Here is a 57,671-nt window from a genome sequence, read left to right as displayed (position 1 = left end):
AGGCCATGAAGGTGGCAATGGCATCGGTTACGACGGTGCGACAAAAGTCGGCGAATTGGCTAATCCAGTTCACCGCCGTGCGGAAAATAGCTGTCATGGTGGCCACATTTTAAACCAGTCGAGTGGACATCGTTAACCGCGCCCACAATCACCACGTCACGAGTATCGGCGCCAACCACCATCCGTACGCGATATAGTTCGCTGCACGCGCGCGTCGACACGCCGGGAAAACCTGATGTAAGGGGAGCAGTGACAAATAGGCGTCACGGGGTAGGTGGTGTCAAGGGGTAGGTGTCATGGGGCGAGGAAGTTCGCCGGAGAGCCCCTGAGTGCGCATGATTTGCCGACACCGACGATCCTCACATTGTTAAACAATGGTGAAAATATGTCCTTTTCGGCTCGTTTTGGTGATTATTCGGAATAAATCGGGTGAGATCGGGCACACTTTTTTGAGCAACGTCAGACCAATTTTCCTAAACCACCAGTTAACAACCTATTTCCCATAGTGAGAGCGAGGTCTCCGGAAGTTTCGTGCCTCAAGCAATATGGCGACGAACTGGTTAAACTAAGTAGACGAATGTGTTTAGTCGGTTTTCTGCGCCGGGAAAAGCCGGAGAAGGAGGTTGTTTTGCATCGGTCAACTCTTGTGACTGGTCAGATTTCCACCCGGACGCTAGGCGTAGAGCGCAAGAAACGGGGAGAAACGAAGGAGATAGCGTTTCTACCCAGTTTTTGTCGAACTGCACACTCGTGTTCATTAAATAATTAACCAGTAATAGGGAAGAAGGTTCATCCCCGTGACTGATGCACACAACGGCACTCCGTTGCCGGCTGATTTCGAAGAAACTCAGCAAGAATGGTGCAAGGCAGCTGCGAAGGTCTTCGCTCGTGTCCACAAGAAGGACGTCGCTGACGTTCCGCTGGACATCTGGAAGCGCCTCATCCGCACCACTTACGATGACATTAAAATTAAACCGCTCTTTACCCGTGCCGACGAGCTAGCGGAAGCACCGGAACCCGGTAAGTTCCCGTACCTCCGCGGTGCCAAGGGGCCAAGCGAAAAGGCTGAGGGTTGGGGCATCACCGAGCGCTTCGGTGCTGAGGGCGATGCAAAGACGACCAACGAAAAGGTCCTGCACGCTCTTAACTACGGCACGAACTCCATCGTCGTCGACCTGCGAGGCGATGACCATATTGCGCCCGCAGATCTGAAGCAGGCGCTGGACAAGGTGCTCTTCGCTTACGCTCCGGTCCGCTTGGAAGCCGGCAAGGATGCCGTTGAGGCCGCCAAGGTTCTCCTTGAGCTCGCCTCCGGTCAGGAGAAGGAAGAGGAGATCCACATCGAGTTCGGTGCTTCTCCGCTTACCGCTTCTTACGATGACTCCGAGTCCGTGTCTATCGACGATGCAGTCGAGCTAGCCAAGCTCGGCAATGAGGCAAAGGCTGATGCTCGCGCCATCCTCGTCGATGGCGTCAGCTTCTCCAACCAGGGTGCCTCTGACGGCGAGGAAATCGGTTTCGTACTCGCCGCTGCTGTCGAGTACCTCCGTAAGCTTGTCGACGCAGGCCTGAGTGCGGAGGATGCATTCAACCAGCTGTCCTTCCGCTTCGCAGCAACTGACGAGCAGTTCAACGAGATCACCAAGTTCCGCGCCGCCCGCATCCTCTGGGCGCGTGTGGCAGAGGTTCTCGGTGTACCCGAGCTCGCCGCGCACACGCCGCAGCACGCCATCACCGCCCCGGTGATGTTCACCCAGCGTGATCCGTGGGTCAACATGCTCCGCAGCACGGTGGCAGCATTCTCCGCCGGTGTTGGCGGATCGACCGATATGGAAGTTCTGCCCTTCGACTTCGCTATCAAGGGTGGCCTTCCGAACACGTCCCGCGACTTCGTCCACCGCATTGCGCGCAACACGAACCTCCTCCTCATCGAGGAGTCGCACCTTGGCTACGTCATCGACCCCGCCGGTGGTGCTTACTACGCGGAGAAGCTGACCCAAGAGGTCGCAGAAACTGCGTGGAAGCTGTTCACCGAGGTCGAGTCCAAGGGCGGCTTCACCGCAGCAGCAGACTTCATCCGCGAGACCCTCGATGCCACCTCCAAGGCTCGCTACGAGGATATTTCTCGCCGCAAGAAGTCCGTTACGGCCATCAACGAGTTCCCGAACTTGGCGGAGAAGCCACTGTCCAAGGAATCTCGCACGGAGCCCAAGGGTGTTCGCCGTTGGGCAGCCGAGTTCGAGGCAATGCGCAACCGCTCCGACGACTACCTCGAGGAGCACGGTGTTCGTCCGACTGTCGGCCTCATCCCGCTCGGCCCGCTGGCCAAGCACAACATCCGTACTGGCTGGATCACCAACCTCGTGGGTACCGGCGGCATTGCCGTCAATAACCCCGGTCAGGTTGTCCCCGGCGAGGACGGATTCAAAGAAGCAGCCGATGCCGCCGACATCCTCATCATCTGCGGTAACGACAAGGAGTACGAGGCCAGCGGCCTCGAGGCTCTCAAGGCACTGCGTGAGACCGGAAAGACGATCCTGCTTGCCGGCTCTGAGAAGAGCTTCGAAGGCAAGGAAGACGCTCCCGATGGTTACCTCAACGTGAAGATCAACGCAGGCGAAACCCTGTCCGACATGCTCACCAAGCTTGGTGCCTAGGAGGATTGAGAAAGAAAATGGCAACCATTCCAAATTTTGCAGACGTCACTCGCGTTCCCGATGAGCCGTCCGCACCCGCCGCTGGTGGGGCACAGGTAAAAGATGAGCACATCTGGGAGACGCCGGAAGGTATCGAGGTTAAGCGCGTATTTAACCGCGCCGACCGCGACGCTCTTCTCACTGGAGAGAACCCTCACCCGCTGGATTCCTTCCCCGGTCTCCGCCCGTTCATGCGTGGGCCGTACGCCACCATGTACACGAACCGCCCGTGGACGATTCGCCAGTACGCTGGCTTCTCCACTGCTGCGGAGTCCAACGCCTTCTACCGCCGTAACCTGGCAGCCGGCCAGAAGGGCCTGTCTGTGGCCTTCGACCTGGCTACCCACCGCGGTTACGATTCCGACAACGAGCGTGTGCTCGGCGACGTGGGCATGGCCGGTGTGGCCATCGACTCCATCCTCGACATGCGTGAACTGTTCCAGGGCATCGACCTCTCCAACGTGTCTGTGTCGATGACCATGAACGGCGCCGTGCTCCCGATTCTCGCCCTCTACATCGTTGTGGCCGAGGAGCAGGGTGTCGAGCCGGAACAGCTGGCAGGTACGATCCAGAACGACATCCTCAAGGAGTTCATGGTTCGTAACACCTACATCTACCCGCCTAAGCCCTCCATGCGCATCATCTCCAACATCTTCGAGTACACCTCGCTGAAGATGCCGCGCTGGAACTCCATTTCCATTTCCGGCTACCACATCCAGGAAGCCGGTGCTACAGCGGACCTCGAGCTGGCCTACACGCTGGCCGACGGCATCGAGTACATTCGCGCCGGTGAGGATGTGGGCCTCGAGGTGGATAAGTTCGCACCGCGTCTGTCCTTCTTCTGGGGCATTTCCATGAACACCTTCATGGAGATTGCAAAGCTCCGCGCTGGCCGCCTCCTCTGGAGCGAGCTCGTGGGCAAGTTCAACCCGAAGAACCCGAAGTCGCAGTCCCTGCGTACGCACTCCCAGACCTCTGGCTGGTCGCTTACCGCCCAGGACGTGTACAACAACGTTGCACGCACCTGCATTGAGGCCATGGCTGCAACTCAGGGCCAGACCCAGTCGCTGCACACCAACGCCCTTGATGAGGCGCTGGCTCTGCCGAGTGACTTCTCCGCTCGTATTGCCCGTAACACCCAGCTGCTCCTGCAGCAGGAGTCCGGCACCACCGCTCCGGTGGATGTGTGGGCAGGTTCGTACTACGTGGAGAAGCTCACTGCTGAACTTGCCTCCCGTGCCCGCAAGCACATTCAGGAGGTTGAGGAAGCCGGCGGTATGGCGCAGGCCACGATCGAAGGCATCCCGAAGCTCCGTATTGAGGAATCCGCTGCACGTACCCAGGCACGCATCGACTCCGGCCGCCAGGCCCTCATCGGTGTGAACAAGTACAACGCGCTGGAGGACGAGGAGATCGAGGTTCTCAAGGTGGAGAACTCCCGCGTCCGCCACGAGCAGCTGGAGAAGCTCAAGAAGCTGCGCGAGGAGCGCGACGAGGCTGAAGTACAGAAGACCCTCGACGCCCTCACCTACGCTGCCGCTCACGAGGACGAGAAGAAGCCGGGCGATCTGTCGCTCAACCTCCTCAAGCTCTCTGTCGATGCAGCTCGCGCAAAGGCCACCGTGGGAGAAATCTCCATGGCTCTGGAAAAGGTCTTCGGCCGCCACGAGGCTGAGGTTAAGACCCTGTCCGGCGTGTACAAGGACGAGGTAGGAAAGGAGGGCAAGGTGGATAACGTTCAGCGTGCTATCGCCCTGTCCGACGCTTTTGAGAAGGAAGAGGGCCGTCGTCCGCGTATCTTCATCGCGAAGATGGGCCAGGACGGTCACGACCGTGGTCAGAAGGTTGTCGCTTCCGCCTATGCCGATATGGGCATGGATGTCGACGTGGGACCGCTGTTCCAGACCCCGGCCGAAGCTGCCCGTGCAGCCGTGGATGCCGACGTCCACGTTGTCGGTGTGTCCTCGCTCGCTGCTGGCCACCTCACACTGGTGCCGGCACTGAAGGAAGAGCTGAAGAAGCTCGGACGTGAGGACATCCTCATTTGCGTCGGCGGTGTCATCCCTCCGGGTGACTACCAGGAGCTCTACGATATGGGCGTCATCGCGATCTACGGTCCTGGCTCGGTTATTGCCGATTCCGCCATCGACCTGATCGAGAAGGTCGCTTCCAACATCGGTATCGAGCTCAACGTTCCTGAAAAGTAAATCAGTGGAGCGTTAACGCATGCGGTTCGGCCGTGCTTCTCTCACGAGGAGTGCGGCCGTTGCCGTATCCCCGCATTGAACGCTGACGTTTTACGTTGACGGAAATAGGAAATCCGCGCCGCAACAGCCCGCCTACGGGAAGGTTTGCCCACCACGAGGAGACCGGGTCGCAAAGCGCCCCAAGGTGCCCCAATGTGCTTCAAGTGGAAAGGCTTTCAAAGGCATCCGCAAACGTGCCAGCAAAGGCCTAGGCAAACGCGTTCATAGAAGAGCCGCATACGAGTTGAAGGCGAAGATGCGCTGCCCCGAGTCGCAGGACAATAAAGCCTCCCATACCCAGTGAATGAGCGGTTGACCGACTGCAAAGTACGCCCATAGCGCATAGGACCCGTCTGAGGGCAGAGTCACTTAGGCAGAAAGGCGTCTAGTAGGAGAGGGCAAGGGCGAGGGAGGAGGGGAGAGCAAGGGGGAAGCGCTCATCGAGGAGAGCCACGGGCACCCGGATCCAGTATTCGGCCATTTTCGGGGATATTTACGTAGACTTAAGTAAAAGGAAATCGAATGTTTCGCTGCGGAAGGCGCAGCGTGTGAGGACTGTAGTTGTGAACGAAGATCTCGAGTTTTTGGAGCACCACCTTGGTAGCTTGACCACGACCGCCGGTACCGATCTGGGTGATGTCACTGCAGTGGCACCAGAGGTGGTGAAACGGGCTCGCAAACGCATCAACGTGGATGAATTGGTCGAGGGAGTTGAGGCCAACGACCGGCGCTTCATCGCCCAAGCAATCACGCTCCTGGAATCGACGGCGGTGGCCCACCACGTGCTCGCACAGGAGCTCCTGGTTCGGCTGCTTCCCAAAGCCGGCCATGCCCTGCGCGTTGGTATCACCGGTGTTCCAGGCGTTGGTAAATCGACGTTCATTGAGGCTCTCGGGCAGAAACTCATTGCCGACGGCCACAAGGTCGCCGTCCTAGCCATCGATCCGTCCTCCACGCGCACCCGTGGCTCCATCCTGGGCGATAAGACCCGTATGGCAAAGCTGGCCGCCGATGACAATGCGTACATTCGCCCTTCGCCGTCTGCGGGCACCCTCGGTGGCGTGGCAAAGGCAACACGAGAGTCGATCGTCGTCCTCGAGGCGGCTGGCTACGACATCATCCTCGTGGAGACCGTCGGTGTGGGCCAGTCTGAGGTCGCCGTCAGTCAGATGGTGGACATCTTCACCTTCCTCGCGTTGGCCGGCGCAGGCGATCAGTTGCAGGGCATCAAGAAGGGTGTTCTGGAGATGGCGGATCTTGTAGCAATCAACAAGGCCGATGGAAAGAACGTCCGCAACGCTAAGCGCGCAGCGCGCGAGCTCGGAGCAGCCATGCGCATGGTGCGCCAGCCGGACGAGGACTGGATGCCGCCTGTGATGACGATGTCTGCTGTGGAGCACACCGGCGTGGATGAGTTCTGGGACCATGTCCTGGAGCATCAGAAGGTCATGCGGGAGAACGGAAAGTTTGAGGAAAATCGTCGGGAGCAGCAGGTCAACTGGACATGGCAGATGGTCCACGAGACGATCCTGCAACGTCTCAACTCCCACCCACTAGTGCAAAAGAAGAAGGAAGAGACCGAGCACGAGCTTCGTGACGGAACGATCACGCCAACTCTTGCTGCGCAGCAGATCGTGCAGGCCTTCGATACCCCGATCCCAGAGAGCTAGCTTTCTCCCACGGCTTGTAAACCTTGACAGCCAACGATGACCGGCGCGGACTCTACTTTGTGCCCGCGCCGGTTTCGATTGCGGGGACGTCAACGCGTGCGTGCGGAGCGCCACCAGGCAGACGATGAAGAGAGTTGCTTTTACGACAAGCCGGAAAGGCGACGGGGAGATTACTCAGACAGCGACTCTGCCGTACGGGGTCATGATTACTGAATCACCGCCCCACGTCCAATGCAAGCTCATAACGAGACTCATAAGCTGGTTCCCAGCCACAGTGTCTGCCAAGTAGCGGATAAAACGCTCCTGGATAGTGCCCGCGCCGTTACTACTTAACCAACCAAGTGGCCCAACCAACCAAGCGGACGAAAAGACAGGAGCGACCGAATCAACCATGCATCTGCGGTTGTGCGCACCAAAATGCACTCGGCGATGGTTTATTCGCGAAGGGACTATCCGCACAGTCAAAGTCACTGTAGCCGCATTCAGACCATGTACACGTAGTATCATGAGACTCTAGGGCTGGGAGGGAATCGTCGCTAAACAAAACGTCGCTAAACAATTCAAAGCTAGGCCTGAAGGCGCAGTGCGGATAGCCCGGAATCAGGTTAGCAACAGGTAAGGTCAGGCTATCGTTTCTGCTTGTGCTCTCGCGTATGTTCCACGTGCACACATAGACAGCTCGGCGGGGCTACCTGATGTGCTCGGCTAAAAGAACAGATGCTCTCGCGTCTTCTTTAGCCAAACAGACTTAGACTCTTTGGCACCTTCACGCCATTCCCTCGCGGGTGCGTTAGGCAACGAACTTCGTTGGAGGACTACTTACCGTTGCCTCACCCCGAATTTCGTCGGTACACTCGGAGACGTTCCAGGTCATTGATATTTATCCAGAAAGGTGAAAAATCATGGGAGATCTACTTACGGATCATGGTCCGAACCCCTACGTGCTGAACATTGAGGAAGTTACTAAGGAAAATGAGAACTTCCGCGATACCCTGTGGACTGGCAAGCACCTTCAAATGACGGTAATGAGCATCCCCGCCGGTGGAGAAATCGGCGCTGAGGTGCATGACGACCATGATCAGTTCCTTCGCCTCGAAGAGGGCAAGGCACGAGTTATGATCGGTGATTCTGAGGATAACCTCGACATCGACCAGGAGGTAGAGGACGACTGGGCAATTTTCGTTCCCGCTGGTAAGTGGCACAACGTCGTAAACGAGGGAGACAAACCGTTCAAGGTGTACTCGATTTACGCAGCTCCGGACCACGTCGCCGGAACCGTTCACAAGACGAAGGAAGACGCGGATAACGATCCGAACGAGCAGCACTAGCGCTCCGGGGCACCGCCGGTTTCTGGCGTGTGAACCACGGCGTAGGTCAGATTGTCGGTAGCGCCCCCACTGCAGACTAAAGCCGACCCAGATCAGAAAAATACTTGGTCGGCTTTGCTTATGTCGGCAGCAATAGCCACGGGGGATTGCCCCCTGCAGCAGTAGCTGCGGGGGTTGTCATCTAACAGCGCTTTGTACGCACTGTTCTCGGCAACTGCTTTTACGGATCCTTGATTCTCAAGCTCTGACGCATGGGAGTAGGAGAGTCTAGATGTAGGAATGAGAAAATTAAGGCGCTAGCTACGCTCAGGCATCGAACCAGGGTGCCACATGCCAAGCTCGGACGGCATGTCGTCATCGTCGGGGATTTCGCCCAGTGGGACGAAGCCTAGACGCTTGTATAAAGCTGCTGAGTCTGGGGTTGATGCTTCCAGATAAATCGGTGTCTCACCGGCACGCTCCATACCGTGTTTTAGGAGTGTGGTACCTAGACCCTCTCCCTGGTGGCCGGGACGCACAGCGAGGGTGTACAGGTACCAGTGGGGGAACTTCGGGTGAAGCATCTCAGAACGTCGTTCACGGAGCACCGCTGCGATAAAGGACTTGCCAAAGACCCGTACGTAGTCAGGGACGTAGCGAAGAAGCGACAGAAAGGTGATGGGCTTTCCAGGCTTGTTCCACAATGCGACCCCAAGCATCTCGCCTTCTTCGTTGAACTCTACGTCAACAATACCGTAGGGGAGATACTCGTGCCGGAGCTGGAGATCGAAGATTTTTCGGAGGTTCTTCGTCTCGTCGGACAGTGGCTGCATGATGCGGCGAAATGCTGGGTCGGTTTCAAATGCATCGGTGAGGATATCAACGATCTGGTTGACATCGCCTTCAGTAGCAGGACGGATCTTTAATGTCATAGTTCTTATCGTAACGCCACGAGGATTCTCACGCCGTGTTGCCTTAGGTATGCAAAATCCCCCCGCATTTCTGCGGGGGGATGCTGTGCCCGAGGGGGGACTTGAACCCCCACCTCCGTTAATAGGAGACTAGCACCTCAAGCTAGCGCGTCTGCCAATTCCGCCACCCGGGCTAGGTGATGTTCACACTCTCGTGTGTGGCACGTGGAATACTTTAACCTACACACCTCAACGCAACCAAATCTGCAGGTCAATAGGTAAAACTTGCGGCTATTCAAGTTACAACGATGTTGTTTTGAACGTGGCGCATCAGGCATCCCACCAAACTGCTGGCAGTCTACGACTGAGACCTTTGGAACAGTGTCTTCCAAGTGAAGTAGCAAGTAGCCATCTTTCTCGAGCATTAGGCCTGGCTAGTCTGTGCGCGAAGGCAAACTTTCACCTAGATTTGGAGTATGACTGACTACCGAAACGACTCTCGCTTTCCAGGCCCTGATCCGTACGCACCGCTGAAGAATCTTCCTTCCTTCACAGTAACATCCACCGATTTTTCCTGCGGTGATCAGCTTCCGAAACAGCAGAGGGGAGCCGCTAGTGTTTCCCCTCAGTTGGCATGGAACGTCGACGAGCTCCCCGAGGGAACGAAGTCGATCGCGATCACGTGCTTCGACCCTGATGCACCAACAGCTTCGGGTTTCTGGCACTGGGGTGTCTTTAACATTCCTGCGACCGTCTCTTCTCTGCCCAGCGGAGCTGGCAAGCCTGAGCTTGAGGACGTACCTGAAGCCGTGTCCTTGAAGGGCGATTCTGGAAACCGTGGCTACTACGGCTCGAATCCTCCTGCCGGACACGCTCCGCATCGCTACCTCTTCGCTATCCATGCAGTTGACACGGAGAAGCTTGATATCGACCCGGATTCTCCTGTCACTGTTCTTGGATTCAATCTCTACTTCCACTCCCTTGCTCGCGCGATCTACTGGGGCTGGGACCAAAACTAGGCTTGCCAAAGGCAGCGGCTGCCGTCCACTGTCTTCACAGGATGCCTAATAGGGTTGGCCTTACTACGGTCGCTCATTCTCTCAACCAGCGATAGCTGAGGCCTAATCCGCTTCTGCACGTCGATGTCGATGCGGAGGGGAGAGGACACTGGAGCCAAAAACTGCACTATAAATTCTTCGCGCCGAGTGGGAGGAGATCGTCCTGCTCGGAGTGAACGCTTGTGCTGATTTCCTCGCTGTGTGTGTCTTCGGGGGGATAATCTTGATCGTGTGGGTTCGCACGGCAGATTCAGGTGTCTCGCTCCCCGTCGCTATAGCCAACCCTCGTGGGGGAGTAGCTGCGCTCCCTTAAGTCACGACTTCTTGTTCATGCTTCCGCAACGAGTGCGGTAGATCATCCGGAGCCAGGTCTTCGGCCCGGACGGTGTGACCAACCCGTTCGATAAACGAAAAGGAGAAAATAAGAAATGGCAAACCGCTACTACCGACGTTCCGGCGAAATCCTCAGAGACGACGGGCAAGAAATCTGGTCAATCTACAATCCGAAACTTAGGGGGTGGGAGCGGACGAAGCGCGCGAACGAAGCGTACGCAACGGCGTTCCAAGACCCGTTCCACAGAATCAGCGGAGAAGAAGCCCTTAAGTCAATCGCAGAGCGACAGCAGCGCCGGGACAAGTGGGAAGAACGATACAAGCGGGAGCACCCCGACGAGTGGAACAAATACCACCCGGACAACCCCGTCCAAATCGACTAGCCCCGTACCGGGGCGTCTAGACGGCAACCCCGCCACAACACCGCGCACAGGCAACAATAATCCCGCGCCGGTTGAGGTGAGCACGCGTGAGCTAACCAAGGCGGACGTTAAGGCATGCCTAGACGAAGTTAACCTGACAGCCGTTGACAATGTTGACATCAACCCGCCGGGTATGGGAACACCGGAGAGCGGTGATCTTGGTTTAATCCCCCGCGAGGGGCGGGATGAGGTGGGGAACACAGCAACAGGTATCGCTCCGGGAGACCCCGTAGCGATACCTGTGCCTCTTGTTAATTCTCCTCGGGGACGTAGGGCTGCTTGCAGCCCACGGCATCAGAAAGGTTCTGGTAGCCGTGTACATCCAGCTGTCGCAGAAGATCCTTGTGAATGTCGCGGATGAGATCCGGGCCCTCGTAAATCATCGCGGTGTAAATTTGCAGAAGGTTAGCACCCGCTGCGATCCGGTCCCACGCATCCTTCGGCGAGGAAATACCACCGACAGAGATGATTGCGAGCTCACCGTCAAGCTTGTCGTACAGCCGCTTCGTCACGTCGAGCGCGCGGCTGGTAAGTCGCGGACCGGAAACACCGCCGGCACCCATCTTCTCAACCTTGGCTTTGGGAGTGTTTAGGCCATCACGCGAAATCGTCGTGTTCGTAGCGACAATGCCAGCCAAACCCATCTCGCGCGCCAAGTCGGCGACAGCATCGATATCGTCGTCTGCGAGATCGGGGGCAATCTTTACCAATACCGGGGTCTTCGTAGACTGCTGAACCACCTCGATGATCGGACGAAGCTCATCAACGGCTTGCAGGTTGCGCAGCCCAGGGGTGTTGGGGGAGCTGACGTTGATCACCAGGTAGTCGGCCAGATCACCGAGAAGGGTAGCCGAGCGACGGTAATCATCGGCGGCATCTTCCACGGGGACGACCTTGGTCTTTCCGATATTGATGCCGATAACATCGTCGGATGTACGCCGACGGAGATTGTCCGCAACAGCAGCCGCACCGATATTGTTGAACCCCATGCGGTTGAGGATGCCTCGATCTGCCTTCAAGCGAAACAGTCGGGGAGCGGGGTTGCCCGGTTGCGGCGAAGCCGTGACGGTACCGAGCTCCGCGTAGCCGAAGCCAACGGCCGTCCACGCATCGGGAGAGGTTGCATCCTTGTCAAAGCCTGCGGCAAGGCCCAGCGGACGGGGGAAGGTGACCCCGAAAACTTCTTGCTCAAGGCGGGGATCGTGTACTGCGATGATCTTTTCCAGTACGCGGTTGAGGGGCGTCACCAACTGTAGAACGCCTAGTCCGCCACAAATGATGTCGTGAATACGCTCAGGCTGAATGGTGAACATTACCTTCAAAGCAGCGTCATACAGCGCGGTACGGACAGGGTGAGCCATGTGCGGACTCCTTAACAATACGTGGGCGTTATCCGGTGGTACCCCACATGAGAGTCTTCGCTTTGCACCCGTAACAGGGCGCTTATCTGGACTCACATGCGAGTTATACGACCATTAATGTACCCCACTGTATGGGGGATACTCCAAGCGCGTCCCGCGAGGCTATTTTGCGGGGATAATCTGCAGACCTTCACCGGAAGCAGACCCGATGACGAGGGTGCCGTTGTCAAGAACAGCAAGTGCCTGTGCATCAGCAACGGTGTTCTTTGCGTCCTTCTCAATAGGTTTGCCTGTAGCCAGTGAATAGCTGGTTACCTTGTTGTCGCCCAGGGTTGTCACCCAGGCAGTGTCTGAATGGTTATCCCAGGCTACTGCCCACGGATGCGGACCAATCGGAACCGACTGGTGCAGACGGATGACATCGAGGTTGTTGTAGATCCGCAAGGAATCCCCGATATTATCCGCAACAAGCATCGTTGTGTTCTCTGCGGGGGCGATGCGGGAAACACCAACGCCGGCTCGAAGCGAGCCACCCGTACGGTCCTTCACGAGGTCTACTCCGGTTACCCTGGTCTGACTCATATCGGAGGCTACGACAGCATCCGGTAGGTCCGTTTCACCCGTGCGCGGGAGGGCGATGATTTGGTGAACGGGTCCACCAGTGTTGACCTCGGTGTTGGATGTGGATTCTCCGGGTTTGAAGATTGTCACCGCGTCGGCCTCTGGGCTACCGCCAATGACCGTGCCGTCGGTTGTTACTGCCGCAGCAACAAATGGTTGGAGCGCCGAACGGACATTATCCAACGCTGGTTTTTCAGCATCGATGAGGAAAATCTCACCGGAGTTACCGCCATCCCTAGCAACAGGGCAGGCGATGACGAAAGTCTTATCGGTGACCGTGAGGTCTCCACACTTCGCACTGATCTGCAGCGTTGTGCCCTCGTTTTTCTCCAGGGCGTCGACGGTGCCAACGTGCAGGAACGGGCCCGTGCGCACAGCGAGGATGTCTCCAGCAGCCTCAATGTCCGTGATCTCCGGGAATTTCTCGTCAACCTGGAAGACCGTGCCATCGGGCTTGTTAGATGCCGGTGACTGCTGAGGAGTGGCGTTGCCTACAGGGTTATTGATGTAGTCCGTTTGTTCCTCAGTTGTCTTCATCGATTCCTGTTCATCGGCAGCACCGCAGGAGGTGAGTCCGATGGACAAGGCCGTAAGAAGGCCACATGCGCTGATAAGTTTCCGGCTCCGAATATTCACTCGTCCTACGCTACCAGAGTGAAAAATGAACTCCCACCACGGCTTTCCCGAGCTGTGTCTGCGTGGTGCTGTGTGCTGGAGGTGCGTGCTTAGGCTGACCCGGTAGGACAGGGCATGATCCCGGTGAGCGGATTTGTGGGTCCCGTTCGAGCAAAATATGAGTGGCCTGTGACTATTCGTGACTACCCCTGCGCCGTGTCTCCCGAGTTGGTTTGGCGACGGTGTATGGTTGCACCCGTGATTGCTACGGAACTAGCCGCCGACGCAGCGGCTCACACCGCCGACACGATGACGTGGGGACAAACGATTGTCCTGTCCATCGTGCAGGGCCTTACCGAATTTCTCCCTGTAAGCTCCTCCGGGCACCTTCGCATTGTCAGCGAACTGCTCTACGGCCATGATGCCGGCGCTTCCTTCACCGCCGTTGTCCAGCTCGGCACGGAGGCTGCCGTCCTGGTGTACTTTGCCAAGGAAATCTGGACGATTATCCGCTCCTGGTGCATCGGTCTGGTGAATAAGGAAAAGCGCGACTTCTACTACCGCATGGGATGGATGGTCATCTTTGGCACGATTCCCGTTGGTGTTCTCGGGTTCCTAGGCAAAGATCTGATCCGTGAAAATCTTCGCAACCTGTGGATCACAGCAGGTGTTCTCGTGGCCTTCTCCTTCGTCTTCATCTGGGCAGAAAAGGTGGGATCCAAGAAGCGTGGCTACGACGAGCTGACTATGCGGGACGCAATCCTCATGGGCTTTGCGCAATGCCTTGCCCTGATTCCTGGCGTTTCTCGTTCCGGAGGCACGATCTCCGCAGGCCTTTTCCTCGGTCTGAACCGCGATGTCGCGGCGAAGTTCTCGTTCCTGCTCGCGATCCCCGCAGTGCTTGCCTCCGGGCTGTTTTCGCTTCCCGATGCCTTCGCCCCCGAAGCCGGCCAGGCCGCATCGGGCGCGCAACTTCTTGTGGGCACAGTTATCGCCTTCGTGTTGGGCTATGCCTCCATCGCATGGCTGCTGAAATTTGTTTCAAACAACTCGTTCTCCTGGTTTGCCGCTTACCGCATCCCCGTCGGTATCTTGGTCATGATTCTGCTGGCAACAGGCGTTTTAGCAGCCTAGTCCCCGTACCCATCCGTCCACAGCCCCTCCGCGCTCGAATCAAGGTCGCCGGAGGGGTTTCGCCTATCATCGTCCGCTTCCTATCTCCGTCCGCGTCCGCGAGCTTCTGGCCGTTTCCAATCGCTTACCGTTTCCTCCTGTAGATTTGGTTGCTTTCCCCACGGTGGCCCTTTGTCCGCCCGCACCAGATCAGTGCCGGGGGGCTTGTCTGGAGCGACTCTGGATTTTCTTCCGGTCAGGCACCCTCCGGGCGGCTTTTAGGCACCTGGGTGATCTCTCCTCTCTAAGCTCCCTGTCCCTTTTCAGTGCGTCGGCTTTTCGACGTTTCGTCGTTACGGAGTTCGGTTACCCCCGGGTTTGCCCGCGTACGATGACTATGCAGTCCGCGCAAGAATACGCCCGCGAGGTGCGAAGTAGCCGGATTGTTGGGGTGACAACTAAGGTGGGTGGCATGCAATCGTGGCCTGTACCTGAACATTCCGCTTTCGACTCACTGACCGGCACACCTGTGCCTCTGAACCTTTATGATTCGGCCGATGACCGGATCAAGCCTGTGAAAGCGGGTAAAGTCGCCACCATGTACGTGTGTGGCATTACACCGTACGACGCGACCCACCTCGGCCACGCCGCTACATACCTCGCTTTTGACCTCATCTACCGGCAGTTGAAGGCTAATGGCCACGACGTTCACTACGTCCAGAACGTGACCGATGTGGACGATCCGCTCTTCGAGCGCGCCGAGCGCGACAACGTCGACTGGCGAGAACTGGGCACCTCCCAGATTGACCTCTTCCGCTCCGACATGGAAAAACTCTCTGTATTCCCGCCACAGGACTTCGTCGGCGTGCAGGAAGCCGTGGATGAGGTTATCGATATGGTTCAGGAGCTCATCGATAAGGGCGTGGTGTACGCCATTGACGATCCCGAATACCCCGACCTCTACGTCCGCGTGAACGCAACCGAGCAGTTTGGCTACGAGTCCCGCTTCAGCCGTGAAGAGATGCTCGACGTGTTTGCCGAGCGCGGTGGCGACCCCGAGCGCCCGGGCAAGGAGGACCCGCTCGACGCCCTCGTGTGGAAGATGGCGCGACCGGGGGAGCCCTCCTGGGACGCGCCGTTTGGTGCTGGTCGCCCGGGCTGGCACATTGAGTGTTCCGCTATCGCACGCAACCGGTTGTCGGTGCCCTTCGACATCCAGGGCGGTGGGCGCGATCTTGTGTTCCCGCACCATGAGTTCTCCGCCGCACACGCGGAGGCGGCCACCGGCGAGCCCCGCATGGCGGGGCACTACGTGCACGGCGGAATGATCGCCCTCGACGGTGTGAAAATGTCGAAGTCCCTCGGCAACCTCGTGTTTGTATCCAAACTGCTGGAAGAAGGCCACACTCCCGCAGCGATCCGCCTGTCGGTGTTTAGTGGTCACTACCGCGCCGATAGAGATTTCTCGGGAGCAATCCTTAAGCAGTGCGAAAGCCTCGTGGAACGGCTGCGGGCAAGCGTCGACAAGCCATCACCCCGAGCAGAGGCCGAGGCCCTCGTGACCGAGATCCGTGAGGCCCTAGCCGATGACCTCGACACACCACGAGCCATCGCTGCCATCGAAGCGTGGGCGAACCGTGAGTGGACAGGAGCCACCGACCCGGAGGCCGGTCGCCTCGTCGCTAACGCACTCGATGCTCTCCTCGGAATCAAGCTGTAAGTCCTGGAAGCGTTGCAGATTGGTGACGCACCGCGCGTTGAACGTGCGAAAAGACGGTATATCGGAGACAATGGAGCACATGAGTATTCGCGAGAGCATGCAGGCAAGCGTTGACGAGTTCATCGCCAACCTGGAATCCTACGCAACAGGGTCTTACCTCAGGGAGAACGAAAAGGAATTCTGGGAGCAGCCCTTCGATCCTGCTGTCCTTCCTGAGCTGCGGAGCATCGTCGAGGCATTCCTCGACAGCCTTGACCGGCTCGGTGATGAGCCGTCACAAGAGGCCATCCACGGTGTTGTCAACGGATTCATCGATCGGACGCAGGCCTTTGATGACACGAACGTCGGCGCTGTCATTGAGCCCGAGGAAGAAAACGACCTCAACCTCTTCATTCACCGCGCTTTGGAAGCAGGCGGGTTCGACGAGGAGACCATCGCTTCCACACCGGAGTTCGAGTAACCGCCCGAAGCATTGGCGGGGCAGCGACCTCGCGCTCCTCATCAGGGATGTCGGTACCGCCAGGTTTCCCACCTCCGAAAGGCGGCGATGAAACCCGGCTACATGCTTCTTTACACACTTCACTGTCACACGTCTTGTTCGAGAGTCCGTGGGGTGGGTTTTAGTCTGCGAGGACGTGGCGGGCTTTTCCGCATGGGCGGGCTAGATGGGCGCTACTGTATGCGGAGGTTCGGTGGGAGCTCTCGCATGCGAGGAGTGGCTACGCGGGTGTTGTTAGGGGGCTTGCCATGAACAGCCGGACTCCGTACCTCCTGTCTGGCTCTCGTGGCGCTCAAGGGCGGGTTTTGGTGGCTGGGGTAGAACGTCTACGGTTGAAACCATGGCACAAGAGCAGACCTCACGTGGCGGCACGCAATCTACCGCTGCGACCATTGAACAACTCAAACCCAATGAGAAGCGCAACGGTCGCGCGTACGTCACGGCCATGGGGCTGCAGGGAATCGGCGACCAGCTAGTCAACGCAAAGACAGTGCTGCCCTGGGTCTTCTCCGCCACAGGGGTGCCCGCCTTCATCACCGCGTTGCTCGTTCCGATCAGGGAATCCGGCTCGATGCTCCCTCAGGCCGCCATCACCGGCTGGGTTATCAGCAAGAAACGGCGCGCAACAGTATGGTCCATCGGTGCCATTATTCAGGCCCTGTCAGCCATTGCCATGGGCCTGGCCATTGGTCTTACCCGCGGAGTACTTCTCGGACTGCTCGTCATCATTTTCCTGGCCTCATTTTCCACCGGGCGCGCAATCGGGTCTATTTCTTCCAAGGACGTCCAGGCACGGACGATTTCCAAAGGTCACCGCGGCCGGCTTACAGGGACCTCGACAATGATCGCCGGCATCATCGCCATCACCGTGGGCTTAGCCATCCGCGCCCGCGGTCACGATCTCTCCGTCGGCTTCCTCGCCCTCCTGATCGCAGCCGGTGGCGTGTGCTGGTTGTTGGCAGCGTTGGTGTTCACTCGGATCATCGAGCCAACACCCGAAAACAGCGCTTCGAAGGGGAACGGATCCAACTGGGTGAAGGATTCCTGGACGCTTCTTGCCACCGACAAGCCCTTCAGGCGGTTCGTCATCGTGCGTGCGCTGCTGCTCGCCTCTGCTTTGTCACCCGCGTTCATCGTGGCCTTGTCCTCACGCACATCGGATGTCCTCTCCGGCCTTGGCTCCTTTATCGTCGCCTCTGGTCTCGCCAGTCTCATCGGCGGGCGGGTCTCCGGAATACTCGCGGACACGTCCTCACGGAACACGATGGCCTACGGTGCGCTAGCCACATCCATTGCTTTGCTTGCCATCGTCGGGCTCAGTTACATTGACTTGATCGCCGCATGGACGCTGCCCATTGGCTTCTTTGCCGTCACCCTCATCCACACCGGTGTCCGCGTCGGCCGCAAAACGTACGTCGTCGACATGGGGGAAGGTGACCAGACAACCCAGTACGTCGCCGTCGCTAACACTGCGATGGGGGTTATCCTCCTTATCGTCGGCGCTATCTCCGGTGTCATCGCCATGGCCGGAGCCCGCGCGGCACTCGTCGCGCTTGCGCTCGTCGGTATCGTTGGGTTCTTTCTCGCCCGTTCCCTCCCTGATGTCTCCGTACGCTCCTCCGAACGTTCTTAGTACGCCTCCGATACATCGGAAAAGTCCTCATTGTGCACGGAGAGCTGTGCGTCGGATATAGTCACCTAGGACAGATTGTTGAATGACACACCAACGGAAGTGGTGCACGCAGTAGCAATGGCGATGAAAGCGATCTTTTTCGATATGGACGGAACTCTTGTGGATTCCGAACCCCTCTGGGGTCAGGTAACCGCAGAGTTCTCCCGTCGCCTTGGACACGAGATGACCGACGAAGAGCTGTACGCGACGATGGGTGGGTCCTTCGACCACACGGTCACCTACGTCGGAAAGCTTAACGGGCGGACGTTCAACGCTGAGGAGCGCAAAGAACTCATGCGCGTGTTCTACGCCGAGGTCATGCAGCTCATGAAGGACGTGCTCGTTCCTAAGCCCGGTGTTGTTGAACTCCTGGAGTCGGTCTCCGCGGCAGGTATTCCCCAGCTCGTAACCACCAACACGTACCGCACGCTTGCCGACGTCGAAATCGCCGCCGTAGGCACCCATTTCTTCTCGTCCTCCGTCGCCGGTGATGAGGTGGAAAACGGCAAACCGGATCCCGAAATGTACCTCAAGGCGGCAGAGATCGTCGGAGCTAAGCCAGAAGAGTGCCTCGTCTTTGAGGATTCCGTTGCGGGAATGACCGCCGCAAGAGATGCTGGATGCGTAGTCATCGGCCTTCCTCCCAGCCACGGCGATGCCATCGATGGTGTAGCAACGCTGCAGGAGCTCCACGGCTCCGATTCCTTCGAGGGAGTCACCGTCGACACGTGCTCAGTCTGGTTCACTCAGCTTAGTAGCAACGCTTAGCCGGAGCTAAGGCGGACTGGACGAGCTCTGCACAGCCATAGTCGGGGGTAAAACGCGTTAGTTTGTGGCTGGAACCAGGCACGGTAGGCGCGTTCGTGTGGCACAATGATTTGGTATGAAAACATTTGACTCTTTGTTCCAGGAGCTCGCTAACAAAACCGCTGAAAGGCCGGAGGGATCCGGCACCGTGCACGCGCTGGATCAAGGCGTCCATTTCATTGGCAAAAAAGTCATCGAGGAAGCCGGTGAGGTTTGGCTCGCCGGCGAATACCAGTCCGATGAAGAGCTCGCCGAGGAGATTTCGCAGCTGTTGTACTGGTCCCAAGTCATGATGATTAAGCGGGGCTTGACCACCGACGATGTCTACAAATACCTCTGACGTTCAGACGCTGCAGGTTCCCGCCTTCGGCTAACTCCGACCAACTTCGACCGACTTCGACTAACGCGAAAGGTTTATCGGAAGCCTCGCCCTCCTAGGCGAGGCTTCCACTGCAGGTGATCACTGACAACCACGTCAGGTCTTAAAAATCCGGGTGATGGCTGATTATTGACTACGCATCGCCCATATTCTTGACACATCCAATTTTTTAACGCTTAAAAGAAAAGAGCACTAACGGCATGCTGCGAATCGCTGTACCGAATAAGGGGTCTCTCAGTGAGGTGGCTATGGAAATCCTCACCGAGGCGGGCTACGCTCGCCGCCCCGATTCGAAAACACTCACTGTTCTCGATAAAGATAACGAAGTCGAATTCTTTTTCCTTCGCCCAAAAGATATCGCCATTTACGTCGCTGGTGGCCAACTCGATATCGGCATCACCGGCCGCGACCTGGCGTTGGATTCACAGGCTGACGTTGAAGAGCTCCTACCACTGGGGTTTGGAAACTCCCGTTTCTTTTTCGCGGCTCCAGCCAACCAAAAGTGGTCAGTAGGAGATCTAGAGGGGAAGCGGATTGCGACAAGTTACCCACACCTTGTGCGTGCTGACCTCGCTCGGCGCGGAATTCAGGCTACCGTCATCCGACTTGACGGAGCAGTGGAGATTTCCATTCGCCTCGGTGTTGCGGATGTCATTGCCGATGTTGTCTCGACTGGACGGACTCTGCGTCAGCAAGGTCTGGCTACATTCGGAGACCCACTCGTGAGCTCTGAAGCAGTTATTTACGGCCGCCGTGGCCGCGATGTAACAGAGGCGATGCGCATTTTCATCCGCAGAATTGAAGGAATTCTACGTGCACGACGGTTTATGATCCTCGACTACAACTGTCCCAAGAGTCTCCTTCCCAAGCTCACCACCATTACACCGGGACTGTCAGGAGCTACCGTGTCTCCACTGGCTAAAACAGACTGGGTTGCCGTGCGCGCTATGGTACCTAGGGCACAGGCAAACACCATCATGGATGCGCTATCTGCCGGCGGGGCAGAGGCAATCCTGGCCACGGATATCCGAATAGCCCGCTTGTAACACACGCGAAAAAGCCGGTCTGGTTCACAGTCACTCTGCCGAACCAAACCGGTTTCGCTTTATATTCAGGTGCTATCCGTCGCAGCGAGCATCCGCCTTCGTGCCGCGCAATGTCGGTCAGCGACAAGAAAGCGGAGCGGGTGTTTCTATCACGGTTGGTCTACGCCTATGCGAGAGCCCCCATCGGATCCCATACGGGCAGAACAATCGGTTCTCCGCCGATGGCCTCTTGATAATCTGCGGGAAGCAGATCACGCCGGACTGCTACAGCAAAGACGTACTCATCAAACCATGAATCGTTCATGGTCCAAAAGCCCTTGTCTGCCTTATCAGGGCCCCACGAGTTCTCCACACGCCAACGACGAGGAACCTTTTCCTCCGACTCATCCACACCAGTGAAGACCATGGCGTGGGTCATGAGTGAATCGCCGGAAATGACCCGTTCTCGTTTGTCCATTCCAAGCTCAACGCCGTACACGCCTTCGTAGTCCAGCACGTGTGCGTCCCAGACCCCGAGTGTGCTCTCTGCCTGTCGCAACGTATCGCAGCCGAACCAGACGGAGGTGCCCTCCGCAAGCGTGGCAGCAACTGCCTTCTTCATAACCTGGATATCCGCGTTGAGGTATGTAACCGGCGTGGCACCGACGACGTTGCCCAAATATTCGACGGTGAGGATATCCTTTGGCGCGTGCCGTGGATCATTGACCACGCACACGAAATCGTCAAGGTTGACAGTGACGTACGTGTCCTTGAACTCGAGGGGCGTCATCGTTCCCTTGCGAGTAAACGCATTATCCTTGTCTCGATACTGCCAGACGAATTCTTTCGGGGGAGTACCGAGGTGAATGGTCAGCACGCGGTACGCATCCTCCAAAGCCTGCCGCTTCACGGAGGCTCGTTCTTCTTCAGACTCGGCCTTGCGGAGCAGGTACGCGCCTCTGCGCAATACAGTGGACAGATCGCGATTCATTGCCCGCGTGTCTGACGATGAATTTGTATCCGGCATCGCATATTGCGGAACGATTCCGTACTTATTGATGAGCGCCACGAGCATGTTCCACTGGCCACCGTCCTCAATAGGAGCCTGCAGGAGGTGTGCCACCGTGCGGTCAAGGATGTCGCGTTCGCGCAGTTCCTCCATTGCCTCTAGGAAGTAGTTTGCTTTTTCAAGCTTGTCCCAGAAGTGAATGAAGGTCTGGGAGAGCTCAAAATCCTTTACCTTCGTTTCCTTCATGATGGGACCGCGCAGCATGTTCATACCTGCGAAAATCCAGCAGCGACCAGACTTCTTTTGGTTAGCAACCGCCCAGTCATCCACCTTCGTGGAAACACTGGTGTCGATGCCAGAGAGAATGTCCCGGTTGACCGCGAGCTTGTCCACGCCTGTTGTCGTGACAGCGTTGCGGGAGACGCGGAATGATCGGTCTGCCTGCAACTTTTCGTTTTCCGCCCTAATTGCATCGAGGGATAGTCCGCGTGTGCTCTCGTTTGTAGCCATTGTGTTTGTTCTCCCTTCCTAGCTCATCGGATCCCAGCAGGGCAACAGGATGCCTTCGCCATCCCATGCCTTCAGCAACTCTTCTGGCGCGTACTTTCTCCTCACGACGACTGAGAAGACGTTGTCGCGGAACCAATCGCTCGTCATCGTTCCGTAGCCGTCGCCACCGAGTTTCACTCCCTTGTGATCCTCATTACCCCAGGAATTTTCCACTCGAAAGTGACCGGACTGCTCATCAAAGCCAGTAAGAACCATGGCGTGAGTAGGAGCCTCCTCCCAGGTCAACATCCTTCCTGCGCGGTCGAAGGCGAGATCGATGCCGTAAATATCGGGAAGATTAATCAGGTTGCGATCCCACATCCCAAGGATTGCGTCGAACTGGGTGTTCACATCACAGCCAAACCAGACGGGATCGGACTGTGCGATGGAGTCAATCGCTGCCTGACGCACGACCTCGATATCAGCGTTTACGTACCGGTAAACGGGGGTGCCCCAGACGTTCGTCGCAAGTTCGGTGTCGTACGCCTGGTTGACCTTGTGCTCCGGCCGGGCATCGAAGGCAATTTCAACGAATTGGTCGAGATCGGGGAGGTATTTCTTTGCGAACTCTTGTGGAGTGAACTCACCTTCGCGGTGGAAATCGCCATCCTTGGTGCGGTATTGCCACACAAAAGATGTCGGCGGGGTGCCTAAGTGGATGCCAACGACACGCTGAATAGCTTTCATGGCCTCGTCAATAGAACCATTTTCCATTACGGTTTTTCGGACAATGGTGTGAATGGCACGGTTCATCGCAGGCGTATCGCCAGCCGAGTCAGAATCGGGCATTGCGTACGAGGGGACAGCGCCGTACTTAGCAACGAGGTTGTTGACGTAATTGAACAGGCCACCGTCACCTGCGGCGCCGTCGAGCACGAATGCAGTCTCGCGGTCACCGAGATCGATTCTGCCGTCATCGGTTCGGGCAGCGTGGGGCTCTTCATTGCCAAGCAAATAGTTAAGGGCAAAGTAGGCCTTTTCCAACTTGTCAAAGTACTGCAGATACGCCTGAGAGAACTCAAACTGCTCGAGATTAAGTTCCTTGGCTATCTTCTGCCGGTACATGTTGAGCGCGGCAAACATCCAGCAGCGTCCAGAGGTCTTCTGGTTCGTTACCTTCAGAGAATCGAGTTTGACTTCGATGGTGGGGTCCAGGCTGACTACCTTGTCCCTGTCCAAGGCGACCTTGTTTACGCTACATGCTGTGACAGCGTTTCGCGCGACGGCTACCGTGGGGTCTTCGGCCACCTTCTTCTGAATCTCCTGAACGCAGTCTCCGGTAAGAGGCTGCTTACGCATATCTTGTTCCATACCCTCCTTTATACGCCTGACATGCACATCTTTTGGGAATTATCGATGGTTTTCGGTACAGCATCCCGAGTGGCGGCATTTGCGGTGCTCGATGGAGGTGGACATGCCGTAGCGAACCGCTCTTTCACAACCTGAACGTGGGGAGCAAAGGAGCACAGTGGACAAGGTAGGGGGACACCGGACGCTCGATTGTCACGAAAAGAAGATGTTTGGGAGGAGGAGTAGTTCAGAGTTAATGCCTGACATTGGCCGGAAGCATGTGTGGAATGCCTAGTTAGTGTTTGAGACTCGTACTGGCGCCGAGTGGCACAGCTCACCAGCACGTAACGGGACTGAAGAAGAGCTGCATGGTCACATGCGGGGCTGTACAACCCCATGTGGGGGGTAAAATCTTACGTTTAAGCCAAAGACAGGGGAGTATGCCCTCACCACGATGTGACTATAGTGATGGAAATCACCCTAGTTGATCCCTAATTTCCGCATCATTATTCACAGACGACTATCTCTAATGAATAAATACCGCAGAGGTGACTGTTAAAAAGCGCCCCCAGATAGGTTCTTACCTCCGATCTCGCCACATTCAATTGCATTCCTGCATAAAAACTGCCCGGATTCCAACTCATTTCGCGGTAAAACTATTTATTTTGGTTGTTAAAAATGTCTGTTGAACAGAACGTTTGGCAGATAGGTCTTACCTAGCTATCGTGATGTTGTTCCTACGAAGCAGTAGGCAAGAGGTTCGTCTCACGAACTGAGGGTGACGTGTGTCCATTCGCCATTTTCGCGCAAGCCGAACGCTTAACCTGTGCAATAATCGTGGGGTAGCTACTCTTATAGTGGCTACAGGGTGAAGTACAAGGAGCCCGGTGCATCCGCAGCAGGTTCCCCGGGACCCTCACCGTATAACCTAATAAGCCGTTGAAGTTCTAAGGATTGATTAACAATCCCCCTTATTGAATAGCCATTTTCTCTAACGCTACGTGGCCCGTGCCAGGTAGCGGACACAGTACGAAAGGGGCTAGGAGAGAACTGCGAGGCGATCGAGTCTCCATCGCTTTTCTTCGTGCCACGCGCTTCCTGGCGGAGTCGTTTGGCGTGTTGGGTTTAGAGATGGGATAGTGACGACCTATCGGTCATGATCTGGATGGTCCGGAAAACGGCTTTTGAGACCTAAACATTTTACGCCTTTTGATTAGACAAAAGGAGAAAGCATCTCATGCTTGTCGCACTACAAATAATCATCGTCATCGCAGCCATCGTTCTCGGCGCGCGATTGGGCTCCATCGGCATCGGCTTTGCCGGCGGCCTCGGTGTACTCGCACTAGGTATCGCCGGTGTCCCCGTAACAAAAGAAGACATTCCGTTCGATGTCATCGGCATCATCATGAGCGTCATCGCGGCGATTTCCGCGATGCAGCTCGCCGGGGGCCTAACTTATCTTGTACACGTCGCAGAAAAGATTCTGCGCAGAAACCCGAAGAACATTACTTTCCTTGCTCCGATCGTTACCTACCTGATGACCTTGCTTGCAGGTACTGGACACACGGCGTTTTCCACGCTCCCCGTGATCACCGAGGTGGCGAAAGAAGGAAAGGTTCGCCCGTCCAGGCCGTTGTCCGTGGCCGTTGTCGCTTCCCAAATGGCGATTACGGCATCACCGATCTCCGCAGCCGTCGTCTTCATGGCCTCTGTGCTTGAGCCACTCGGCGTTGGATATCTCCAGCTTCTTGCCGTAGCTATCCCTTCTACTTTCCTCGCTATCTTCCCCACGGCTTTGATTTCTAACAAGATGGGTAAGCAGCTTGAGGACGATCCCGTATACAAAGAGCGTCTCGCAAGCGGTCTCGTGCAGCCTCCAGCTCGCCAGAAAGACTACGTCCCGCCGGCAGGAGCAAAGCTTAGCGTTGGTATCTTCCTTGCTGCCATCGTTATCGTGATGGTGTACGCCACCCTTATCTCCGACCAAATTGGCCTGATCCAGAACCCCACACTTCCTCGCAACGAAGCCATTATGTCGATCATGCTGGGAGCCGCCACCATTATCGTCCTAGCGTGCAAGCAAAAGGCCGGAGAGGTTCTCAACACGCAAGTGTTCAAATCCGGTATGTCTGCCGCGGTTTGCGTGATGGGCGTTGCATGGTTGGGTACGACCCTCATCAATCAGTACATCGACCAGATCAAATCTGCATCCGGTAGCGTACTCACCGATTACCCGTGGCTCCTCGCAGTGATTCTGTACTTTGCTGCGTCCCTCCTGTACTCCCAGGCCTCTACCACCAAGGCGCTCATCCCAGCAGCCTTGGCTGTGGGCGTCAGCCCGCTAGCAGCAGTTGCAGCATTCCCTGCGGTTTCCGCGCTGTTCGTTCTCCCCACGTATCCGACGCTCCTTGCGGCAGTGGAAATGGACGACACCGGATCGACTCGAATCGGCAAGTACGTGTTTAACCACCCGTTTATCGTCCCAGGCACGGTATGCATCGCCATCGCAGTTGCCCTGGGGTTCCTGTTCGGTTCAGTCATTCTCTAGCAGACCTATAGCTAGCATCGGTCCTTCCCATCCACGCTGGCTGTTTCCGCTGTTTTGTTTTCACCACGGTCAGACCCGGCGGGCTGAGGAAACGGATCGAGGAGAGTGGCACAGCGATGACGATCCGCAGAATTTAATCTTCATATCGGACTGCTCACTACTGGATAGAATCCTCCTCGCCTAGTCGAGCAATGATAGTCCCCAGTTGTGGCTGTTCCTCCGTCAACTCACATGAAAAGGTGGTGTATTCGTTAGTCGTAGCGCGAAAGGAGAAACGACATCGTCTCACGTCCCTTGCGTTTGCTTTCCTACCCTCTAAGGGGTGGAGCTCAACAAAATGGTTGAACAATTATTTCGCAGCGTAGGGCAGGTAAGACACGATTTCACTAACAAAAAAGCTTGCCAAGATAGTATCCACGCAAAAGACAGTGGCATACTTAAGAACGTAGGACAAGCCTCCATATAAAAGCAGGTAATCTGCAATTTCCCAACCTCACGTTTGCCGTGATTTGTGGCAAACAATCTGAATAGAAAGTATCGAAAAAGTGGTAGACACTAACAAGTCCACTCGCACCGAAGAAGACCTCCTCGGAACGATGGAGATCAACAACGATTACTACTACGGCATTCACACCCAGCGAGCCATCGAGAACTACCAGATCTCCGGCGTAACCGTTAACTCCCAGCCAGATTTCATCCGGGGCATGGTATACACCAAGAAGGCAACCTCCATCGCCAACAACCAGGTGGGAGCACTGGAGAAGGAAAAGAGCGACGCCATCAACTGGGCATGCGACCAGATCATCAACGAGGGCGCGTGCATGGATCAGTTCCCGATCGACCTGTTCCAAGGTGGCGCCGGAACGTCGCTCAACATGAACACCAACGAGGTCATCGCCAACCTTGCTCTTGAGCACCTAGGCAAGGAAAAGGGCGAATACGATGTCATCCACCCGAACGATGACGTAAACATGAGCCAGTCCACTAACGATGCCTACCCGACAGGCCTCAAGCTCGGCTTCTACGCCGGTGTCCAGACGCTCGTCGCAGAGCTCGAGAAGCTCATTTCTTCGCTCTCTGCAAAGGGCGACGAGTTCGCATCCGTGTTGAAGATGGGCAGGACGCAGCTGCAGGATGCTGTCCCCATGTCCCTCGGTCAAGAGTTCAGCGGTTACGCTCACACGCTGGCAGACGAAATCGACAACCTGCAGCACGCCGCCAAGGAGCTTCTCGTTGTCAACCTGGGCGCTACCGCCATCGGCACGGAGCTCAACACCCCGGATGGATTCACCGAGGCAGTTACCAAGGCGCTCGCTGACGTCACTGGTCTTGATATCTCTTCCGCGCCCGACCTTGTCGCTGCTACCAGCGATCAAGCCTGCTACGTTTCTGTTCATGCTGCGCTTCGTCGCCTCGCTATCAAGCTCTCCAAGACCTGCAACGACCTTCGTCTCCTGGCCTCCGGACCGCGAGCAGGCCTGAAGGAGATCAACCTGCCCGAGCGTGCCGCAGGTTCGTCCATTATGCCGGCCAAGGTCAACCCGGTTATTCCGGAGGTTGTAAACCAGGTTTGCTTCAAGGTCTTCGGCAACGATGTCACCGTTGGCTACGCCTCGGAGGCTGGCCAGCTTGAACTCAACGTGATGGAGCCCGCCACGGGACAGGCAACTTTCGAGTCGCTGACAATCCTCACCAACGCGATGAAGACGCTGCGTGAGAAGTGCATTGACGGAATCACGGCTAACCCCGAGATCTGCAAGAGCCACGTTCACAACTCCATCGGCACGATTACCTACCTCAACCCCTTCATTGGGCACGCAGCTGGCGACAAGATCGGCAAGGAAGCTGCAGAGACGGGTAAATCGGTTCGCGAGCTCGTCCTTGAGCATGGGCTTCTCGACGAGGAAACCCTCGACAAAGTTCTTTCCGATGAAAACCTCATCAACCCGTCTATGGACATCGCTCCCAAGAAGTAGTCGGCTGCGCCTTCTACGTGGCGCTCCATCGACTTCCCCCTGCCTCCTGCGAAATATATTCAGCTCATCGTTCTCCATCAGGTGAGTCGCACCACGGTGGGGGAGGGAAAGGCCACAGCCCCTCGGGGTTGTGGCCTTTTTGCGAATATGTACTGCTGCTGGTTTGCCTTTCCCGGCCGGGTCAGCTCTCACCCCACTCACATCGCTCACTCCACATCTACAGGTTCGCGTTAGGATCGCTTGCGCTACACACCTCCCAGATGTCACAAACTCCCAGACCTCACACGCACCACAGAGATCGCGGGAGATCCGGGGGTCGCGAGTGCCATCAGAAAGCGCGCAGTTTCCGAGCCAGAGTGAATATGGAGTGAAGATGGTTTGTCGGAACTTTTCCCCGCCTTTGCTTAGAGATCAGGACGCGTCGTCCAAGACCGGGGACCCCTCTGCTACCTTGGCCTGATACCCCATTAAGGGGTAGAGCGGTTGTTATCAGAAATGTAAGAATAATCACCCTTGAAAGGCGCACATTTTCGGCATCCACTGCTTTGTATCGAGATTCATGAAGCTGAGCAGACATGCGCTCTATCTGATATCACCATTATTTCAGGCCATTTACAGATCTCCGCTCCGTTTAGTGACCTAACATTTGGTGACATCTTTAGAGTATTCGCACATTCGGTCCCGAGAGGAATTCCCCCACAGCCAACCTGCAAACCAACATTTGCAGAACGACAAAGTCCAAATATCGGTACTCTCATATGTATGACAGAAAAAGTCCCATCAGATGTTGAAATTGCACAGGCACACAAGGCCCTTCCCATCACAGAGATTGCGGAAGCTGCAGGAATTCCCCAAGAAGCACTGATCCCGTTCGGCACCAACAAAGCCAAGGTGGACATCAACTACGTCAAGGACCATGGCGAGAAGGCAAAGGTCATCCTCGTCACAGCGATGTCTCCGACACCAGCGGGCGAGGGCAAGACCACCACGCTCATCGGTCTCGCCGATGCCCTTAAGCTCGAGGGCAAGAACACCTTCGTCGCTCTGCGTGAACCTTCGCAGGGCCCGGTCATGGGCATAAAGGGTGGTGCTGCCGGTGGCGGTTACGCCCAAATCGTCCCGATGGAGGAGATCAACCTTCACTTCACCGGCGATTTCCACGCTCTCGCTGCTGCAAACAACACCCTGGCAGCTCTCATCGACGCCCATATCCACAACGGCAACGCGCTGAACATCGACCCCCGCCAGATCACCTGGCGCCGCTGCCTCGATGTCAACGACCGTTCCCTGCGCCACATCGTCACCGGCCTCGGCGGCAAGGCCCAGGGCACCCCAACGGAAACCGGGTTTGACATCACTGCAGCATCGGAAATGATGGCAATCCTCTGCCTCGCGTCCGACTACAAGGATCTCAAGGAGCGCATCGGTCATATCGTCGTTGGCTCCACCTACGACGGTAAGCCGGTTCAGGTCTCTGAGCTTGGCGTCGAAGGTGCTCTCACCGCACTGCTCAAGGATGCCATCCACCCGAACCTGGTACAGACCCTCGGCGGCGTTCCGGCATTCGTCCACGGCGGCCCATTCGCCAACATTGCTCACGGCTGCAACACGCTGACTGCGACGAAGACGGCCATGAAGCTCGGCGATTACGTGTGCACGGAAGCCGGCTTCGGTGCTGACCTCGGTGCCGAGAAGTTCTTCGACATGAAGGCTCGCTACGGCGACATCAAGGTCGATGCGGTTGTCCTGGTCGCCACCATTCGTTCCCTTAAGTACAACGGTGGTGTTACCCGCGAGGATCTCACCAAGGAAAACCTCGAGGCTCTTGAAGCCGGTGTCGTCAACCTTGAGCGGCACGTCGAAAACGTCCGCAAGTTCGGTGTTGAGCCCGTTATCGCTCTCAACGACTTCGTCTCCGACACCCAGGCCGAGCGCGACTTCATGAAGGAATGGGGCGAAAAGAATAACGTCCGCGTCCTTGAGTCCAAGGTCTGGGAGAAGGGCGGCGAAGGTGCCCGCGAGCTCGCCAAGGCCGTCATCGAGGTTGCCGAGAGCGGAAAGAGCGATTCTCACCCGCTGTACGACTTGGAAGATGGCATCGAGGCCAACATCGAAAAGATCGCAACGGAGCTGTACCACGCGGACAATGTCCAGTACTCTGCCAAGGCTCAGAAGGACCTCGCGTTCTTCAAGAAGAATGGCTGGGACAAGCTGCCGGTCATCATCTCGAAGACCCAGTACTCCTTCACCGATGATGGCTCGAAGCTCGGTGCACCCGAGGGACACACCCTCCACGTTCGTGAGCTGCTGCCGAAGATCGGTGCAGGCTTCATCGTCGCCCTCACCGGCAACGTGATGACACTGCCTGGCCTCGGAAAGACCCCGGCTGCTCTGAAGATCGACATTGACGATAACGGAACAATCTCCGGACTGTTCTAGTCGCAGCAAATAAGCGGCCTCCACTTACGTTGGAGGCCGCTTCTTCTATATCTGGGGCCTTCGGACACCGCTGCGAAGAAAAATTGCAGGTAGAGATGGAAACTCTATCCCAGATCTGGACTAGTCCTCGTTGGGCCACCCCGGGTACTCCGGCGGCGTGCCACCAAAAGCGGGGCAGATGGACTGGTAATCGCACCAGCCACACAGTTTGGACGTGCGGGGTTCAAACTCCCCGCGCGCGCCTTTGTGCTTGATTTCGTCCCAGGTCTGGACCAACTCAGCAGCAAATTCTTCGAGCGTCGCCTCGTCAGGGCTTAAGGTGAGATCGTCCCCTACAGCCAGGTACATGAGGCGCAGCTGGGCCGGTATCACGCCGTACAGGCACCACCACACGAGGGCATAAAACTTCATTTGAGCCATCGCGTCGTCGGCAAATCGCGGGCTCGGCTTCTTTCCCGTCTTATAGTCGACAATCCGGACCATGCCGTCCGCGTTCACATCAACGCGATCGATAAAACCGCGGAGAGGAACATCGTCGCGAAGCGTCGTCGAAACAAATTCCTCCATCCGGTCCGTCTCTAGCCCCTGCGGATTTTCCATCATGAAATAACCCTTAATGAGCCCACGGGCTTGGACAAAGAAATCCATCTCCTTGTGCTCGGGAACAACCTCAGCATTGCCGGGATCCTCCGCCTTCATTTTTTCCCACGTAGGAACGATGAGTTTCACCGCAGTAGGGTAGGTGCGCTCCTCCGGGGGCAGGCCCATGAGATGCTCGAGGACAGCATGCACGAGTGTGCCCTTGAGCTGATAGTCCTTCGTCTCCGTGGGAATCTTGTCTATCGCTCCGAAACGGAAAGACAGAGGGCACTTTTTGTATTGGCTCACTCTTGACGGTGACAGTGCCACCTTAAACCGGCGGAAATTCTCGTTCGCTTTTCTACTCACAATATCTTCCAGCATACTGAACAGCCTGTGAGAAGGAAGCACCTCGCTTGACAAGGGTATCCACGTAGGCGAACAACAAGCCCTGGATATAACTTTTGGTTTTCCGCCCTTGGCACGCTCTTTTACGACCGGCTAGCCCTGGGGGACTGTTGCCGCTAAGGAAATACGTAAGCTGCCGGGTACCCTTAACATTATGAGTGCGTTCACTGAGTACGTTGATGCGAGCCCCAGCTCCTTCCACGCAGCTGATGAGGCTGCGAAGCTTTTGACTAACGCCGGGTTTACCCAGCAATCCATCGTCGGCGAGTGGGACAACACTCCCGGTGGACACGTGATGACGGTGGGGGGCGCTGTCCTTGCGTGGTGGATCCCGGAGAAAATTACGATTCAGCCGATTCGTATCGTCGGCGCCCACACGGATTCACCAGGTTTTAAACTAAAGCCCCAGCCGGAGTGGGTCACCTGCGGGTTCAGTCAGGCCGGGGTCGAAGTTTACGGCGGTGCCATCCTCTCCAGCTGGTTCGACCGGGAACTGGTTCTCGCCGGTACGGTCACGCTTGCCGACGGCTCCTCCCAGCTAGTTTCAACGCCTCCCGCCCTGCGCATTCCGCACCTAGCCATCCACCTCGACCGCTCTGCTAACCAGAGCTTCGCCCCAGACAAGCAGTCCCATCTGCAGCCGATTGTTGACGTCGTCGGAGATCCCGCCGTCGGAGGCGAGCCAATGGGGGTCCTCGAACTGGTCGCCCGGGCTGCCGACGTGCGCGCCCGTGACATCGTCTCCTATGACCTCATAACCTGCGATTCCCAGCCCGCTGCCACCACCGGTGCCGCAGGTAACCTCATCGCGACGGGCCGTCTCGATAACCTATCCAGTGTCTGGCCTGCAGTCACCGCGCTCATCCAGGCGACGGCACAAGCCCCTGATACGATTCTTATGGCCTGCTGTTTCGATCACGAAGAGGTGGGAAGCTCGTCCCGTACAGGTGCGGGTGGCCCATTGCTCAAACAAGTCATCGACAGAATTCTCGCTGCCGCTGGATTGTCTTCAGACGAAAAGTACCGCGTCATTAACTCGTCCATAATGGTGTCTGCGGATGCAGCCCACTCTGTGCACCCCAATTATGTGGAGCGCCATGATCCACACGTGTACCCAGTGCTTGGTGCTGGCCCCATGGTCAAGTACAACGCGAACCAGCGCTATGCCACGACGGCCGAATCCGCTGCTGCTTTTATTCGTGCCTGCGACCGTGCGGATGTCCCCGTCCAGGAGTTTGTTTCCAATAATGACGTGCCGTGTGGCTCGACCATTGGACCCATTTTCTCCACTCGGACAGGTATCAACACGGTCGATGTCGGCATTCCGCTGCTTTCCATGCACTCCGCACGCGAGCTCTGTCACGCAGATGACATCGACTATCTCACCGCCGCTCTCCAAGCCTTCTACGAAGGCGAGGAGGACTAAACATGCGCGACCAAGTCGAGTTTGTAGAAAACCTCTACCGTAAGTTCGAGGACACAGAATCCCACGACAAGGTGCGGTTCGCCGCATGGTGCCTTCATCGGGCAGCGTGCCTACCCATCACCGCAGGCGTAAACCTAGATGAGCTGAAACGTGTCGCAGGACAGCTGTGGGACGGGGACGATCCAGCAGGCGACGAGGCCACGATCACTATTACAGCGCTCGACCAGACTGATGACGACGCACAGGCTATCGCCGATGAGCTGACAGAGTCCGTAGTGGACGCACGTTTAGCTCTCAACGAGAACGATGCCGAGGCGACCGCACGCTGTGCCGAGCACAACCTCACTATCCTCACTTTTGCGACCTACCCCGACCACGAAAAGGTGGTGGCCAAGGAAATGGATGACCAGTCCAAAGTCGCTGAAAAAATCATCGCCGCCGAAGCTGTCACCATTGATTACCTTGCACCCGGCGCGGAATAGTACGTGGACGCACAGAATTACCATTGGCCTAACGCACTAGAATCTGCGTTCAGGTGCTTTGTCAGCGGCCAAGGCCACAGCACGGGTGAGGCTGCATCGACGAGCGCTAAGTTTTGCAGACATCCTGTGCCGACGAGCATACTGTTTGCCTGCTACGCCGTTTTCTGCCACGCTAATTTCTGGCACGCTCATGTCCGGCATGCTTATGTCCAGCACGCTGTTCTACAGTGTCAACGGTCCCTGGTGTGCCGCGTCAGCGGTGTGAACGTACTGTTACGGCAAGGCAAACGGGAAGCACGCCGGAACGGCTCTTGCTCCGCTGCTTTGTAACGGCGTCGGCACTGCCTTGGCTAGGCTGTTTCGGCTTGGCTCAGGTGTTCGCAGGCGAGATACCAGTCCGCATGGTGTCCGCTGGCTTAGACTTTTAGGAAGGAACCTTTTATGGCTTATTCCGGCCCTTTTGAGGCGGGAGACCGCGTGCAGCTAACTGACCAGAAGCGTAGGCATCACACGATTGTCTTGCACCCTGGAGAAAGCTACTTCACGCACAAGGGCGAGATCCGCCACGATGACATTATCGGGGCCCCCGAAGGTAGCGTTGTGGAATCCACGCTAGGGGAGGAGTACCTCTGCTTCCGCCACCTCATGGTCGACCACGTCCTCTCCATGCCCCGTGGCGCGGCGGTGATCTACCCCAAGGACACCGCGCAGATCCTTGTCGAGGGTGATATTTTCCCAGGCGCAAAGGTTCTTGAGGCAGGGGCGGGCTCCGGCGCACTATCTATGGCGCTTCTCCGCGCCATTGGGTCGACGGGCAAGCTGATCTCCTACGAGATCCGCGAGGATCACCTCGCATTCGCGCGGTCAAATGTTGCAGAATACTTCGGGCACGAGCCCGAGCAGTGGGATCCTCGCCTCGGGGATCTCTCGGAGGTCCACCTGGACGATCTCGACGGTCCCGTCGACCGCATCATTTTGGACATGGTGGAGCCGTGGACGTGCATCGACAACGTCGCCGAGCTGCTGCATCCAGGTGGAGTGTTCATGACGTATGTGCCGACAGTGCCACAGCTGATGAACATTATGGAGCACATCCGGGACAAGAAGTGCTTCACCGAACCGCGTGCCTGGGAGACCCTCCTGCGCGAGTGGCGCGTGGAGGGACTTGCTACCCGCCCGGAGCACCGCATGAATGCACACACGGCCTTCCTCGTGTGGGCGCGGAGGCTTGCCGACGGTGTTACCCCTCCCCGCCCCAAGCGCCGCGCGCGGAAATAGGCTGGTAGCAGGTACCGAACCGGAGCACAGTTGAACACTGTAAAGTCAAGGACATGACTTCTGCACCGAATTCCTCCGGGTCCGTGCACCCGTCGCCCAAGTCCGAAGCCGTGGCTGCGGATACTCAGAAGCGTCGAGAAGCTGATCAGCGGCGACGAGACGCCGACTACGCCCGGCTCGTCCGCCAGAACCGAGATCTGGGGGCGCGGAACCAGAAGCTTGTGGAGCTCCTCAAAGCCTCACGGGACAAGCTGCAGACCTTGTACGGAGAGCTCGAAGAGCTCTCCACACCGCCGTCGACCTATGGCACCTACCTCGGCACGAACGAGCCCGGCTACTCCGCCGAGATCTTCACCGGGAACCGCCAGATGAGGGTCATGGTTTCCCCAAGCGTCGACCAGTCCGACTTGGAACCAGGCATGCGCGTGCGGCTTGCAGAGGGCAACATCATCGTCGACACAGCCGGCTACACCACATCCGGAGAGCTCGCCAGGATGGTGGAACGAATCGGTGCTGATCGCGCCCTCATCGTCTCAGTGACAGGGGACAAGTCCGTTGTCACACTTGCCGGGCCGATTCGTGGGCAGGCAGAAGCCGGCGACACGTTGCTGGTCAACCTCAAGGTTGGCTACGCCTTCGAGGTCGTCCCCGTAACGGAAATGAACCGCCTTAACCTGCAGGAAATTCCTGATGTCACCTATGACGATATCGGTGGCCTGGACGCACAAATTGAGGCCATTAAGGATGCTGTTGAGCTGCCCTTCCTTCACCCGGAGTTGTACAAGGCCTACGACTTGCGTCCGCCTAAAGGCGTGCTCCTGTACGGCCCTCCAGGCTGTGGCAAGACGCTCATCGCCAAAGCTGTGGCAAACTCCCTCGCAAGCCGCATCGGGGGGCAGGAGTCGAGCTACTTCCTGTCCATCAAGGGACCAGAGCTACTCAACAAATTCGTCGGCGAAACTGAGCGCCAGATCCGCGTCGTGTTCGAGCAAGCACGAGATGTTGCCGAAGCCGGTAGGCCAGTCATCATCTTCTTCGATGAGATGGAATCTATTTTCCGTACTCGTGGGTCCGGCGTGAGCTCCGATATGGAGACCACCGTTGTCCCGCAGCTTTTGGCTGAGCTTGACGGGGTGGAGTCGCTGTCCAACGTGATTATCATCGGTGCGACCAACCGAGAGGAGCTTATCGATCCGGCGATCCTGCGCCCGGGTCGCCTCGACGTAAAAATCCGCATCGATCGACCCGACCGTGCTGGTGCCGTCGACATTTTCTCTCGCTATATCACCGACGAGCTGCCGCTGGCTGAGCCCGCCGAGGCGCTCATCGACTACGCCGTGAACCTCATGTTTTCCCAAACCCCCTACGTAGAGCTCACCTTTGACAACGGGGATTCACACATCCTTTACTACGAAGACTTCATCTCTGGTGCGCAGATCGCCAATGTCGTCGATCGAGCAAAGAAGCAGGCAATTAAGGAGCATTTGGCGAGCCCGGAGAGCACAGGGATTACCCGGCAGATTCTTGCCGAGTCCATTGCTCAGGAACAGCACGAGAGCGAAGACCTCCCGAACACGCAGAGCCCCGACGAGTGGACGAGGATTGCTGCCAAAAGGACAAAGGGCCTGAAAAACCACACTGTCGTCAAGGCCACGCCACTCTAAAGCCGAGCCACCAGTAGGAAACCGACAGAGAGCACTAGTTTAGGCCAGACGAAAAGACAACCGAGTAAAGAAGGAAGAACTGTGGCACGCTTCATCGGAACCGAGACTGAGTACGGCATCGCGACACCGGCGGATCCGTCGCTGTCGCCAATCGTCACGTCGACCCATGCCGTTGTGGCCTATGCCTCCACGACGGACCAATCCCGCGCGCGGTGGGACTTCGCGCAGGAATCGCCTCTACGGGATCAACGAGGTTTCGACCTGCGCCGCTACCGCACCGTGCCGGTCATTGATCCCCGCGCGATTGGCGTGGCCAACGTCGTGGTTGACAACGGCGCCCGCTTCTACGTCGACCACGCACACCCCGAATACTCCTCGCCTGAAACAGCCAATGCCCGAGATGCTGTCCTGTACGATGCCGCCGGCGACGTTATTCTCCGCGAGGCCGTGGCAGCAGTCGCTGAACACACCGACCAAGGGCATTCGATCCTGCGTGGCCATGGCCCATGTCCGCCTCTGAAAATCTACAAGAACAACGTGGATGGAAAGGGCGCAAGCTACGGCAGCCACGAAAACTACCTCTACTCGCGCGACACCGACTTCGACATTCTCGCCCAGGCCCTCATTCCGTTCTTCGTCGTCCGCCAGGTGCTCTGTGGTGCCGGACGTGTCGGCTGGGGACAAGAGGGGGAGGAGCACCCGAACCCGGGCGCGGGAGAAAAACAGCCATGGTTCCAGATCTCCCAGCGTGCAGACTACATCGAGACCACCATCTCACTGGAGACAACACTCAACCGCGGCATCATCAACACTCGCGATGAGCCCCACACGAGCGATGCCTACGGAAGGCTCCACGTCATCATCGGCGACGCGAATATGAGCCACACGTCGACTCTTCTCAAGGTGGGGACGACGAGCCTCGTGCTGGATGCCATCGAAGACGGTGTGGACTTCAGCGATCTCGCGCTCATCAACCCTGTCGCTGCATGTCATACTGTTTCTCGGGATCTCACCGTCTCTACTCCTTTGCAGCTTGTCGACGGCCGGTCCATGCGCCCCCTCGAACTGTTACGCGAGTATGCCTCGCGTGTCACGCCGACAACCGATACCGACCGTGAAGTCCTGGAGACGTGGGAAAAGGTCATGGATCTCCTTGACGACGACCCGCTGAAGACAGCCCATCTCCTTGACTGGACTGCCAAGCTCGCACTGTGCCAGGGCTTTGTTTCCCGTGGCGTGCCGTGGACAGACCCCAAGCTCCAGGCCATCGATATCCAGTACACGGATATCGACGAGTCACGCTCGCTTTACCACGCGCTCGTGCGCAAGGGGCGAATGGAGACGCTGTTTAGTGCCACGGAGATCGCCCGCGCAGCGCACACCCCGCCAGCGGATACACGTGCCTATTTCCGTGGCATGCTCATGCGCCACATGGGCCACTACGTCACGCGGGTGAACTGGGATACGGCCGTGATTGAATCTGCTGGCCATAGGGTTACCGTCCGTTTCGCGGATGTGGACTCGTTCACCGAAGCTAACGTGGCCGACCTTTTCGCGGGAAATAAGGACGTGAACGAATTCATCGCGGAGCTCGTCCGGCGCGCCCCGTCAGCTGAAGCGTTCTAGGTTCACACCGTTGTGAGGGTGAAAGCCCTAGACTGTGAGATGACCGTTTGCCACGCGAAAAGCCTCGTCGTGACAAGAATAGTGATGTACAAGGAAGGGACAATCAACTGTGGATAAGCAGGTATATAGCTCCGGTGGCAAAGACCGCTCTGATGATGGCGACATCGCGGAAGCGGCTGGCCAGGTACAGATCAATACACATGAGGCTGATTCGCTCCTCGATGAGATCGACACTCTGCTCGAGACGGATTCCGAGGAGTTTGTGAAGTCCTACGTGCAAAAGGGCGGACAGTAGAACTCATGGGAGACTTCGATCCGTCCCGCGCCATCACCCGCCGCATCATGGGGATCGAAACCGAGTACGGCATCGCGTGTATTGATGACCGCACAGGTTCAGCGCCCCATGCCGCAGATGAGGTCGCGCGGCTTGCGTTTCGCCCACTTGTCGACGCATATAACTCCACAAACGTGTTCATTTCAAATGCCGGGCGACTGTATCTCGACGTGGGTTCACACCCCGAGTTCGCCACGCCTGAATGCGACAGCCTCAGCCAGCTCGTCACCTATGAGCAGGCCGGAGATCGCATCGTCACGGACCTTGCACAGAAAGCAGAGCGGCGAATCGCTGAATTGGACACCCCCGACGCAGCGGGGGCGGGCGTATACATGTTCAAGAACAATTCCGACTCCGCCGGGAGTTCATACGGCTGCCACGAAAACTACCTCGTCGGGCGAGACGTATCGGTGAAGAAGCTAGGTGCAATTCTGCTCCCATTCCTCATCACCAGACAGCTGTTCTGCGGTGCGGGTCGCGTCGCCATCCCGCAGCGGGGCAACCCGGCAACGGAGTTTGGCCCCGGTTTCTGCATCTCCCAGCGCGCCGATTTCATGTGGGAAGGCGTATCCAGCGCCACCACCCGTTCCCGGCCGATGATCAACACACGCGACGAACCGCACGCGGATTCCTCACGCTACCGCAGGCTGCACGTCATCGTTGGCGACTCCAACATCTGTCAGGTCTCGACAGCACTCAAAGTAGGCACGACCCTCTTGCTGCTCGAGATGATCGAGGCGGGAGTAGAACTGCCGACGTTTGACATGGTCAACTCCGTGGATTCGATTCGCCGCGTCGCACGCAGCCTCGACGGGTCCCAACTCGTACACATCACCGAGGGCGTGGATGTCTCCGCACTCGATATTCAGCGGCAGTATCACGAGCATGCCTGCGCATGGCTGGAAAAACGGGAGGAGGATCCCGGTGAGCTCACCCGCATCGTCGAGTTGTGGGGGACCATTCTCGATGCCATCGGTTCTGGCAACCTCGATGCCATCGCCCGCGATGTTGACTGGGTGGCCAAGTATCGCCTCCTCCTGGGGCTGAAGGAACGGCACGGGTTGGAGTGGGATAACCCGAAGCTCCGCCACGTCGACCTCATGTACCACGACATCAGGCCCGGCCGAGGCATCGGACCGAAACTTGTGGCGAGGGGACTCCTTAATTCGTGGGTGGACGAGAGCGCAGTGCAGAAGGCGACCACCGTCGCACCAGAAACGACGAGGGCACACTTGCGTGGCACGTTCCTCACGGCAGCGCGACAGGCAGGGATTGACACGTCTGTGGACTGGATGCGTCTAAAGATCCTTCGACCGGAACCTGCTCTCGTTGAACTGAAAGACCCCTTCCAGAACGAGAATCCCGACGTGGAGGAGCTTTTATGTCGAATGAGGTAGCTGAGCACTCGCGGCGAACAGAGCGACTCATCAATCTGCTCGCTGTGCTGATCAATTCTGCAGAGCGTCCTCTTTCATCCGCCGAGATTCGTTCCCGAGTTCCCGGTTACAACCCGGAAGATAAGCCGGGACGCCAAGCATTGAGCAGGGACTTCGAGGCACTGCGGAAGGTGGGGGTCAACGTCGCGGAAACGTTCGACGGAAACCAGACGCTGTACTCCGTGCAGCAGCAGACTTTTCTGCCCGATGTCGAGTTCACCCCAGAGGAAGCCCATGTGCTGCAGTTGGCAGGCCAGGTGAGCTCCCATCATAAGCTAGGGATTCAAGCCCGCCGGGGGTGGAATAAGCTGGCAGCTTTCGCAACCGATAGGGATCGGGCCGAAACCCTTCCTTTCATTACCCACACCGAGCTGTGGGAAGTTGACTCCACGACGCTGAAAACAGTCCTCAATGCGATAAACAGGAAGCGTGCTCTCGCCCTCGACTACCGTCGCGACCAGCTCGCGCCGACAGAGGAACGCCACCTGGAACCGTGGGGAATAGCCTCACACAATGAGCGACAGTACCTCGTCGGATTCGACACTGACCGCGACGCGATCCGCAGTTTCCGTCTCATCCGGATCCTCGGTGCCGACATCAAGGGGAGCGCAACACACGAGCGACCGGAAGATTTTACGGCTGTCGCCGCCGAAGCTATGCAGAGGCTCCACCCACGCGTGGACGCAGTCGTGTCGGTAGTGCCGGGTGCAGCTCGTGCGTTTGTCGATAGGGGAGAAAGAATCGATGAAGAAACCGTCCGCTTTACATCTATAGACCGCGAGTGGTTGATCCGCAATGCGCTGTCTTATTGCGAATCTGTCACCGTCATCTCCCCGCAGGATGTCCGCGATGACGTGATCGAGCGACTACAGGCAATCGTTGCTAGCGCCTCGGAGGTGCCGCATGAGTCCCAAAAATAAATCTGCTGTTGGTTCCAGCCGGGTGAGCCAGGCACGCGATGAGCTCGTTCGCATGCTCAACGTGTTGCCGTACTTTAGCAGGCACAAGGACAGGACCGTGTTCGAAGCTGCCGCCGATTTTGGTGTCAGCCCGACTCAGATTCGGGAGGATCTTCTCCGCCTCCAGTGCTGTGGAATTGGCACGTACCCCGACGAACTTGTGGCGCTCGAAACCGACCGCGTGAGCGTGTCCATCGAGGACACCCAAGGACTAGACAAGTCTCTACGTTTGACTACAACAGAGGCTATTTCTTTACTCCTCATTCTCGAGTCACTCGAGGGGATTGACGGGCTCATCGACCCGACCGTTGTACAGTCGACCACCGACAAGCTCCGAGAGCTCACCACACGGTCTGCTGCAGCGATCGAATCTCTCCCAGATGCCAACGATGCGGAGACGAGCGGAGCCTTGACAGAGACTGCAAATAAGTTGAAGGAGGCTTTCACTTCTCGTCGAAAGGTGACTTTCAGCTACTACAACCGTTATTCCGATGCGACTACCACGCGTACTGTTGACGCTCTCAAGCTCTTCACCCACGACGGAATAAGCTACCTGTACTGCTATGACAATGATGCGAAAGCGGTACGTACCTTCCGGCTCGACGCTATCTCGGACCTATCCCTTTCGGACGTTCCCAGCAGACTACCGCTTTCAGAGTACGAAAAAGATCTGTCGGAGCCTTTCGATTTCTCCGGCGCAGGCATGACCGGAGCCCTCCGGCTAGCTCCAGATGTTCGTTGGCTTGCCGACGAGTCTCCGATGGACATTGTGGGAGAGCTTCCCGATAAGTGGGCTGCAGCCGAGCTACCACTCGTATCGCCGGATTGGCTTATTCGATTTAGTTTGGCCTATGGCGGTAAGGTAGTTGTGACCAGTCCGGAATCGGTTGCCACCGCAGTCCGGCAACGGGCAGAATCTGCTCTACAGAAATACGTTTAGACCCCTCACACAGGAGAACACCATGAGTCTTGGACCAGCTGAAATCGCCATCATCGTCCTTGTCATCTTGCTACTTTTCGGAGGCAAGAAGCTTCCTGAACTCGCTCGTTCCCTTGGTCGCTCCATGCGCATCATGAAGTCCGAGGTCAAGGAGATGCAAAACGACGAGACCGATAATTCTGCTGCTCCGCAGCAGCAGGCGATTGAACAGCCGCAGCAGCAGTACCAGCAGCCCCAACAGGGCCAGTACGGCAACCCTGCCCAGAACAACCAGTAAATAGAATCAGTTTCCTTTTACATTTATGAGCCAGAAATCACCCGCTAACGACAAGCGCACGCGGAGTCGACGCAAAAAGAAGAAGAACCCCGACGGCACAATGAGCCTCGTTGATCACATCAACGAGCTCCGCCGTCGACTGTTCATCTCGCTCGTCGCTCTCGCGATCAGCACTGTCATCGGGTTCCTGTGGTATCAGCATTCCATCCCCGGAGTGCCTACCCTCGGAGAGATCCTTCGTGGACCATACTGCAGCCTTCCGCCCGAGGTACGCGCGGACTTCTCCGGCGATGGTCACTGCCGCCTCCTGGCAACCGGCCCCTTTGAGATGTTCCTCCTGCGCCTGAAAGTTGGCGCACTAGCGGGGCTCGTTTTCTCCTCGCCCGTCTGGCTCTCCCAAATCTGGGGCTTCATCACCCCCGGCCTGCACAAAAACGAGCGTCGCTGGACGTTTACCTTCGTTTCGCTAGCTGTGACGCTGTTTGTCGCGGGCGCGGTGCTGGCTTACTTCGTTGTCGCCTACGGCCTCAGCTTCCTGCTGACCATCGGCTCCGAGGTCCAAATCACGGCACTTTCCGGCGAGAGGTACTACAACTTCGTTCTCGGACTCCTCGTCATCTTCGGCGTGAGCTTCGAGCTGCCGCTCGTCATCGCGATGCTCAATATCGCCGGCCTTGTCGATTACGAGGATCTCAAGGACAAGCGCTCCTACATCATCGTCGGGCTGTTCGTCTTTGCGGCCTTCATGACCCCCGGCCAGGATCCGGTCTCTATGCTGATCCTCTCCGTGGCTCTCACCATCATCGTCGAGATTTCCATCCAATTCACGCGCATCAACGATAAACGTCGCAAGAAGGAAAGCGAGAAGTGGGGAGACGACGAGGCCTCACCGCTAGACGAGTCCCAAGACGAGATCGCAGCCCCCATTCCGCGTCCAGAGAAGATCGCGAAGCCGATCCCGGTCAATCCCAAGGCTCGCCGGGTGAAAGACTATGCCGGAGGCACTCCCAAGCCACGGGCAGTCCCACGGAACATGGAAGGTGCGGACAAGCGCGGAACCCTTAATAAGCGGGAGCCCGGCGATTTCGACGATGTTCTCTAGCTAGAATTCGCGTCCGAGCTAGTAGTTGGTAGTTTGGGAACTATGACTGATGCGTTTCCTATGCTCGACGAGTTCGCTGCACGCCAGCTCTTCCCCCTCGATGAATTTCAGGTCGACGGCTGCCGCAGTGTAGAAAGCGACCACGGCGTGCTCGTTTGCGCGCCAACTGGTGCCGGCAAAACCATCGTCGGCGAATTCGCTGTCTTCCTTGCCCTGCGCAGGGGGCTGAAGTGCTTCTACACCACGCCAATCAAGGCGCTGTCCAACCAGAAGTACCACGACCTCGTAGACACCTACGGAGAAGAGCGCATCGGGCTGCTCACCGGCGATGTTTCCATCAACAGCGGGGCGGATATCGTCGTCATGACGACCGAGGTTCTGCGCAACATGATCTACGCGGATTCGCCCGCACTGGCTCGGCTCGGCTATGTGGTCATGGACGAGGTGCATTACCTTTCGGACCGCGACCGCGGCGCCGTATGGGAGGAGGTCATCCTCAACCTCGACGAGTCCGTCAACATTGTCTCGCTTTCGGCGACGGTATCGAACTCAGAGGAATTTGGTCAGTGGCTCGGGGAGGTCCGGGGCACCACCGATGTCATCGTCTCCGAGGTGCGGCCGGTGCCGCTGACGCAGTACCTGCTCGTCGGGAACCAGCTCTGTCCGCTGTTCAACGCAGATTCCACACGCATCAGTAGCCAAGTTAAGCGCGCGATCTCCCACCAAGGCGAACAGCCAATCGGCTGGGGACAAACCGACCGAGATCGTCGTTATAAGCCTCTGGGCAGGCCAGAGGTGCTACGCCTGCTCGGCGGGGAGGGGATGCTTCCCGCCATTACGTTCATCTTTTCCCGTGCAGGATGTGACGGTGCCGTCGCCCAGTGCCTCGGGGCTCGTCTTGACCTCACAACAGATGAAGACAAGGATTGCATCGCGCAGATCGTCGATGAGGGCGTGGAGGAGATTCCGCCGGAGGATCTCGAGGTCCTCGGCTTCAAACGGTGGAAGCTCGCCTGCACCCGGGGATTCGCTGCCCACCACGCTGGTATGCTTCCTGCATTTCGCCACATCGTGGAGAAACTGTTCGTCCAGGGACTGCTGAAGGCAGTGTTCGCCACCGAAACCCTCGCCTTGGGGATCAACATGCCGGCGAAAACGGTGGTGCTCGAGCGCCTGGTGAAGTTTAACGGGGAGGCGCACGTCGACCTCACACCGGGGCAGTTCACCCAGCTGACAGGCCGTGCCGGGAGGCGTGGCATCGATACGCAGGGGCGCGCTGTCATGGTCTGGGAGCCGACGATGGATGTCGAAGCCGTGGCCGGACTCGCCTCGACTCGCACGTATCCGCTGGTTTCCACGTTCTCCCCGGGCTATAACATGTCGGTCAACCTGCTGAACACCATCGGCTACGCCAACGCCAAGCACATCATTGAGCGGTCCTTCGCCCAGTATCAGGCGGATAAGTCGGTCGTCGGCAAGGCCCACGAGCTGGAAAAGGCTAGTCGCGCGGTCGAGCAGCTGCACACCCAACTTGAGCAGGCGATCGACGGCCCCGTAGATGAGTTCCTCGAGTACATGCAGCTGCGCGCGGATCTCACCGATGCCGAGCGGAAGGCGAAGAAGGACTTCGTCGTCGAGCGGAAGAAGGAGGCCACGGCGGTCCTGGCGAAGCTGCAGAAGGGCGATGTCATCGCGCTTCCGGGGAAGAAGACAACCCTCGCCGTCGTCATTGACCCGGCGCACCGCCGAAACGATCCGCGGCCGCAGATCATTCAGCAAGGTGGCTGGAAGGGGAGGGTCTCGCCGGAGGACTTCCCGGTCCCGCCCATTACCGTTGGGCACACGCATCTGCCTCGCCATGGCAGGCTTGGACGGTGGGTGGATAATGAGCTCAAACACGGCCACTACCCGCGGCCCAAGAAGATTCGTGCGCCCCGTCTGAGGACGAAGAAAGACCCGCAGATCAAGGCGTTGCGGGAGGCGATCCGCACGCATCCGGCCCACAACTGGGAAAACCGCGATGCTTACGCACGGCTCGGTGAGCAGCTCATGCGTGAGGAGCGACGCCGGGATAACTTACAGTCTGCTGTTTCGCCCGCCCGCGAAACTTTGGGCAAGACTTTCGACCGCATCCTGGATCTTTTGGCAGAACTCGACTACATCACGCCAGGGGAGAACCCGACTGTCACCGACGAGGGCCAGCGCCTCGCCTTGCTGCACAACGAATCCGATCTCCTCATCGCCTCGTGTCTGAAGCGTGGCATCTGGGACGAGTTGGATCCGGCGGAGCTAGCCGGCGTTGTCTCCATGACCGTGTTCGAAAACCGCAAGGAAGTCCGCGGGCGGGTCGGTGCGCCGACCGAGAGGATGGCCACGGCGATGAACAACACGATGCGCATCTACACCGAGCTTTCCAGTGATGAGCAGCGCCACAAGCTCGCCCTGTCGCGGGAGCCGGAGCCGGGTTTCGCCTTGGCCATGCACCAGTGGGTGGCCGGAGCCCCGCTCGATTACGCATTGGAGGCGGCAGCCGCCAGCGGAGCTGAGCTCACGCCGGGCGATTTTGTCCGCTCGTGCCGGCGGGTCATTGATGTTCTGGAGCAGGTGGCCAAGACGGGGTACACCTCCGACATCACCCGCCACGCGAACCAGGCTATCGACGCTATTCGACGCGGTGTCGTCGCCGTAGGCGATTAGCTCACCGCATGCGCGATGCGTGCCAGGTGCGGACGCACGCAGGCGATCGTCGACAAGCCGGTGTTGACTCTGCAGGGGTTGAACACCAGCGATTGCACGCCGACGATCCGTCCGTCGGCGAGCACGGGGCTGCCTGAATCGCCGAGATGCACCTTCCTGCCCGGGTCCGGGGCGACGAGAGCGCCGGTGCGCACACGGATCCGCATGTGAGTTCCCAGACCGACCACCACCGGCGTGATCACGGTACCGGGGATCGGCTCCCGAGCGACGGTGAGCACGCGCGTCAGTGGACGCAGGCGGGCAGGAGAAAGGGGCGGGTAGTAGGGGTGGGGATCCGCAGAAAACTTGGCGTTGGTGGTCACCAGGGCAAGGTCTGTACCGGCAAGTTTGTCCACACTCATCGCCCGCCGGTATGTCCCCGTCGCCTCCAGCTTCAGCCGGGTGTCTGCGGCGCTGACGGTGTCAAAGAAGTGCGCCACTGTAAGTACGACAGCCCCCGTGCGGTTGTGTCCGATGACCGAACCCACACATGTCGTTCGACGCGTGGAACCGCCTGACCGGCGGACGGCCGATAACGTGACAAGGTACGGATACACCATGCCCACCAGGGTAGCCGAGGACCGCACTGCGGTGGCTAAAATGACAGGCATGACTGAAACGTTCGACCATTCCGTGTACCAGAGGCGACTCGACCAGGCCCGCGAGACGCTCACTAAGCGTCACCTCGCCGGTGTCATTATTGGCACTGGTCCTGAGCTTGCCTACCTCACCGGCAGCTGGATTTCCTCCCACGAGCGGTTCACCGCCCTGGTCATCGCCGCAGACGGCACTGCTCGTCTTGTCGCCCCAGGCGTGGACAAGGGCGAACTCGGACGCTCCCCGGTGGGACAGATGGATATCGACATTGCTGGCTGGGCGGATGGTGAGGACCCGTACGCGCTCGCCACCGACATTTTCGGTGGCGGCGTGACCGGCCAGGTAGGTATCGGCTCCTCAATCACCGCCGACCACCTGTTTAAGCTCCGCGAGAAACTACCGTCCGCGCAGTTCGTTCTGGCAACGACCGTGCTAAAGGAACTGTTCATGCGCAAGGATCCCGAGGAAATCGAGTGGCTGCGCACGGCGGGGCAAGCAATTGACCAAGTCTTTTACAAGGTACCCGAGCTGCTTGTCGCCGGTCGCACCGAACGGGAGGTTGCTGCGGACATTGAAAAGCTGATCCTCGAGGGGCACGATGTGGTGGACTTCATCATCGTCGGCTCCGGCCCCAACGGCGCGAACCCGCACCACGACTTCTCCGACCGCGTCCTGGAAAAGGGCGATGTCGTCGTCGTCGACCTCGGCGGCACCGTCGGCCCCGGTTACCACTCCGATTGCACGCGCACGTTCGTTGTGCCGGGGGCTGAGCCGAGCGCCGATTACCAGAAGTTCATCCCCGTCCTCCAGCGCGCCCAGGAGGAGGCCGTGAAGGCGATTATGCCGGGAGTAACGGCAGAACACATCGATGCGGTTGCCCGCGACATCATCGCCGAGGCCGGCTATGGCGATGCGTACTTCCACCGGACCGGCCACGGCATTGGCCTGTCCGAGCACGAGGACCCGTTCATCATCGCCGACAACGATATGCCTCTGGAAGAGGGGATGACCTTCTCCGTCGAGCCCGGCATCTACTTGGAGGGCAACGTCGGCGCCCGCATTGAGGACATCGTCGTGGTCACCGCCGATGGCTGCGAGCGTCTGAACAACACGCCGCGCTCATGATCACCATTGTCGGTATCGGCTGCGACGGTCCGCACGGGATAACCGCCCGCGCCCGGCAGGCGATCTCAACGGCGGATATTCTCGTCGGTGGACAGCGCCATCTGGACATGGTGTCCGCTCTCAATCCGCACGCGGATACGCACACGTGGCCCCGTCCGCTCGCACCCGGCATCGCGCCATTGTTCGGCTCCTTTCCGGCCAGCGCACAGGTCACCGTCCTGGCATCTGGAGATCCGCTTTTCCACGGGGTAGGTACCACTCTTCTTCGTGAGCTTCCCGGCGCAGACTTCACCGTGTATCCCCACGTCTCCTCGGCGACGCTCGCCTGCGCCCGTCTCGGCTGGACGGTGGAGGACACCCCCGTGGTGAGCTTGACCACGAGCCACCCCGACGAGGTTGTGCCGCTTGTGCAAAGCGGTCGCAGATTCTTGGTGCTCGGTACCCCCGGCGCCGTCGCCGCTGCTCTGGGGTCTGACTACGGGAACTCCGCGCTCACTGCTCTCGCCGACCTCGGTGGTACCGAGGAATCCATCACCCACGGTACGGTCGCCGCCCCGCCCGAGCCCGGTTCTTCCCTCGTGGTCACCGCTGTTGAGCCGTCCGGGCCGCAGGAGTCAGCGCTGCCCGGGCTTGTCGACGATCAATTTCTCAATGACGGTCAGCTCACCAAACAGGCGGTGCGCGTCCATGGCGTGACTGCCCTGCGCCCGTTACCCAACCAGCACCTGTGGGACATCGGCGGGGGAGCAGGCTCGATTGCCATCGAATTCTGCCGCTCGACTCCGGGCACCTCGGCACGTGTCTTCGAGAGAAACGAAGAGCGCGCAACCCGGATTGAAGACAATGCACAGCGCCTCGGCGTCTCCCGCCGTGTTTCTGTATCCCGCGGTGATGCCGGAACGTCGATTGCTGGTCTCACTGAACGCCCCGATGCCGTGTTCATTGGCGGTGGGCTCAGCGATAAAGAAATGGTCGATGCCGCCTACGCCGCGCTTGTTCCCGGTGGAAGGATTGTCGCCCACGCAGTCACACTGGAATCCGTCGGCAGGCTCGTGGAGCTGTGCTCACGTTATGGTGGCGAACTGACAAGCGTGGCGATCAGCAAACACCACGCTGTGGGACGTTTTACAACACTGCAACCCGCCCTCCCTGTCATCCAATGGGTGGCGGTCAAAGAGACAGAAAGCTAAACCATGACTGTTTATTTCATCGGCGCCGGCCCCGGTGCCGCTGATCTCCTCACCGTTCGCGCAGATAGGTTGATCCGCAACGCGCGCGTTGTCATGTACGCGGGCTCCATCGTTCCGGAAAGCGTTTTGGAGTCCACGCCGGACGACTGCGAGCTCATCAATACGGCGCGGATGCCCCTCGATTCCATCATGGAGACCATTTCTTCCTATCACGACAAGGGCATTGACGTGCTCCGCCTCCAGTCTGGCGACCCCTCGGTTTATTCCGCCCTTGCTGAGCAGGTGCGGCGTCTTACGGAGCTCGGTATTGACTATGAAGTTGTACCTGGCGTGCCGGCTTTCGCCGCCGCTGCGGCAACACTTGGCCACGAGCTCACGGTTCCCACCGTTGGGCAGACCGTCATCTTGACCCGCGTATCCGGACGCGCATCGAAAATGCCCGCGGGGGAGGACCTTGATACCCTCGGTAAGTCCGGGGCGACGCTCGTCATCCACCTGGCTGCCCATGATGCCCAACGTGTGTCCGATGAGCTCGCACCCAACTACGGCACCGACTGCCCGGTTGCCGTGGTCGCGTACGCGTCACGCGACAATGAGCAAGTGGTACGTACGACCGTCGGAAAGCTACCCCAAGACATCGCCGCAGCAGAGATCACCCGGACCGCCGTCATCATCGTCGGACCCGTGCTTTCCGCCACGCAGTTCCCCGATAGCTTCCTCTACTCCGACGACCGGCCACGCGATGAGCACGGAAGGACGATCCCATGCGTGCACTAATCCTCGGCGGCACACGGGAAGCCCGCGACCTCGCGGCTCTCCTTGTCGGTCGCGGCGACTATGTCATCAGCTCACTGGCCGGCAGGGTCAAGGACCCAGCACTGCCCGTGGGCGAGGTGCGCATCGGCGGTTTTGGCGGGCCGGAAGGCCTCACAGAGTGGATTCGTGAGCACTCCATCGATGTCCTCTTCGATGCGACGCACCCCTTCGCCGAAAAAATCTCGCAGTCCGCGGCGACGGCGTGCGCGACAACAGGCACCCCCCTCATCCACCTGCACAGGCCGGCGTGGGAAAAACAACCGGGGGAGACCTGGATCGAAGTGTCCTCCATGGACGAAGCGGCTGCCGAATCCGCACGGTTTAGCACCGTTCTGCTCACCATTGGCCGGCAAAAACTTGCCCACTTCGCCGGTTGCGACTCCACCCGCTTCCTCATCCGCTGTGTAGACCCGCCTGAGGTTGCCCTCCCTCCACAGCACGACATCCTCCTGTCCCGCGGACCGTTCACCATCGACGGCGAAAAGGATCTCATCCACTCCAACGGCATAGAGGCACTGGTAACGAAGAACTCCGGCGGGGACCTCACACACGCCAAACTAGAGGCAGCGAGGGACCTGCACATCCCCGTCATCATTGTGCAGCGCCCACCGCTTCCGGCAGAAGGCAACCTCGTACACACGGCTGCGGACGCGATCGCCGCCCTCCCATAGCCGGGGGTAGTGTACCCCCTATTTGTCATGCGATGTCTCCTGCCCCGCGTTAGTGTGCGGGGTATGGAAACATTTCGGGGGGATTATTTACGCCTCTACGCTGATTCAATGAACACCATCCTTGGGGTGTACCAAGGCTGGTCTGTTGCAAAACTTGTTCGCGGTGGTGCCGACCCGGCACACGCCCGGGTGATTAAGAAACTATCCGGCATCTACTTCGGCACCACCAGCGCCACCGTCAAACAGGAACGCTGCCGGGCGCGGTCTAGTGCTAACCACCACACACTGGAATCACTGCGGGAAATCGAACGCCACGTAGCCAAACTGAAAAACAAAAACAACGCCTGGCAGCTCCGCATCGGCCTTTTGCAGCAACCCGCCGACCAGGCGGCAATAGGCCACCGCGCCAAAGAACTGTTGGCCGCGATCAATGGCACGGGGGTGGAGAACCCGAAGAAGGCGGTGTCGACGAGGCGGGTGAAAAACTCCACCATGAAAGACCTGTGCGTACGCACCTCCAGCCACCTGGTCACCCAGGCTATAAACGCCGCCAAAGCCTACGCCGAAAAGGAACACCTCGACCTGGCAGACGCCATCTGCCAGTTGATTCTGGGCAATGCCACCGGCAAAGTCGCAACCGTTACCCCCGCTGTCATCGTGCCGCTTAACCCCGACGTGTTGGGGGTGACCCCCGCAGAACGCGCACACGCCGCCTTATCGCTTACCGACGGGTCGGTGATGCAAGTCAAAGACTTCACCCAAGTCCAAATCACCGCCTTCGGTTTAGCCCTGACTGTCAACCACATCACCGGTGAAGACCTGGGGTTGTTCCGCCTGGATCCAGAGGATCCGGATGCCCGGTTTGCTGATGCGTATCAGCGTCAGGTGCTCCGGCTTATTAACCCGGTGTGTGTGGCCGATGGGTGCGGGGTCGGTGCAGATTATTGCCAGCCGCACCATGTGGTGGCTTTTAAACACGGTGGGAAAACAACAACCTCCAACCTGACGATGCTGTGCCCGTATGACAATGGGCGAAACGATGATGATCGGGACCGTCCCCTGCATGGGCATGTGGAGAAAATTGATGGGTTGGACATGTGGGTGCCCGCCTTCGGCGGCAAACCCAAACTCAACATGCACCCCTGCGCCCAAGGCGGCGCCATCCGCCTAGCACGAAAAATGACCGCACTAAACAGCTAAACACTGCTCGAAATACAACCCCCTCAGCAGGGGGTTCCTTCCGCACGTCGAAAAGCACACACCCCACGCAGGGTCCGTCCGCGCTCCCGCCGGCGGGGCAACGACACTGCTCAAAACGCAACCCTCTCAGCAGGGGTTCCCTTCGCACGCTCACGCTCCCGATGCTGCTAGCACACACGCATTCCCACAACCACTACCCCGACCAAATACAAAAACACCCCGCCTGAGCGGGGTGTTAAAGTAATACTTAGACGTTGAAGGTGCGGTACACCCAGCCACGGATCGGACCGAGGAGAGCGAGAAGAACGGCCTGCACGGTGGCTGACACGGCGAGCGTCATGAGGAAACGCTGTAGCCACTCGGGGAGGCCACGGAACCACTTGTCGGTCTTCGTGTCGCCAAGTTCACTTGAAACGTTGCGGAGTTCCGATGACTCATTCTTGGATGCCGCAGTGTAGCCGAGATCGCTGTCAACCTCGCTGGATGACTGCTGCTGACTTTCCGGCAGGCTGGGATAGATCTTGGCCGCTGTTGCCGGTGTCGCACCGGCGATGATGCTGGCGCTGACGATACCGGCGATAATCTTCTTGGTGGCGGTTCCCATAGCTTTTCCTCCTTATTTCAACGTAATTCTATAGCATACGTTACCTTTTTGTTACATCGAAATCTGCGGGCTTCTCACCCCACTCGGGCGTGCCGTAGTAACGCGAGGTGTATACGCGCGTGCCGTCGACCGTCGTAAAGCTCACGCTTGTCGACGCTCCGATGACGAGCATCGTCCGCATGTCCACCACCTGCGGGTCTAGCTCCCCTAGGGTGGTCACCGTCACCTTTTCCTCCGGCGCGCCGACGGCGCGGGCGACGATCACGGGGGTGTCCGGCGTGCGGTACTCAAGCAGGATCTTCTTGAATTCTTCCACCTGCCATGTGCGCTTCTTGGAGGCGGGATTGTAGATGGCCATGGCCATGTCCGCACCGGCAACGGCGCGAACCCTTGTCACCACCTGGTCCCACGGCTTAAGCCGGTTGGAAAGGCTGATCAAGGCAAAATCATGGCCAAGAGGAGCACCGACCCGGGAAGCAACGGCCTGGGCCGCCGTCATCCCCGGCAGCACGCGGACCGAAACATCCTCGTAGCCGCGAGTGTGCTGGACCTCAAGGACGGCGGTCGCCATGGCGAACACGCCGGGGTCGCCGGAGGAGACGACAACAACGCGCTTGCCTTCACGGGCGAGCTGGAGGGCATGCTCGGAGCGCTCCGCCTCAACCCTGTTGTCGCTTAAGTGTCGGACTTGTCCCTTTCGCTCTGGCACACGCTTGACGTAGGTGGTGTAGCCGACGATGTCTGTCGCCTCACGGAGTGCGCGGGAAACCTCTGGGGTTGTCCAGCGGGCAGCACCAGGCCCGAGCCCGACGACGGTGACGCTGCCGGGTTCGGGGGAGACGGGGGCATCGACAAGCTGGGTGGGAACGACGGCGACGGCGAAGTAGGGGATCTCCTCGGCGTTCGCCTCGGTGAGTGGAAGAACCTTCTGCCCGTCCATGCCGACGCGGACAGCAACGTAGGCCCGCTCTGCCAGTCCCTGTTCCGTGAGCACCTTCTTAACCTTGTCAAAGTTGCGGCCGAGCTTCATAAAGACAGCTGTGTCGCACGTAGCCAAGCTGGCGTGCAGAGCATCCTCGCTGAGAGTTGCCGGGATGATGGACAACACATCCTCATCTTCTGCGAGCGGGGTGCCCAGCACGTCGGCCGCAGCGGTGACGGAGGGTATACCGGGGATGATGCGCTGCGGGTAATCAGCAAGGAGCCTACTGAGATGCTGGTAGGAGGAGTACAGCATGGGATCGCCGACGGCGAGGACGGCGACGGTGCGCCCTGCATCGAGGTGAGCTGCCAACCGCTCAGATGCCTCCGAATAGAACTGGGCAAGTGCCGCCGTGTAGCCGTCGGGATGCGAGCCCGTTGTCACTGGGTACTCAAGGAGCTCATGGATCTGTCCCGCAGTGAAAAATTGTTCGGCGATGGCCCGCGCGTTAGACGAACCGCCCGGCTTGGCGTGGTAGCACACGACATCGGCAGACGAAATGGCATCTACTGCGGCGAGAGTGAGCAGCTGCGGGTCGCCGGGGCCGACGCCCACACCAATGAGGACAGGAGAAGAGGTGTTATTCACTTAAATGATTTCCTTGCTAGTGGCCAACGCGTTGAGCGCGGCGCACGTAATGGCTGAGCCGCCGCGACGCCCATGTACGGTGATGAATTCCACACCAAGGCCAGAGGCAACATCGGCGAGCGCACGCTTGGATTCGGCGGCACCCACGAAGCCGACGGGGATGCCGAGGATTGCGGCGGGGCGGGGGACATGCGGGTCCTCCAACTTATTCAGCAAATGGTAGAGCGCAGTGGGGGCATTTCCGATGGCGACAACAGCGCCAGCGAGATCCCACAGCTCGACTGCGGCGGCGGAACGAGTGGTGCCAAGCTCGTGTGCAAGGTCCACTGTGCGCGGATCCTCGAGGAGGCACTCCACACGGTTATCGGCTGGCAGGCGTTTGCGGGTGACACCCGTGGCCACCATGGTGACATCGGTAAAAATTGGCTTGCCCGCTTCCAGCGCGGAGCGGGCAGCGCCGACAACGCCTGCGGAAAATTCGATGTCATCGGCAAGATCGGTCTGTCCCGCAGCATGAATCATGCGTACGGCAATAGTCTGCTGCTCGGGGGTGAAACGCTCAAGGTTCGATTCTGAGCGAATCATGCTGAAGGATCGGCGGTAGATCTCGTTACCGTCGGTGATGTAGGAAAATGCCATCTGTCTGCTTTCTTCACGTCTCTGCCTGGCTGTGTCGCCGGTTTATATCTTAAGCGCGCAAAAGCCGCCGGCCATTACCGACGGCTTATATGCGGGCAGTTACCAGCTGAGCTTAACTTTGTTGACCTCGTATTCACCGTCACCGGTGGCGAGGTACTCGGTGTGGTCCTCGAGCGGGTGCCCACAGCGGCGCTCGCAGCCCACGAAGTGGACGAGGCCCTCCGGGGCTGAGCCGGATTCCACCAGCTGAATGGCATCGCGGCGGGTATTGGACTTGCCCTTTTGGCACTCGGGTAGGCCGGTGCACGCGGTGACGCGAAGCCAGGGGGAGTCGGCATCGAAAATCATGCCGACGGGGGCCAGACGCTTGACGGCCTCCTCGGCCTCGGCCTCGGTGAAGCCGTGGATGACAATTCGGTGCCACGGGGTCACCGTCGACTTCTTTCCTGTGGCGGCGATCAGATCGGCAAGGTCGGCGGGTACGACACCAAAGCGGACGGCTCCCACAAGGGTGACACCGTTTTCGCCATCGATCCAGCCGATCGGGCGGTCGTGGCTCGGGGGAATGTTCGGCGGTGCCGTGAACGTGACTTCACCGTCAAGCACGCGGATGAGGTCGTTGCGCTTTTCGGGGCGTTCCTTTACACGCCAGGCATCGCTGCGGATCTCCTGCCACTTTTCAGCGATCGCCACGATGGAGGCTGCAACCTGGTCGTGGTTCATCTGGACACCGGTGAGGGTGCCGCCGAGGACGAGGTAGAACACGTCGTTGACGCGGATGGCACCGAAATCGACTTCGTGGGCGAAGATGGTGGCGGAGCCGTCGTCAAGCCCGAAGAGGGTGCGCCCGGACAGGCCCGTGACCTTCTCCGAGGCGAGGAGGGCGCGGTCGAGCTCGCGGACGAGATCGGCGATTTCCCCATCCATAGGGGAGGCGATGATGTTTCGAACCTTGTCGTGGGCGCGGGAGGGGAGGAAACCGGAGGAGATGACCTCCTGGGTGAAGGTATCCTCGTCGCTGATGCCGCGGATCTGGAGGTTGCCGCGGGTGGTCATGTGGATGTCGCCGTCGCCGAGGTCGCGCGCCATGGCGGCGAGAGCTTTCCACCCGGCAGGCGTAAGGTGTCCGCCTGCAACGCGCACTCGGCCGATGGCACCATCATTGGCATGGTGCATCTTTTGTGCGCCCGGGCAACCGTCTGAACGGTCGCGGTCGCCGAGGGAAAACGAATTTTCAAGGGTCGAAACAGGTTTCATAAGACTCATTCTAGATAAGGTGGAGACATGAACCACTCCTTGGACACAGCCGCCAAAGTCCTCGCCGGAGGGTCTTTAGACATCGGACGTCTGATACTGAGTCGCGCTTGGCGACGACTGCACGGCGAGCACCTGCAAAGACCGGAAGTTTCCAGGTCAGGCCCCTTTGAACTTAGGCCAACCTTTGTTGAAGCGGAATCTGTGTCAGGATTCACACCAGGTCAGGTTGTTCGTCACACCGAAACCGGATTCGCCGGATTGGGATCGCCGGAGGGCAATCCTTTTCGCGTCCCGGCGCGGGTCGAGCGGATGGAATTTGTCACCACAGACTCTCATGGCAATAGGCAAACCGCAACGGGTGGGCTCATCTGCCCGACGATGCCCTGGGATGGCCCTGGTGTTCGACCGACGATCGCCATCGCGCCGGCAACCCAGGGGGTTGCCCGCCACTGTGATCCGTCCCAGTCACTCTCCCTCGGGTTTACGTTTCTCCCAGGGCGCCCATTTGACTTCGTCGCCGCCTACGAGCAGCCCGCGTTCAACTACTTCACTGCCTGCGGGGCGAACGTTGTCTTCACGGACTACCCACGCAATCCCGACACAGGCATGCAGTATTACTGCGATCACATCGCATCTGGGCAGTCGCTCATCGATGCCGTCAGGGCCGCCCGTTACCTCGGTGTGGCTCCGGGCTCACCCGTCGGCCTCTGGGGATTCTCACAAGGCGGCGGGGCGGTGTGCTCCGCCCTGGAACGGCCAACGTATGCACCAGATGTGACGGTGGCCGGTGCCGTCGCCGGCGCTCCTCCCGCCAATTTGCACGAGGTGGTGGCCTACATCGACGGGGGAATGCTCGTGGGAGTCTTGTCTTACGCCATCGCCGGCCTCGCCGCACAGGGTGACGCGGAATTCGTTGAGCTAGCCTCCATGTTTAATGAGGTTGGTCTGCACGAAATCGGAATCAACCTAGCAACGTGTGCCGGTGGCATGCTTGCCATGTCGCGCTATCACTCCACTGCCTCCTGGACGGTATCGGGCAAGAGACTCATGGACCTCGTCGCGGACGGCGATGCCCCAGCTGTCCGGGCCAGCCTGGATAGGCAGACGCTCGGGCGCACCGGGATGGCTCCATCGGCACCCGTCCTTTTGTGGGGTTCCGCGCACGACGATGTCATTCCCGTACAACCAGTACGGCATTTGGCAGCGACGTGGAAGGCCCAATCCGACTCGGTCACCTACTGGGAATCCCAGCTCATCGACGTTCCGGGGCGGACCTCCATCAACCACAATCTGCCGTACTTCACCACGCTCGTTCGGCATGCCGACTGGTTGCTTTCAACAGTAGGCAAACCTAAGTAAACTCAATATCATGATTTGCTTGCTTTCCACCTCCGACACGGATCTCCTCTCCGCCACTGTCGCAAACGAGGAACCCGATGTTGACTTCGACGTAGCCAACCCGACTCGTCTTAGCCCGCAGCGACTCACCGATCTGTGCGAGCGGGCGGAGATCATCATCGTCCGACTGTTGGGAGGCAAGCGCGCGTGGGAGACTGGCCTGAAAACGGTTCTCTCCACTGGAAAGCCTGTGGTGTGTGTGTCCGGCGAGCTTGCCGTCGACGCCGAACTGACCGACATTTCCACCGTCAACTCCAACGTGGTGACGCAGGCTCACACCTACCTCGCCGAAGGCGCGCCCCAGAACCTCGCCAACCTGTACTACTTCCTGTCAGACACTATTCTCCTTACCGGCTACGGCTTCGAAGCCCCTGTTCACCTGCCCATGTGGGGCTACCTGGCTGGCTATGAGAAACCCGCAGCCGGCCGCCCCCGGATTGGTATCGTCTACTACCGCGCACAGGAGCTCGCCGGCAACACGGCCTACGTGCACGCGCTCGCTGAGACCATCACGGAAAATGGGGGAGTGCCGGTGCCCGTGTACTCGGCATCCCTCCGCCAACCCGATCCGGCTTTGCTTGAGGTGCTGGCAACATGCGACACCATCGTCACGACAGTGCTGGCGGCTGGTGGGGCCAAGCCGGCAGGTGTTGGTGCCGGAGGTGACGACGAGGCGTGGAACGTCGAGCAGCTCGCGCAGATGAATATCCCCATTATCCAGGGACTGGCGCTGACCACACCGCGCGACCAGTGGCAGGACTCCGACGAGGGGTTGTCTCCTGTCGATGTGGCAAGCCAGGTCGCCGTACCCGAATTCGATGGGCGCATCATCGCGGTTCCCTTCAGCTTCAAGGAGTACGGAGCCGACGGACTAATTTCCTACCACGCAGACCCCGAGCGTTGTACGCGTCTAGCTCGCATTGCCGTCAATACCGCCATGCTGCGGTTGAAGGAAAACAAGGACAAGAAAATCGCCGTTATGCTATCGGCGTACCCCACGAAGCACGCTCGCATCGGCAACGCGGTTGGCCTCGACACGCCGGCATCGACCCTGCGAGTCTTGCACGCCATGGAGGAGGCGGGCTATGACC

47 protein-coding genes and 1 tRNA gene (2 of these 48 only partly in view) are annotated in these 57,671 nt (G+C 58.5%); 35 read left to right on the top strand and 13 right to left on the bottom strand.

Features of this window, described 5'->3' with window-relative positions; genetic code table 11:
• Window positions 1-97, bottom strand: partial view of a TVP38/TMEM64 family protein gene (locus CGLUCO_RS06495; RefSeq protein WP_084036329.1) — the beginning only. It extends 677 nt beyond the left edge of the window; only the first 97 of its 774 coding nucleotides appear in the window; it begins with the start codon at window positions 95-97; its stop codon lies off the left edge, out of view.
• A gap of 700 nt (window positions 98-797) precedes the next feature.
• Between CGLUCO_RS06495 and CGLUCO_RS06490 the strand changes: the two genes are divergently transcribed.
• From CGLUCO_RS06490 to CGLUCO_RS06475, 4 genes are all read left to right on the top strand, one after another.
• Window positions 798-2,657 carry a methylmalonyl-CoA mutase family protein gene (locus CGLUCO_RS06490; RefSeq protein WP_005393966.1) on the top strand — a complete coding sequence of 620 codons (1,860 nt, stop codon included), beginning with the start codon at window positions 798-800 and terminating at the stop codon, window positions 2,655-2,657.
• A 17-nt stretch (window positions 2,658-2,674) separates the two neighbouring features.
• On the top strand, window positions 2,675-4,903 hold the full coding sequence (gene scpA, locus CGLUCO_RS06485) for a methylmalonyl-CoA mutase (RefSeq protein ID WP_005390050.1): 2,229 nt from the start codon (window positions 2,675-2,677) through the stop codon (window positions 4,901-4,903).
• Window positions 4,904-5,505: 602 nt separating this feature from the next.
• A complete protein-coding gene (gene meaB, locus CGLUCO_RS06480) occupies window positions 5,506-6,612 on the top strand; it encodes a methylmalonyl Co-A mutase-associated GTPase MeaB (protein WP_005390052.1) in 1,107 nt (368 codons plus the stop codon).
• Window positions 6,613-7,514: 902 nt separating this feature from the next.
• Window positions 7,515-7,940, top strand: coding sequence for a cupin domain-containing protein (locus tag CGLUCO_RS06475; protein ID WP_005393964.1), 426 nt, complete (start codon window positions 7,515-7,517; stop codon window positions 7,938-7,940).
• A gap of 296 nt (window positions 7,941-8,236) precedes the next feature.
• Here CGLUCO_RS06475 and CGLUCO_RS06470 read toward each other — a convergent pair whose 3' ends face one another.
• Both CGLUCO_RS06470 and CGLUCO_RS06465 read right to left on the bottom strand, forming a co-directional pair.
• Entirely contained in the window at window positions 8,237-8,851 is a 615-nt protein-coding gene (locus CGLUCO_RS06470; RefSeq protein ID WP_084036330.1) for a GNAT family N-acetyltransferase, read from the bottom strand.
• A gap of 86 nt (window positions 8,852-8,937) precedes the next feature.
• Window positions 8,938-9,024: transfer RNA gene (locus CGLUCO_RS06465), tRNA-Leu, on the bottom strand.
• A 282-nt stretch (window positions 9,025-9,306) separates the two neighbouring features.
• Here CGLUCO_RS06465 and CGLUCO_RS06460 point away from each other — a divergent pair.
• Together CGLUCO_RS06460 and CGLUCO_RS06455 are read left to right on the top strand one after the other, a co-directional pair.
• Window positions 9,307-9,849 carry a YbhB/YbcL family Raf kinase inhibitor-like protein gene (locus CGLUCO_RS06460; RefSeq protein ID WP_005393962.1) on the top strand — a complete coding sequence of 181 codons (543 nt, stop codon included), beginning with the start codon at window positions 9,307-9,309 and terminating at the stop codon, window positions 9,847-9,849.
• Window positions 9,850-10,316: 467 nt separating this feature from the next.
• Window positions 10,317-10,604, top strand: coding sequence for a hypothetical protein (locus tag CGLUCO_RS06455; protein WP_084036331.1), 288 nt, complete (start codon window positions 10,317-10,319; stop codon window positions 10,602-10,604).
• 290 nt (window positions 10,605-10,894) lie between these two features.
• Here CGLUCO_RS06455 and CGLUCO_RS06450 read toward each other — a convergent pair whose 3' ends face one another.
• Together CGLUCO_RS06450 and CGLUCO_RS06445 are read right to left on the bottom strand one after the other, a co-directional pair.
• Window positions 10,895-12,004: a quinone-dependent dihydroorotate dehydrogenase gene (locus tag CGLUCO_RS06450; protein ID WP_005393958.1), complete on the bottom strand. Its 1,110-nt coding sequence runs from the start codon at window positions 12,002-12,004 to the stop codon at window positions 10,895-10,897.
• A 162-nt stretch (window positions 12,005-12,166) separates the two neighbouring features.
• Window positions 12,167-13,261 carry a YncE family protein gene (locus CGLUCO_RS06445; protein ID WP_084036332.1) on the bottom strand — a complete coding sequence of 365 codons (1,095 nt, stop codon included), beginning with the start codon at window positions 13,259-13,261 and terminating at the stop codon, window positions 12,167-12,169.
• Between the two features lie 288 nt (window positions 13,262-13,549).
• Between CGLUCO_RS06445 and CGLUCO_RS06440 the strand changes: the two genes are divergently transcribed.
• From CGLUCO_RS06440 to hisG, 7 genes are all read left to right on the top strand, one after another.
• Window positions 13,550-14,374, top strand: coding sequence for an undecaprenyl-diphosphate phosphatase (locus CGLUCO_RS06440; RefSeq protein WP_198481513.1), 825 nt, complete (start codon window positions 13,550-13,552; stop codon window positions 14,372-14,374).
• A gap of 451 nt (window positions 14,375-14,825) precedes the next feature.
• On the top strand, window positions 14,826-16,073 hold the full coding sequence (mshC, locus tag CGLUCO_RS06435) for a cysteine--1-D-myo-inosityl 2-amino-2-deoxy-alpha-D-glucopyranoside ligase (protein WP_198481414.1): 1,248 nt from the start codon (window positions 14,826-14,828) through the stop codon (window positions 16,071-16,073).
• Window positions 16,074-16,152: 79 nt separating this feature from the next.
• Window positions 16,153-16,533 (top strand): hypothetical protein, encoded by a 381-nt coding sequence (locus CGLUCO_RS06430; RefSeq protein ID WP_232621844.1) that lies wholly within the window; start codon window positions 16,153-16,155, stop codon window positions 16,531-16,533.
• A gap of 379 nt (window positions 16,534-16,912) precedes the next feature.
• A complete protein-coding gene (locus CGLUCO_RS06425; protein WP_005390067.1) occupies window positions 16,913-18,205 on the top strand; it encodes an MFS transporter in 1,293 nt (430 codons plus the stop codon).
• Between the two features lie 117 nt (window positions 18,206-18,322).
• The gene (locus CGLUCO_RS06420; RefSeq protein WP_084036336.1) at window positions 18,323-19,012 is read left to right on the top strand and encodes an HAD family hydrolase; all 690 of its coding nucleotides are present in this window, start codon (window positions 18,323-18,325) and stop codon (window positions 19,010-19,012) included.
• Between the two features lie 115 nt (window positions 19,013-19,127).
• Window positions 19,128-19,391: a phosphoribosyl-ATP diphosphatase gene (locus CGLUCO_RS06415; RefSeq protein WP_005390069.1), complete on the top strand. Its 264-nt coding sequence runs from the start codon at window positions 19,128-19,130 to the stop codon at window positions 19,389-19,391.
• A gap of 239 nt (window positions 19,392-19,630) precedes the next feature.
• On the top strand, window positions 19,631-20,476 hold the full coding sequence (gene hisG, locus CGLUCO_RS06410; protein WP_005390070.1) for an ATP phosphoribosyltransferase: 846 nt from the start codon (window positions 19,631-19,633) through the stop codon (window positions 20,474-20,476).
• A 166-nt stretch (window positions 20,477-20,642) separates the two neighbouring features.
• Here the strand turns inward: hisG and CGLUCO_RS06405 are convergent, their stop codons facing one another.
• Together CGLUCO_RS06405 and CGLUCO_RS06400 are read right to left on the bottom strand one after the other, a co-directional pair.
• Window positions 20,643-21,974, bottom strand: coding sequence for a C1 family peptidase (locus tag CGLUCO_RS06405; RefSeq protein WP_084036337.1), 1,332 nt, complete (start codon window positions 21,972-21,974; stop codon window positions 20,643-20,645).
• Between the two features lie 18 nt (window positions 21,975-21,992).
• The gene (locus CGLUCO_RS06400) at window positions 21,993-23,324 is read right to left on the bottom strand and encodes a C1 family peptidase (protein WP_005393940.1); all 1,332 of its coding nucleotides are present in this window, start codon (window positions 23,322-23,324) and stop codon (window positions 21,993-21,995) included.
• Window positions 23,325-24,540: 1,216 nt separating this feature from the next.
• Here CGLUCO_RS06400 and CGLUCO_RS06395 point away from each other — a divergent pair.
• The 3 genes from CGLUCO_RS06395 to CGLUCO_RS06385 all read left to right on the top strand — a co-directional run bounded on the left by CGLUCO_RS06395 (window position 24,541) and on the right by CGLUCO_RS06385 (window position 30,266).
• On the top strand, window positions 24,541-25,851 hold the full coding sequence (locus CGLUCO_RS06395) for an anaerobic C4-dicarboxylate transporter (RefSeq protein ID WP_005393938.1): 1,311 nt from the start codon (window positions 24,541-24,543) through the stop codon (window positions 25,849-25,851).
• A gap of 545 nt (window positions 25,852-26,396) precedes the next feature.
• The gene (gene aspA / locus CGLUCO_RS06390; RefSeq protein WP_005393936.1) at window positions 26,397-27,827 is read left to right on the top strand and encodes an aspartate ammonia-lyase; all 1,431 of its coding nucleotides are present in this window, start codon (window positions 26,397-26,399) and stop codon (window positions 27,825-27,827) included.
• 762 nt (window positions 27,828-28,589) lie between these two features.
• Entirely contained in the window at window positions 28,590-30,266 is a 1,677-nt protein-coding gene (locus tag CGLUCO_RS06385; protein ID WP_005393934.1) for a formate--tetrahydrofolate ligase, read from the top strand.
• A 120-nt stretch (window positions 30,267-30,386) separates the two neighbouring features.
• On the opposite strand, the gene CGLUCO_RS06380 is transcribed toward CGLUCO_RS06385, so the two are convergent.
• Window positions 30,387-31,229 carry a RecB family exonuclease gene (locus CGLUCO_RS06380; protein ID WP_005390082.1) on the bottom strand — a complete coding sequence of 281 codons (843 nt, stop codon included), beginning with the start codon at window positions 31,227-31,229 and terminating at the stop codon, window positions 30,387-30,389.
• A gap of 178 nt (window positions 31,230-31,407) precedes the next feature.
• Between CGLUCO_RS06380 and CGLUCO_RS06375 the strand changes: the two genes are divergently transcribed.
• From CGLUCO_RS06375 to CGLUCO_RS06320, 12 genes are all read left to right on the top strand, one after another.
• The gene (locus CGLUCO_RS06375) at window positions 31,408-32,679 is read left to right on the top strand and encodes a M18 family aminopeptidase (RefSeq protein ID WP_084036338.1); all 1,272 of its coding nucleotides are present in this window, start codon (window positions 31,408-31,410) and stop codon (window positions 32,677-32,679) included.
• Between the two features lie 2 nt (window positions 32,680-32,681).
• Window positions 32,682-33,161, top strand: coding sequence for a hypothetical protein (locus CGLUCO_RS06370; RefSeq protein ID WP_005390086.1), 480 nt, complete (start codon window positions 32,682-32,684; stop codon window positions 33,159-33,161).
• A 441-nt stretch (window positions 33,162-33,602) separates the two neighbouring features.
• Window positions 33,603-34,439, top strand: coding sequence for a tRNA (adenine-N1)-methyltransferase (locus CGLUCO_RS06365; RefSeq protein ID WP_084036339.1), 837 nt, complete (start codon window positions 33,603-33,605; stop codon window positions 34,437-34,439).
• Between the two features lie 53 nt (window positions 34,440-34,492).
• Complete coding sequence (arc, locus tag CGLUCO_RS06360; RefSeq protein WP_084036340.1) at window positions 34,493-36,103, top strand: proteasome ATPase; 1,611 nt, start codon at window positions 34,493-34,495, stop codon at window positions 36,101-36,103.
• 81 nt (window positions 36,104-36,184) lie between these two features.
• Window positions 36,185-37,729 carry a depupylase/deamidase Dop gene (dop, locus tag CGLUCO_RS06355; RefSeq protein WP_084036341.1) on the top strand — a complete coding sequence of 515 codons (1,545 nt, stop codon included), beginning with the start codon at window positions 36,185-36,187 and terminating at the stop codon, window positions 37,727-37,729.
• Between the two features lie 109 nt (window positions 37,730-37,838).
• Window positions 37,839-38,024 (top strand): ubiquitin-like protein Pup, encoded by a 186-nt coding sequence (locus CGLUCO_RS06350; RefSeq protein WP_005390094.1) that lies wholly within the window; start codon window positions 37,839-37,841, stop codon window positions 38,022-38,024.
• Between the two features lie 5 nt (window positions 38,025-38,029).
• Window positions 38,030-39,460: a Pup--protein ligase gene (pafA, locus tag CGLUCO_RS06345; protein WP_084036342.1), complete on the top strand. Its 1,431-nt coding sequence runs from the start codon at window positions 38,030-38,032 to the stop codon at window positions 39,458-39,460.
• A complete protein-coding gene (locus tag CGLUCO_RS06340; protein WP_005390096.1) occupies window positions 39,445-40,419 on the top strand; it encodes a helix-turn-helix transcriptional regulator in 975 nt (324 codons plus the stop codon). Before pafA ends, CGLUCO_RS06340 begins: the two co-directional genes overlap by 16 nt.
• Window positions 40,403-41,398, top strand: a complete 996-nt coding sequence (locus tag CGLUCO_RS06335; RefSeq protein WP_005393922.1) for a helix-turn-helix transcriptional regulator — start codon at window positions 40,403-40,405, stop codon at window positions 41,396-41,398. The genes CGLUCO_RS06340 and CGLUCO_RS06335 overlap by 17 nt, the downstream gene beginning before the upstream one ends.
• Before the next feature lie 22 nt (window positions 41,399-41,420).
• Window positions 41,421-41,675 carry a Sec-independent protein translocase subunit TatA gene (tatA, locus tag CGLUCO_RS06330; protein WP_005390098.1) on the top strand — a complete coding sequence of 85 codons (255 nt, stop codon included), beginning with the start codon at window positions 41,421-41,423 and terminating at the stop codon, window positions 41,673-41,675.
• Between the two features lie 25 nt (window positions 41,676-41,700).
• On the top strand, window positions 41,701-42,777 hold the full coding sequence (tatC, locus tag CGLUCO_RS06325) for a twin-arginine translocase subunit TatC (RefSeq protein WP_005390099.1): 1,077 nt from the start codon (window positions 41,701-41,703) through the stop codon (window positions 42,775-42,777).
• Between the two features lie 42 nt (window positions 42,778-42,819).
• Window positions 42,820-45,474: a DEAD/DEAH box helicase gene (locus tag CGLUCO_RS06320; protein WP_084036343.1), complete on the top strand. Its 2,655-nt coding sequence runs from the start codon at window positions 42,820-42,822 to the stop codon at window positions 45,472-45,474.
• Here CGLUCO_RS06320 and CGLUCO_RS06315 read toward each other — a convergent pair.
• A complete protein-coding gene (locus CGLUCO_RS06315) occupies window positions 45,471-46,124 on the bottom strand; it encodes a trypsin-like serine protease (RefSeq protein ID WP_231286060.1) in 654 nt (217 codons plus the stop codon). The two genes, CGLUCO_RS06320 and CGLUCO_RS06315, sit on opposite strands and share 4 nt — an antisense overlap.
• Between CGLUCO_RS06315 and CGLUCO_RS06310 the strand changes: the two genes are divergently transcribed.
• The 5 genes from CGLUCO_RS06310 to CGLUCO_RS06290 all read left to right on the top strand — a co-directional run bounded on the left by CGLUCO_RS06310 (window position 46,123) and on the right by CGLUCO_RS06290 (window position 51,112).
• Window positions 46,123-47,235, top strand: coding sequence for a M24 family metallopeptidase (locus CGLUCO_RS06310; protein WP_414437183.1), 1,113 nt, complete (start codon window positions 46,123-46,125; stop codon window positions 47,233-47,235). The two genes, CGLUCO_RS06315 and CGLUCO_RS06310, sit on opposite strands and share 2 nt — an antisense overlap.
• Window positions 47,232-48,425: a precorrin-6y C5,15-methyltransferase (decarboxylating) subunit CbiE gene (gene cbiE, locus CGLUCO_RS06305; RefSeq protein ID WP_084036345.1), complete on the top strand. Its 1,194-nt coding sequence runs from the start codon at window positions 47,232-47,234 to the stop codon at window positions 48,423-48,425. The genes CGLUCO_RS06310 and cbiE overlap by 4 nt, the downstream gene beginning before the upstream one ends.
• Before the next feature lie 3 nt (window positions 48,426-48,428).
• Window positions 48,429-49,202, top strand: a complete 774-nt coding sequence (gene cobM, locus CGLUCO_RS06300; RefSeq protein WP_005390111.1) for a precorrin-4 C(11)-methyltransferase — start codon at window positions 48,429-48,431, stop codon at window positions 49,200-49,202.
• Window positions 49,190-49,912, top strand: coding sequence for a cobalt-precorrin-6A reductase (locus CGLUCO_RS06295; RefSeq protein ID WP_084036346.1), 723 nt, complete (start codon window positions 49,190-49,192; stop codon window positions 49,910-49,912). The genes cobM and CGLUCO_RS06295 overlap by 13 nt, the downstream gene beginning before the upstream one ends.
• A gap of 63 nt (window positions 49,913-49,975) precedes the next feature.
• Entirely contained in the window at window positions 49,976-51,112 is a 1,137-nt protein-coding gene (locus CGLUCO_RS06290; RefSeq protein ID WP_198481416.1) for an HNH endonuclease signature motif containing protein, read from the top strand.
• Window positions 51,113-51,359: 247 nt separating this feature from the next.
• On the opposite strand, the gene CGLUCO_RS06285 is transcribed toward CGLUCO_RS06290, so the two are convergent.
• The 4 genes from CGLUCO_RS06285 to CGLUCO_RS06270 form a co-directional block, all read right to left on the bottom strand.
• On the bottom strand, window positions 51,360-51,716 hold the full coding sequence (locus CGLUCO_RS06285; protein WP_005390114.1) for a hypothetical protein: 357 nt from the start codon (window positions 51,714-51,716) through the stop codon (window positions 51,360-51,362).
• 40 nt (window positions 51,717-51,756) lie between these two features.
• Window positions 51,757-53,286 carry a precorrin-3B C(17)-methyltransferase gene (gene cobJ / locus CGLUCO_RS06280; RefSeq protein ID WP_084036260.1) on the bottom strand — a complete coding sequence of 510 codons (1,530 nt, stop codon included), beginning with the start codon at window positions 53,284-53,286 and terminating at the stop codon, window positions 51,757-51,759.
• The gene (locus CGLUCO_RS06275) at window positions 53,287-53,925 is read right to left on the bottom strand and encodes a precorrin-8X methylmutase (protein ID WP_084036259.1); all 639 of its coding nucleotides are present in this window, start codon (window positions 53,923-53,925) and stop codon (window positions 53,287-53,289) included.
• 99 nt (window positions 53,926-54,024) lie between these two features.
• Window positions 54,025-55,191, bottom strand: a complete 1,167-nt coding sequence (locus tag CGLUCO_RS06270; protein ID WP_005390117.1) for a ferredoxin-like domain-containing protein — start codon at window positions 55,189-55,191, stop codon at window positions 54,025-54,027.
• 192 nt (window positions 55,192-55,383) lie between these two features.
• On the opposite strand from CGLUCO_RS06270, the gene CGLUCO_RS06265 reads away from it, so the two are divergent.
• Together CGLUCO_RS06265 and cobN are read left to right on the top strand one after the other, a co-directional pair.
• The gene (locus tag CGLUCO_RS06265; protein WP_005393913.1) at window positions 55,384-56,541 is read left to right on the top strand and encodes an alpha/beta hydrolase; all 1,158 of its coding nucleotides are present in this window, start codon (window positions 55,384-55,386) and stop codon (window positions 56,539-56,541) included.
• 10 nt (window positions 56,542-56,551) lie between these two features.
• Window positions 56,552-57,671, top strand: partial view of a cobaltochelatase subunit CobN gene (gene cobN / locus CGLUCO_RS06260; RefSeq protein WP_005390120.1) — the 5' portion only. It continues 2,477 nt past the right edge of the window; only the first 1,120 of its 3,597 coding nucleotides appear in the window; its start codon is at window positions 56,552-56,554; its stop codon lies beyond the right edge, outside the window.

This window comes from Corynebacterium glucuronolyticum DSM 44120, from assembly GCF_030440595.1.
GTDB classification, from domain to species: domain Bacteria; phylum Actinomycetota; class Actinomycetes; order Mycobacteriales; family Mycobacteriaceae; genus Corynebacterium; species Corynebacterium glucuronolyticum.
The sequence above is the reverse complement of the archived record's forward strand: the minus strand, read 5'-3'. Positions and strand labels throughout refer to the sequence as shown.

Excerpts from the sequence above, each read along its gene's own strand:
- CGLUCO_RS06475 (WP_005393964.1), top strand. The coding sequence starts at position 7,515 with ATGGGAGATCTACTTACGGATCATGGTCCGAACCCCTACGTGCTGAAC.
- CGLUCO_RS06405 (WP_084036337.1), bottom strand. The coding sequence starts at position 21,974 with ATGGCTACAAACGAGAGCACACGCGGACTATCCCTCGATGCAATTAGG.
- CGLUCO_RS06295 (WP_084036346.1), top strand. The coding sequence starts at position 49,190 with ATGCGTGCACTAATCCTCGGCGGCACACGGGAAGCCCGCGACCTCGCG.
- CGLUCO_RS06470 (WP_084036330.1), bottom strand. The coding sequence starts at position 8,851 with ATGACATTAAAGATCCGTCCTGCTACTGAAGGCGATGTCAACCAGATC.
- cobM (WP_005390111.1), top strand. The coding sequence starts at position 48,429 with ATGACTGTTTATTTCATCGGCGCCGGCCCCGGTGCCGCTGATCTCCTC.
- CGLUCO_RS06450 (WP_005393958.1), bottom strand. The coding sequence starts at position 12,004 with ATGGCTCACCCTGTCCGTACCGCGCTGTATGACGCTGCTTTGAAGGTA.
- CGLUCO_RS06385 (WP_005393934.1), top strand. The coding sequence starts at position 28,590 with ATGACAGAAAAAGTCCCATCAGATGTTGAAATTGCACAGGCACACAAG.
- pafA (WP_084036342.1), top strand. The coding sequence starts at position 38,030 with ATGGGAGACTTCGATCCGTCCCGCGCCATCACCCGCCGCATCATGGGG.
- CGLUCO_RS06270 (WP_005390117.1), bottom strand. The coding sequence starts at position 55,191 with ATGAGTCTTATGAAACCTGTTTCGACCCTTGAAAATTCGTTTTCCCTC.
- CGLUCO_RS06440 (WP_198481513.1), top strand. The coding sequence starts at position 13,550 with ATGACGTGGGGACAAACGATTGTCCTGTCCATCGTGCAGGGCCTTACC.
- CGLUCO_RS06375 (WP_084036338.1), top strand. The coding sequence starts at position 31,408 with ATGAGTGCGTTCACTGAGTACGTTGATGCGAGCCCCAGCTCCTTCCAC.
- CGLUCO_RS06415 (WP_005390069.1), top strand. The coding sequence starts at position 19,128 with ATGAAAACATTTGACTCTTTGTTCCAGGAGCTCGCTAACAAAACCGCT.
- hisG (WP_005390070.1), top strand. The coding sequence starts at position 19,631 with ATGCTGCGAATCGCTGTACCGAATAAGGGGTCTCTCAGTGAGGTGGCT.
- CGLUCO_RS06425 (WP_005390067.1), top strand. The coding sequence starts at position 16,913 with ATGGCACAAGAGCAGACCTCACGTGGCGGCACGCAATCTACCGCTGCG.
- tatC (WP_005390099.1), top strand. The coding sequence starts at position 41,701 with ATGAGCCAGAAATCACCCGCTAACGACAAGCGCACGCGGAGTCGACGC.
- CGLUCO_RS06340 (WP_005390096.1), top strand. The coding sequence starts at position 39,445 with ATGTCGAATGAGGTAGCTGAGCACTCGCGGCGAACAGAGCGACTCATC.
- CGLUCO_RS06335 (WP_005393922.1), top strand. The coding sequence starts at position 40,403 with ATGAGTCCCAAAAATAAATCTGCTGTTGGTTCCAGCCGGGTGAGCCAG.
- CGLUCO_RS06320 (WP_084036343.1), top strand. The coding sequence starts at position 42,820 with ATGACTGATGCGTTTCCTATGCTCGACGAGTTCGCTGCACGCCAGCTC.
- cbiE (WP_084036345.1), top strand. The coding sequence starts at position 47,232 with ATGATCACCATTGTCGGTATCGGCTGCGACGGTCCGCACGGGATAACC.
- CGLUCO_RS06315 (WP_231286060.1), bottom strand. The coding sequence starts at position 46,124 with ATGCCTGTCATTTTAGCCACCGCAGTGCGGTCCTCGGCTACCCTGGTG.
- CGLUCO_RS06285 (WP_005390114.1), bottom strand. The coding sequence starts at position 51,716 with ATGGGAACCGCCACCAAGAAGATTATCGCCGGTATCGTCAGCGCCAGC.
- CGLUCO_RS06310 (WP_414437183.1), top strand. The coding sequence starts at position 46,123 with ATGACTGAAACGTTCGACCATTCCGTGTACCAGAGGCGACTCGACCAG.
- mshC (WP_198481414.1), top strand. The coding sequence starts at position 14,826 with ATGCAATCGTGGCCTGTACCTGAACATTCCGCTTTCGACTCACTGACC.
- CGLUCO_RS06455 (WP_084036331.1), top strand. The coding sequence starts at position 10,317 with ATGGCAAACCGCTACTACCGACGTTCCGGCGAAATCCTCAGAGACGAC.
- CGLUCO_RS06290 (WP_198481416.1), top strand. The coding sequence starts at position 49,976 with ATGGAAACATTTCGGGGGGATTATTTACGCCTCTACGCTGATTCAATG.
- CGLUCO_RS06395 (WP_005393938.1), top strand. The coding sequence starts at position 24,541 with ATGCTTGTCGCACTACAAATAATCATCGTCATCGCAGCCATCGTTCTC.
- CGLUCO_RS06460 (WP_005393962.1), top strand. The coding sequence starts at position 9,307 with ATGACTGACTACCGAAACGACTCTCGCTTTCCAGGCCCTGATCCGTAC.
- CGLUCO_RS06420 (WP_084036336.1), top strand. The coding sequence starts at position 18,323 with ATGGCGATGAAAGCGATCTTTTTCGATATGGACGGAACTCTTGTGGAT.
- scpA (WP_005390050.1), top strand. The coding sequence starts at position 2,675 with ATGGCAACCATTCCAAATTTTGCAGACGTCACTCGCGTTCCCGATGAG.
- CGLUCO_RS06365 (WP_084036339.1), top strand. The coding sequence starts at position 33,603 with ATGGCTTATTCCGGCCCTTTTGAGGCGGGAGACCGCGTGCAGCTAACT.
- CGLUCO_RS06380 (WP_005390082.1), bottom strand. The coding sequence starts at position 31,229 with ATGCTGGAAGATATTGTGAGTAGAAAAGCGAACGAGAATTTCCGCCGG.
- tatA (WP_005390098.1), top strand. The coding sequence starts at position 41,421 with ATGAGTCTTGGACCAGCTGAAATCGCCATCATCGTCCTTGTCATCTTG.
- CGLUCO_RS06400 (WP_005393940.1), bottom strand. The coding sequence starts at position 23,324 with ATGGAACAAGATATGCGTAAGCAGCCTCTTACCGGAGACTGCGTTCAG.
- CGLUCO_RS06430 (WP_232621844.1), top strand. The coding sequence starts at position 16,153 with ATGAGTATTCGCGAGAGCATGCAGGCAAGCGTTGACGAGTTCATCGCC.
- CGLUCO_RS06370 (WP_005390086.1), top strand. The coding sequence starts at position 32,682 with ATGCGCGACCAAGTCGAGTTTGTAGAAAACCTCTACCGTAAGTTCGAG.
- CGLUCO_RS06275 (WP_084036259.1), bottom strand. The coding sequence starts at position 53,925 with ATGGCATTTTCCTACATCACCGACGGTAACGAGATCTACCGCCGATCC.
- arc (WP_084036340.1), top strand. The coding sequence starts at position 34,493 with ATGACTTCTGCACCGAATTCCTCCGGGTCCGTGCACCCGTCGCCCAAG.